At 43.1% G+C, this 57,671-nt stretch carries 34 protein-coding genes (1 of these 34 running past the window's edge); 19 read left to right on the top strand and 15 right to left on the bottom strand.

The window, feature by feature from the left end; genetic code table 11:
* From F7D73_RS05930 to F7D73_RS05915, 4 genes are all read right to left on the bottom strand, one after another.
* Positions 1-603 carry the 5' portion of a sulfatase family protein gene (locus F7D73_RS05930; protein ID WP_153123034.1) on the bottom strand. The gene continues 1,026 nt to the left of window position 1, outside the view, so only the first 603 of its 1,629 coding nucleotides appear in the window; its start codon is at positions 601-603; its stop codon lies off the left edge, out of view.
* A 256-nt stretch (positions 604-859) separates the two neighbouring features.
* Entirely contained in the window at positions 860-2,533 is a 1,674-nt protein-coding gene (locus F7D73_RS05925; protein WP_153123022.1) for a RagB/SusD family nutrient uptake outer membrane protein, read from the bottom strand.
* Positions 2,534-2,561: 28 nt separating this feature from the next.
* Positions 2,562-5,561: a SusC/RagA family TonB-linked outer membrane protein gene (locus F7D73_RS05920; protein ID WP_228117648.1), complete on the bottom strand. Its 3,000-nt coding sequence runs from the start codon at positions 5,559-5,561 to the stop codon at positions 2,562-2,564.
* Positions 5,562-5,788: 227 nt separating this feature from the next.
* Positions 5,789-7,003 carry an ROK family transcriptional regulator gene (locus tag F7D73_RS05915; RefSeq protein WP_153123019.1) on the bottom strand — a complete coding sequence of 405 codons (1,215 nt, stop codon included), beginning with the start codon at positions 7,001-7,003 and terminating at the stop codon, positions 5,789-5,791.
* A gap of 476 nt (positions 7,004-7,479) precedes the next feature.
* On the opposite strand from F7D73_RS05915, the gene F7D73_RS05910 reads away from it, so the two are divergent.
* From F7D73_RS05910 to F7D73_RS05880, 7 genes are all read left to right on the top strand, one after another.
* The gene (locus F7D73_RS05910; RefSeq protein WP_153123017.1) at positions 7,480-9,471 is read left to right on the top strand and encodes a glucosamine-6-phosphate deaminase; all 1,992 of its coding nucleotides are present in this window, start codon (positions 7,480-7,482) and stop codon (positions 9,469-9,471) included.
* Positions 9,472-9,502: 31 nt separating this feature from the next.
* Positions 9,503-11,845, top strand: a complete 2,343-nt coding sequence (locus F7D73_RS05905; RefSeq protein ID WP_153123015.1) for a family 20 glycosylhydrolase — start codon at positions 9,503-9,505, stop codon at positions 11,843-11,845.
* Positions 11,846-11,861: 16 nt separating this feature from the next.
* Entirely contained in the window at positions 11,862-15,014 is a 3,153-nt protein-coding gene (locus F7D73_RS05900) for a glycoside hydrolase family 2 TIM barrel-domain containing protein (RefSeq protein WP_153123013.1), read from the top strand.
* A gap of 777 nt (positions 15,015-15,791) precedes the next feature.
* Complete coding sequence (locus tag F7D73_RS05895; RefSeq protein WP_194256864.1) at positions 15,792-17,222, top strand: undecaprenyl-phosphate glucose phosphotransferase; 1,431 nt, start codon at positions 15,792-15,794, stop codon at positions 17,220-17,222.
* Between the two features lie 336 nt (positions 17,223-17,558).
* Positions 17,559-17,726, top strand: a complete 168-nt coding sequence (locus tag F7D73_RS05890; protein WP_153123011.1) for a hypothetical protein — start codon at positions 17,559-17,561, stop codon at positions 17,724-17,726.
* A 601-nt stretch (positions 17,727-18,327) separates the two neighbouring features.
* Positions 18,328-19,050 carry a phosphatase gene (locus F7D73_RS05885; RefSeq protein WP_153123009.1) on the top strand — a complete coding sequence of 241 codons (723 nt, stop codon included), beginning with the start codon at positions 18,328-18,330 and terminating at the stop codon, positions 19,048-19,050.
* Between the two features lie 34 nt (positions 19,051-19,084).
* Entirely contained in the window at positions 19,085-19,630 is a 546-nt protein-coding gene (locus F7D73_RS05880) for a beta-class carbonic anhydrase (protein ID WP_153123007.1), read from the top strand.
* 19 nt (positions 19,631-19,649) lie between these two features.
* On the opposite strand, the gene F7D73_RS16320 is transcribed toward F7D73_RS05880, so the two are convergent.
* A complete protein-coding gene (locus F7D73_RS16320; RefSeq protein ID WP_256621068.1) occupies positions 19,650-19,781 on the bottom strand; it encodes a hypothetical protein in 132 nt (43 codons plus the stop codon).
* Between the two features lie 257 nt (positions 19,782-20,038).
* Between F7D73_RS16320 and F7D73_RS05875 the strand changes: the two genes are divergently transcribed.
* Positions 20,039-21,094, top strand: coding sequence for a CNNM domain-containing protein (locus F7D73_RS05875; protein WP_153123005.1), 1,056 nt, complete (start codon positions 20,039-20,041; stop codon positions 21,092-21,094).
* Positions 21,095-21,358: 264 nt separating this feature from the next.
* Here the strand turns inward: F7D73_RS05875 and F7D73_RS05870 are convergent, their stop codons facing one another.
* Positions 21,359-22,396 carry an alcohol dehydrogenase gene (locus tag F7D73_RS05870; protein ID WP_153123003.1) on the bottom strand — a complete coding sequence of 346 codons (1,038 nt, stop codon included), beginning with the start codon at positions 22,394-22,396 and terminating at the stop codon, positions 21,359-21,361.
* Between the two features lie 30 nt (positions 22,397-22,426).
* On the bottom strand, positions 22,427-23,866 hold the full coding sequence (locus F7D73_RS05865; RefSeq protein WP_264912239.1) for an alanine/glycine:cation symporter family protein: 1,440 nt from the start codon (positions 23,864-23,866) through the stop codon (positions 22,427-22,429).
* Positions 23,867-24,170: 304 nt separating this feature from the next.
* Between F7D73_RS05865 and F7D73_RS05860 the strand changes: the two genes are divergently transcribed.
* The 9 genes from F7D73_RS05860 to F7D73_RS05825 all read left to right on the top strand — a co-directional run bounded on the left by F7D73_RS05860 (position 24,171) and on the right by F7D73_RS05825 (position 35,315).
* Positions 24,171-26,789, top strand: a complete 2,619-nt coding sequence (locus F7D73_RS05860) for a glycoside hydrolase family 2 TIM barrel-domain containing protein (protein WP_153123000.1) — start codon at positions 24,171-24,173, stop codon at positions 26,787-26,789.
* A gap of 297 nt (positions 26,790-27,086) precedes the next feature.
* Positions 27,087-29,258: a SusC/RagA family TonB-linked outer membrane protein gene (locus F7D73_RS05855; RefSeq protein ID WP_228117647.1), complete on the top strand. Its 2,172-nt coding sequence runs from the start codon at positions 27,087-27,089 to the stop codon at positions 29,256-29,258.
* 78 nt (positions 29,259-29,336) lie between these two features.
* Positions 29,337-30,269: a hypothetical protein gene (locus F7D73_RS16195; protein WP_228117646.1), complete on the top strand. Its 933-nt coding sequence runs from the start codon at positions 29,337-29,339 to the stop codon at positions 30,267-30,269.
* Positions 30,270-30,284: 15 nt separating this feature from the next.
* Positions 30,285-31,922 carry a RagB/SusD family nutrient uptake outer membrane protein gene (locus tag F7D73_RS05850; protein ID WP_153122998.1) on the top strand — a complete coding sequence of 546 codons (1,638 nt, stop codon included), beginning with the start codon at positions 30,285-30,287 and terminating at the stop codon, positions 31,920-31,922.
* Between the two features lie 72 nt (positions 31,923-31,994).
* The gene (locus tag F7D73_RS05845; protein WP_437182296.1) at positions 31,995-33,356 is read left to right on the top strand and encodes a sulfatase-like hydrolase/transferase; all 1,362 of its coding nucleotides are present in this window, start codon (positions 31,995-31,997) and stop codon (positions 33,354-33,356) included.
* A gap of 249 nt (positions 33,357-33,605) precedes the next feature.
* Positions 33,606-34,100, top strand: a complete 495-nt coding sequence (locus F7D73_RS05840; RefSeq protein ID WP_153122993.1) for a 3'-5' exonuclease — start codon at positions 33,606-33,608, stop codon at positions 34,098-34,100.
* A 135-nt stretch (positions 34,101-34,235) separates the two neighbouring features.
* Entirely contained in the window at positions 34,236-34,439 is a 204-nt protein-coding gene (locus tag F7D73_RS05835) for an HAD domain-containing protein (protein ID WP_153122991.1), read from the top strand.
* Complete coding sequence (locus F7D73_RS05830; protein WP_153122989.1) at positions 34,418-34,591, top strand: HAD domain-containing protein; 174 nt, start codon at positions 34,418-34,420, stop codon at positions 34,589-34,591. The genes F7D73_RS05835 and F7D73_RS05830 overlap by 22 nt, the downstream gene beginning before the upstream one ends.
* Positions 34,592-34,640: 49 nt before the next feature.
* The gene (locus F7D73_RS05825; RefSeq protein WP_153122987.1) at positions 34,641-35,315 is read left to right on the top strand and encodes a hypothetical protein; all 675 of its coding nucleotides are present in this window, start codon (positions 34,641-34,643) and stop codon (positions 35,313-35,315) included.
* Between the two features lie 394 nt (positions 35,316-35,709).
* Here the strand turns inward: F7D73_RS05825 and F7D73_RS05820 are convergent, their stop codons facing one another.
* The 3 genes from F7D73_RS05820 to F7D73_RS05810 form a co-directional block, all read right to left on the bottom strand.
* A complete protein-coding gene (locus F7D73_RS05820; protein ID WP_153122985.1) occupies positions 35,710-37,275 on the bottom strand; it encodes an ATP-binding protein in 1,566 nt (521 codons plus the stop codon).
* Positions 37,276-38,388: 1,113 nt separating this feature from the next.
* Entirely contained in the window at positions 38,389-39,135 is a 747-nt protein-coding gene (locus F7D73_RS05815) for a LytR/AlgR family response regulator transcription factor (RefSeq protein WP_194256863.1), read from the bottom strand.
* A gap of 14 nt (positions 39,136-39,149) precedes the next feature.
* Complete coding sequence (locus tag F7D73_RS05810; RefSeq protein WP_153122981.1) at positions 39,150-41,147, bottom strand: histidine kinase; 1,998 nt, start codon at positions 41,145-41,147, stop codon at positions 39,150-39,152.
* Between the two features lie 315 nt (positions 41,148-41,462).
* Here F7D73_RS05810 and F7D73_RS05805 point away from each other — a divergent pair, with 315 nt between their 5' ends.
* Positions 41,463-45,323 (top strand): AlbA family DNA-binding domain-containing protein, encoded by a 3,861-nt coding sequence (locus F7D73_RS05805; protein ID WP_153122979.1) that lies wholly within the window; start codon positions 41,463-41,465, stop codon positions 45,321-45,323.
* A 98-nt stretch (positions 45,324-45,421) separates the two neighbouring features.
* The gene (locus tag F7D73_RS05800; protein ID WP_153122977.1) at positions 45,422-48,922 is read left to right on the top strand and encodes a glycosyl hydrolase 2 galactose-binding domain-containing protein; all 3,501 of its coding nucleotides are present in this window, start codon (positions 45,422-45,424) and stop codon (positions 48,920-48,922) included.
* Between the two features lie 135 nt (positions 48,923-49,057).
* On the opposite strand, the gene F7D73_RS05795 is transcribed toward F7D73_RS05800, so the two are convergent.
* The 5 genes from F7D73_RS05795 to F7D73_RS05775 form a co-directional block, all read right to left on the bottom strand.
* Positions 49,058-51,451, bottom strand: a complete 2,394-nt coding sequence (locus F7D73_RS05795; protein ID WP_153122975.1) for a TonB-dependent receptor — start codon at positions 51,449-51,451, stop codon at positions 49,058-49,060.
* Between the two features lie 235 nt (positions 51,452-51,686).
* A complete protein-coding gene (locus F7D73_RS05790) occupies positions 51,687-52,466 on the bottom strand; it encodes a glycoside hydrolase family 25 protein (RefSeq protein WP_228117645.1) in 780 nt (259 codons plus the stop codon).
* Between the two features lie 1,633 nt (positions 52,467-54,099).
* On the bottom strand, positions 54,100-55,335 hold the full coding sequence (locus F7D73_RS05785; protein ID WP_153122973.1) for a replication initiation protein: 1,236 nt from the start codon (positions 55,333-55,335) through the stop codon (positions 54,100-54,102).
* A 118-nt stretch (positions 55,336-55,453) separates the two neighbouring features.
* On the bottom strand, positions 55,454-55,756 hold the full coding sequence (locus F7D73_RS05780) for a hypothetical protein (protein ID WP_153122971.1): 303 nt from the start codon (positions 55,754-55,756) through the stop codon (positions 55,454-55,456).
* A 9-nt stretch (positions 55,757-55,765) separates the two neighbouring features.
* Positions 55,766-56,575: a ParA family protein gene (locus F7D73_RS05775; protein WP_153122970.1), complete on the bottom strand. Its 810-nt coding sequence runs from the start codon at positions 56,573-56,575 to the stop codon at positions 55,766-55,768.
* Between the last annotated feature and the right edge of the window lie 1,096 nt (positions 56,576-57,671).

Here is a 57,671-nt window from a genome sequence, read left to right as displayed (position 1 = left end):
GGCATACTTGCTTACATACTTGGTGTTAGGCATCCAGAGGCGGTGAGGTGCCTTGTGGTGAACCAGAAGACAGAATGGCTTGTTCTTGTCGCGGTTGTTCAGGTACTCGATGGCATGGTCGGTGATGAGGTCGGTGGCATAGCCCATCTCCTGCTTGAAGTTACCGTACTGGCCGGTAGAAGCGAAGGTTGGGTTGTAGTACTGACCCTGGTCATCCAGAACATGATAGTAGTCGAATCCCTTCGGACTGCAGAACATGTGCCACTTGCCCACTACGGCAGTAGAATAGCCTGCCCCCTGCAGCAGTTCTGAGAAGAAGGTCTTGGTAGAGTCGATACCCTCGGCAAGCTGGCGCTGTCCGTTCTGGTGACTGTAAAGACCTGTCATCAGGCACGCGCGGCTTGGAGTAGAGAGAGAGTTCTCCACGAAAGCCTCGTTGAATTTCATTCCCCTTTCAGCTAGGCGGTCGATGTTAGGTGTTGGTGCCAATTTGGAGATTGGACTACCGTATGCGCTGATGGCTTGCATGGCATGGTCGTCACACATAATATACAAGATGTTAGGACGATCTCCTGCATTCTGTGCAAAGATCGACAACGGCATTACTTGCAGCGCTGCCAATGCGAGTAAAGAGCGGTTGTTTTGCTTACGATTGTTGTTAACCATAACTTTTCAATTGTATAATTAAAAATTAGTGTTGATTCTATTTGAGTTTTTTGATGCTGATATGGAAAATTATATAGATTAAGAAATTGCAAAAAGAGGGAGTGCCGTCTCGGCACACCCTCTAAATGTTTTACATGAACTCTATTTTATAAAAACTAGCATCATGTTACTTAATATATGATTACCTATGAAGTTATCTCTTCAAGTTAGGGTTCTTCTCAACATCTGTTGTTGGATATGGACAGTAAATTCTATCCTCAGACCAAGCACCAGAAACTGTAACTTGCTCCTGAGCTTTGAACTCCTTGCCATTCTCTACAGCTACTACGAGAGGAGCGTTAGCTACACGGTAGTCGAAGTTCTTCTTGAGTTCGTTCATACGAAGCTCGTCAGAACGGCGTGTAACCATTGATACCCAGTTACCAGCAACTTCCCATCCGTGTTCGATGTAGCAAGCTTCAGCCAACTGCTCTGCATTCATGTCAGCAATCTTCACGGTAGTACCGTTTGTCAAAGTAACATTCTCTACGTCTGTTACGGCACGGCTGCGAACCTGACGGAGGCAATCCTTAGCCTTGTTCAAATCACCACCTGAGCGAGCTGCGCTCTCAGCATACCAGAGAAGAATCTCAGAGTAGCGAATGAGGTTGTGACGACGGTCGTTAACCATACCACCCCAGTTAGGAGCCTTATAATCGTATGCCTGGCGGAGCATATTACCATTCTCGTCAGAGTTAACGGTGAAGATACAGAACATAGGGTGATAAGCTTCAACCTCTGGAGTCTTTCCATCTTCTTTCAGTGCCCACCAATCTACGGCTTTAGTAATGGTTTTTCCATCTTGGAATGTAACCTTAGGAGCGTAGATAGCATCCTTACGAGCACCCTCTGGGAATCTCTTCCAGAATGCGATTTCACCCCAGGCATCACCCCAGCCACCATCACCGAGACCTTCGAAGCGGCAGCAGGAAGAAAGCTGAGAGTCATGATCCCACCAGCCTTTGGCATCGTTGTTGATTCCGAGCACAGTCTCCATGTTGTAGTTGTTACCCATAGAGTAAACATCTTTCCATTCTGGGTTCAGGATGAAACCATAAGAACCATTACCATCGATAACAGACTTAGCCTGCTCAGCAGCGAGCTTGTAGTACTCTGTACCCTTGTTGAGTGGGTAACCAGCCATAGACATATAAACTGCAGACAATGTAGCCTGTGCAGCCTGCTTGGTTGACCAGATGTCAACACCGAACAAACGGCTAGGCTCCTTCTCATACTTGGTAGGAAGCTCGTTAACAGCAGCCTTCAAGTCAGAAACAATCAGATCATATACGCTCTCTACACTTGATGGAGCAACGTCCAACTGTGAAACGTCAGTACCTGTAATCAATGGTACAGGACCGAATACACGTACCAGGTAGTAGTAAGCGTATGCACGCCAGAAGTGAGCATTACCCAAAGCTACATTGATCTTATCCTGAGCAACAGGAGCCTTGCCTGCACTCTCAGTAATCAGGTTAGCTGCCTTGATTACAGAATAGTGCTGGTTCCATGCGTCTGTTACACCCTTGTTGGCACCGTCAGATGCGAAAGCATCGAGGGCAGCACATGCCTGCTTGTTAGAACCTGGGTTAGCAGTGATATCATCACCCTGCCACTGTGGGTACATAGGGTTGGTCCAGCTCTGTGTCTGGTTTACTCGGTCATACAGTGCGTTAACACTTGCTGTCAGGTCATCTTCGCTATTGAAGAAGTTATCTGGGGTCAACTGTCCCTTAGGTTCCTCATCCAGGAAGTCTCCACAAGAAGAGAAGGTAAGCAAGGATGCTGCCATGAGACAACCCATATATAATAATTTTCTAGTTCTCATAATTATTTCAGTTTTTAGATGATTGAAGTTAGAAGTTTACACGTACGCCCATTGTGATGGTACGAGGATTAGGGTAAGCACCCATATCCAAACCGTTATCACGGTCAACACCATTATCACTGAATGATGCACCAGCTGGGTCGATACCCTTATAGCCGGTAATGGTGAAGAGGTTCTGAGCTGAGAGAGAGAGACGGATGTCTGCAATCTTTGTCACGCTGCGTGGGAATGTATAAGCGATACTGATATTCTCACAACGCAGATAGTTAGCATTCTCCAGCCACTTGTCTGAGTTTCCGTATGTCTTGTTCTCTGCGCCAACAGTTGGCATGGTGATACCGATGTTGTTGAAGTAATCCTTATCGGTTACGAACATAGATGCACCTACCATTGAGTTCATGGCGTAGCGAACCATATTCAAACGCTTAGCACCGAATGCTGCATTGAAGAAGGCATTGAAGTCCCAGTTCTTATAACTTACTGTATTGTTCCAACCTAATGTGAAGTCTGGGTTTGAACGACCTAATACGAAGCGATCCTTTGATGCATCAGGAGTAGCTGTTGTTCCTCCATCAGCAGTGTAATAGGTATCAATCCATTCACCCTTATCGTTCTTCTGCAAACCAGCCCACTTGAAGCCGTAGAATGTACCGATAGCTTCACCTTCCTTGATGATAGTACATGGGTCAACAGTACCAGGAGAAGGACTTGTACCATAAAGAATAGGAGAATCAGCTGTCAACTTGGTTACCTCGTTCTTGATGTAGCTGGCATTCAAGGTTGATGACCATGACCAGTCTTTGGTCTGGATAATCTGTGCATTGATGGTTGCATCGATACCCTTGTTGCTTACCTCACCGGCATTTACCCAGTAAGATGTACCACCCAGGTATCCTGGAGCTGATGTGGTAAGGAGGGCATCCTTGGTCTTCTTGTCGAAGTAGTCTAAGCTGATGTTCAAGCGGTTGCCGAAGAAACCGAGGTCAACACCGAGGTCAAACTGATGAACCTTCTCCCATGACAAGTCAGGAGTTGCAAGACCATTTGCCCAGTAACCTGTGTAAGACTGATTAGTACCGTATGTGAAACCGGTTGTACCCAAAGAACCCAATGTAGAGTAAGGAGTAATATCCTGGTTACCGATGATACCGTAGCTTGCACGGATCTTCATGTATTCTACTGCATTCTTGATAGGCTCCCAGAACTTTTCGTTAGAGATGGTCCAAGCTGCAGCTGCTGATGGGAAGTAACCCCACTTCTTATTGGTGAAGCGGCTAGAACCATCCGCACGGAATGTACCAGTCAACATATAACGGTCTGCATAGTTGTACATAACACGAGCTACACCAGAGAGCATGGTCCACTTGCTATAGCCGTTGCTAGGAGTCTTGGAAGCAGCATCTGCAATGTTCCAGTAACCCAACTGCTCGTGAGCAATACCTGTTCCGGAGAGACCCATGCGGCGGACCTCGTTAGAGGTAACTTCCCATACGCCTGTAGCTGTCAAGCTGTGATCACCCCACTTGTTGTTGTAAGTCAAGTTGTTGGTAGACTGCAAAGAAGTAACGGTAGCATCGTTGTTGCCCATATTGTTACCGGCTGCGTTCACCTTGGTAGACATAAAGCTATACCACTTGTAATCGTTGTAGTCGATACCGTTGGTTGTGGTGAATGTCAAGCCCTTGAGTAGGTTGAATTTCAAGTCAACGTGACCTGTAACCATGGTACGCTTACGGTCGTTTTCACTACCATGGAGAATACCGTAAGGGTTGTTCTGGATGTTATTGTATGGGTCTTTATTATACTTACCGTTTGCATCCATCATCTCCATAGTAGGAGAGTAGTTCAAACCAACCCAGATAGGGTTAGACTGGTTCTGGGCGAAACCTGCACCAGAGTTGTCAGTCTGAGAGAGGTTGATATCGGTGGTCATTTCCAACCAGTCGAAAATCTTATTGTGCATGTTAGCCTTGATAGCGTAACGTCTAGACTTTGTATCAACGATAACACCCTTCTGGTCCATTACGTTGGCAGAGAAATAAGTCTGAGTCTTGTCATTACCCTGAGTCAAAGAAACCTTATAGTTCTGGGTAATACCAGTCTGGAGCAATTCGTCCATCCAGTCGATACCTGCCTTTGTGCCATTCAGATAATCCTGAACTGCGCTCTGAGAAACACCCTTATGGTCTACCAAAGCCTGAGCATACTGCTTGGTGCTCATTGCTTCAGGGATATGGTAAGCATTAGAGAAGCCGAAGCTACCGTCGAAAGTAACCTGAGTAGCACCAGCCTTACCGGTCTTGGTCTGTACCATTACAACACCATTTGCACCACGTGCACCATAGATAGCGGTAGAAGAAGCGTCCTTCAAAACCTGGATGCTCTGGATATCCTCAGGGCTGATACCCTCAAGACCTGTCTCGCGAACAATACCGTCAACTACGTAGAGAGGGTCGTTGCTCTTGTTAACAGAGCTGGCACCACGTACACGAATCTTCATTGCACCACCAGGAACACCACTTGACATTACCTGCACACCAGACATACGTCCGTTGAGGGCATCCTCAACACGTGCAACAGGCTGATCCTTAAAGCTCTTGCCTTCCATGACAGCAACAGATCCTGCCAAGTCAGCCTTCTTTACAGTACCGTAACCGATAACAACAGTTTCTTCGAGCATGTTGGAATCGTCTTCCATGGTAACGTTCAAAGCTGTACCGTTCCAAGTAAGAGTCTGTGGCTTGTAACCTACGTAAGTGATTGTGATTTTAGTACCCTTAGTTACATTTGTAAGGCTAAAGTTACCGTCAAGGTCAGTAATCGTACCACCAGTCTTACCATCAATTCTGATGGTAGCACCGATAACAGGTTCACCGTAAGAATCCTTTACTGTACCTGTACATGCGTTTTGCTGCTGGGTAGCATTAGCAATAACCGAATTGCTCTGAGCTGCCAATGCAGTAACAGTGCTCAGTGGTGACATGGCACCCAATAGCGCTGCAAAATACAAATTTGCTCTTTTGTTCATAGGTTTGTAATTTTTTATGTTAGTTATTATTTCTTCTCGTATAAACTTTGTTTTTATCTTATTTTCTTTTGGCAGTTGGCTCAGATGAACCTGTCACCGCCTATTTGATTTTTGAATTGTGGAGTAGCCGTTTTACCGGCTACTCCCAACTTCAGTCAAATGAATAGTTGATAAAAAGTTAGTTAGTAAAATCTTTAATGCTTTTGTCTAATAAGCTAGATTATTTATTATCTTTCTTCGCTCAAGAGTCTGTGTCTTGCCATCAGACAGGCTCCCGTGATACCAGCCAGATCTTTCAGTTCTGAGGTAACAATCTGCGAATCCTCGTTCATGATGTTGAGCGAATACTTTTTTATACCCATGTTGACCGGTAGCGTCAGATAATCGCCAGTGACTGACATTTCTCCTCCGATGACCAGCATCTCTGGGTTAAAGATATTGATGATTCCTGCCAATTGCTTGCCCAGTTCGTCTGCAATATGTTGCAGGGTAGCCAGGCTAAGCACGTCTTCTTTTGCTATCGCATCAAGAATATCTTGAAGCGTGATGTCTTCTTTTCTGTTGAGCACCTTGTCAGACAGGATAGAAGTCTTGCCTTCCCGAATCTTCTCTGTCAACTTTCTCTTGAGTGCTCTACCCGAAACTTCAGTTTCAATACATCCAATCTTGCCGCAGTGGCAGATGATGTTGTTGTTGTAGGCTGTCATGTGACCAAACTCACCCGAATATCCGGATTTACCGTAGTACAGTTGACCTCCCATGATGATTCCGATGCCTAATCCCCAGCATACGTTCACAAAGATGACATCTTTCAGTCCTCTGCAGCGTCCCTTCACAAATTCAGCGAAAGCCATGCTTCTTGAATCGTTCTCGATGCAAACCGGCAACTGAATCAGCTCTGTGAGCTTGTCTGTGAGTGATTCCTTCAAGAAGGTGTACATGTTGTAGGCTCTTCCTTCGAAAGGATTCACGCGTTCTGCTACATTTACGCAAACTTGAAGTATTTCTTCTTTTGAAACAGGAAGAGAGGCGATGAAATCGTTGATGATTTTTCCTACTTTTTCCAGATTCTCAGGAGTATTCTCGTATACGTAAGGTACCCTTGTCTTTTCTGTTATTAGGTTTCCGCTGAAATCGCTGGCAGCTAGAGCCAGACAGTCCATTTCTGGGTTCACTCCGACAAAATATCCAGCGGTAGGAATCAGGTCGTATACCATAGGGATGCGTCCAGTAGAATTGTCTTTCTTGCCAATCTCTGTAACCAGCCCAGCCTTCATCAGTTCGTTGAGGGCGCTAGTGGCAGTCGGCAGACTTACTCCGACAGCCTTGCTCATCTCTGGAATGGTGGCAGCACCTTGAGAGATGAAATGCGCTAGCAGTTTACTCTGAACTGAAGGCTTTTTATTTAACTTCCTAATATATTTTATTATGTCAGATACCATAACTTAAAAATTTTATTTGCAAAGATAGTCTTTTTATAAATACAAGCAATATTTTTCTTGTTAATAAAACTTAAATGACTAAATTTTCTTTATTTTTCCCTGTTTCTGATAGTCTACACTGTCTATATACCTATTTATATATATAAGCATAATTGCCTGTTTATTTGTTTTTCCGATTTATGTTAATCAAATATACTAGTTATGTATAAATAGCTGAATTAGTGGGTAAAACTACACTCAATATAGGTTTTTACAGCCTGAAAAGATAAAAATGCTTTCATTTTAGAATTATTAACTATAAAAACATGGAAATGTATGATAAATCATGTAATTTTGCAAAATAAAAAATTTTAATAACGATATTGCTATAAATAAACGAATTTAAATAATCCGAATGTTAAAAACAATGCGTTATCTTTATGTGTAGAAACCTAGTAAACATATTATTAAATAATAATCGTTAAAAGATATAAATTATGAGGCTCAATCTAAGTTCACAAATTGTACTTAACAAAGTACCAGTTGAATTCTACAAGCCTAAGACGACTGTAGAATACTCAGAAATCTCTAGAATGGAGAAGATTCGTACAGACATCTTTGCTTCAATGGCAGAAGGTGCCAGTCATGTTGCCGATGGCATTGCGGCAGGTATTAAGGCTGCTCAGCACGATGGCAAGTTCTATGTGATGGCACTCGGAACCGGTTCTTCACTCAATGCAGTGTATGAGGAACTCATCCGCCGTTATCAGGAGAAGACATTGAGTTTCCGCAATGTTGTGGTATTCAATGCTTATGAGTATTATCCACTCCAGCAGGAGAGTTCTCTCCGTACCATCAACCAGTTGAAGGAGCGTTTCCTCAGTCACGTAGACGTTCAGGAGCAGAACATTTTCTCTCTTGATGGTTTCGTGGCTCAGGATGCAGTACAAGATTGCTGCCGTCTTTATGAGCAGCGCATCAAGACCTTCGGAGGTCTCGACGTAGCTCTTATCGGTATCGGCCGTTCTGGTAACATCGCTGCAAATGAGCCAGGTTCTGGTATCCAGTCAGTTACCCGTCTTATCTTGATTGGCAACACATCACGTGAGGAGATGGAAGCTAGCGAGCAGACCAAGGAAACCATTCCTCCATGTTCACTTACCATGGGTATTGCCACCCTTCTTTCTGCCAAGACGGTTTATCTTACAGCTTGGGGCGAGGAAAAGGCAGAAATCATGCAGAAGGTAGTAGAGAACTCTATTACTGATACATTGCCTGCATCGTTCCTTCAGACACATCCTGATGCTCATGTAGTTCTCGACCTGAGCGCAGCAGCTCACCTTACTCGTATCGAGCATCCTTGGCTCGTAACTTCTTGCCAGTGGACTGATAAGTTGGTTCGCTCTGCATTGGTATGGCTCTGCCAGAAGATTGGTAAGCCTATTCTGAAGTTAACCAATAAGGATTATAACGAGAACGGTTTGAGCGAACTCCTGGCTCTCTATGGTTCTGCTTATAATGCAAACATCAAGATTTTCAACGATTTGCAGCATACAATTACAGGCTGGCCAGGCGGTAAGCCAAACGCAGACGATACCTATCGTCCAGAGCGTTCTAAGCCATATCCAAAGCGTGTCATCGTATTCTCACCTCACCCAGATGATGACGTTATCTCTATGGGCGGTACTATCCGTCGTCTGGTTCAGCAGAAGCATGACGTACATGTAGCTTACGAGACATCAGGTAATATCGCAGTAGGTGATGAGGAAGTAACAAGATTCATGCACTTCATCAATGGTTTCAATCAGCTCTTCGCTGATTCTAAGGACAGCGTAATCTCTGACAAGTATAAGGAGATCAAGACATTCTTCGCCAAGAAGAAGGAGAGCGACTTCGATACAAGAGACATTCTGACCATCAAGGGCTTGATTCGCCGTGGTGAGGCTCGTACAGCTTGTACCTATAATGAGATTCCTCTCGATCACGTTCACTTCCTTGATTTGCCGTTCTATGAGAGTGGAAAGATTGAGAAGTTGCCTATGACAGAGAAGGACGTTGAGATAGTTAGAGCTTTGTTGCAGGAGGTTAAACCTCATCAGATTTACGTAGCAGGTGACCTTGCTGACCCTCACGGAACTCACAAGAAGTGTACTGATGCCGTTCTTGCCGCTATCGACGAGGAGAAGAAGGCAGGTGCAGAGTGGTTGAAGGACTGCCGCATCTGGATGTACCGTGGTGCATGGGCAGAGTGGGAGATTGAGAACATCGAAATGTGTGTTCCTTTGAGCCCAGAAGAGTTGAGAGCTAAGCGTAACTCTATCCTCAAGCATCAGTCTCAGATGGAGAGTGCTCCTTTCTTGGGTAATGACGAGCGTCTGTTCTGGCAGAGAGCTGAAGACCGCAACCGCGCTACAGCTTCCCTTTACGACCAGTTGGGCTTGGCTTGCTACGAGGCTATGGAGGCATTCGTAGAGTATAAGCCTCTCTAATTTCTACATCTAATAATATTATGCAATATACATGAAAAAAATCAATCAACTTTTAGGTTCTTTGATGGCTTGCGCTGCGATGTTGGGAGCTTTCCCAACATCGTCAGCAGCAGCTGATATTAACATTATTCCTATTCCTGTCAAGACCCAGATCCAGAAGGGTGAGTTTGTTTTGCCACAGAAGGTGGTGATTTCTTACCAGACCGCGGACGGTAAGAATATCGCTCAGTACATGGCAGACAAGCTGAAGGCTTCTACCGGCAACAATGTAACCGTTGGTGGCAAGAAGGGCAATATCTCTATTCAGATTTCTCCATCCCTCAAGATGGCAGAAGAGGGCTACCGTCTCACTGTTACTTCCAAGGGTGTAGTCATCAAGGCTAAGACAGGCAAGGGTGCTTTCTATGGTATGCAGAGTTTCATGCAGCTGTTGCCTGCGCAGGTAGAGAGTGCTACCAAGGTGAATGGTGTCAAATGGGTGGCCCAGTGCTGTGACATCCAGGATGCTCCACGTTTCGGTTATCGTGGATTCCATCTTGATCCATGCCGTCACTTCATCACTGTAGAGAACGTAAAGAAGCAGCTCGACCTGATGTCTATGTTCAAGGTGAACACCATGCACTTTCACCTGACCGAGGATCAGGGCTGGCGTATCGAAATCAAGAAATATCCTAAGTTGACCTCTATCGGTGGTTATCGCCTTCAGGGTGACGGCTCTACCTATGGCGGTTTCTATACCCAGGAGGAAATCAAGGACATTGTAGCTTATGCAGCTAAGCGCTACATTACCGTGATTCCAGAAATCGACCTTCCTGGCCACATGATGGCAGCCATCTCTGCTTATCCTTATCTTTCTTGCAAGGGCGAGCAGTGGACTCCTAGAATGGTATGGGGTGTTGAGGATATCGTGATGTGTCCTGGCAAGGAAGATATGTTCAACTTCCTGGAGGATGTTGTTCGCGAAGTGGTGCCTCTCTTCCCTGGCAAGTATTTCCACATTGGTGGTGACGAGTGTCCAAAGACCAGCTGGAAGAATTGTCCTACCTGCCAGAAGCGTATCGAGGCAGAAGGCTTGCAGGCTGACGGTAAGCACTCTGCAGAGGAAAGATTGCAGAGCTACGTCATCAAGCGCATGGAGAAGATGCTGGCTAAGTACGACAGAAAGATCATCGGATGGGATGAAATTCTGGAAGGTGGTTTGAGCCCTGATGCTACAGTCATGTCTTGGCGTGGCACATCAGGTGGTATTTCTGCAGCTCTCCAGAAGCATGATGTCATCATGACTCCAGGTAGCGGTGGTCTGTATCTCGACCATTACCAGGGTGATTATAAGATTGAGCCAGTTACTATTCCTAGTGCTCCAGCTTATCTTTCAAGAACCTATAATTATGAGCCTGTTCCTGATACCATCAAGTCATTGGGCTTGGAGAAGCATATCCTCGGTGTTCAGTGCAACAACTGGTCAGAGTATATGTATACCAATGCCAAGATGGAGTATCAGATGTATCCTCGTTCTCTGGCTCTTGCTGAGATTGCATGGTCTCCAGCCAAGAAGAAGAACTTCACAGACTTCGCACGTCGTGTAGATGCCAACAGCGTCCGCCTGGATGAGCGTCATGTACGTTATCACATCCCATTGCCAGAGCAGCCATACGGTTCTTGTGACAAGGTTGTGATTACCAAGGATACTGTAGTTACATTCCAGACATCACGTCCTATGAAGATGGTTTATACCTTGGACGGTTCTATTCCAACTCCATCTTCTGCAGTCTATACAGAGCCTATCAAGGTGAGCGGCAATACTACTATCAAGATTGCTACTGTTCTGCCTTCTGGCAAGATGAGTAAGGTGAGAACCATTGATGTAGAAAAGCAGACCTATGCTCCTGCAGTGAAACTCAACGATGCAAAGGCTGGTTTGCAGTTGCGCCGTATGAAGGGCAACTATCTGAAGGTTAATCAGCTGGAATTGGCTGATGCTGAGTGGCAGGACTGCGGTACCGTAGAGAATCTTAACAAGATGAAGGTAAGTCAGCCTGATGATGCTGCTACTTTGCGTGGTGCCAATAATTATGCAGCCATAGCAGAGGGTTACATCAATATTCCTGAGGATGGAGTTTACTATCTTTCTTCCCGTATGGAGCAGGTTTGGATTGACAACAAGCTTGTCATCAACAACGAGGGTGCTGTGAAGGCTGGTACCAACTCAGATAACTCTGTAGCATTGGCAAAGGGCTTACATCCTGTCAAGTTCGTTTATCTGTGCAATATCGTAGGTGGTTGGCCATCATGGTGGAGCAACCTTACTCTCGAAATGCGCAAGGACAACCAGAAGAAGTTTACCGGCGTAGCTGGAACTCAGTATTTCCATTAATATCGGATAATAAATCATGAAAATCAGAACCATCGCAAATGTATCACTTTGCCTTGCCATGCTTTCTATCAGCAGCAGCGTAGCGGCTCAGAGCGAGTCGCGTTGGCAGAACGTGAATATCAATCAGCAAAACAGGGAGCCTCGTCGTGCTTCTTTCTTTGCTTACGAGAACCTTGATAAGGCACAGAACTTTGACAAGAAGAAGTCGGCCAACTACCTTTCCATGGAAGGTATGTGGAAGTTTAACTTCGTGAAGGATCACAACAAGCGTCCTGCCAACTTCTTTGCTGTCAAGTATGATGATTCGCAGTGGAAGGACTTCCCAGTACCGGGATTGTTCGAATTCAATGGCTATGGCGACCGTACCTATAAGAACATCGGTTATGCATGGGCTACCCAGTTTGATCCAAATCCTCCTTACATCAGCGAACTCAACAACTACACCGGCTCTTATCGCCGCACCTTCGAACTTCCAGCAGACTGGAAGGGCAAGGATGTTTATTTCCATGTAGGTTCAGCCACCAGTAACCTGACTCTCTGGGTGAACGGCAAGTACGTGGGATATAGCGAGGACAGCAAGGTGGCTGCCGAGTTTAATATCTCCAAGTATCTCAAGCCTGGTAAGAACCTCATTGCCATGCAGGTGATGCGCTGGTGCGATGGTTCTTATTTTGAAGACCAGGACTATTGGCGCTTCACGGGTATTGCCCGTGAGGTGTATCTCTATGCACGTCCTAAGCTTCATGCAGCTGATGTCCGCCTGAATGCCGGTCTTGAGAATAACTTCAAGGATGGTGTTCTGGATTATCAGATTTCTCTTCAGGGAGGCAAGAGCGATGTTTCCATCACCTTGTGTGACAAGGATGGCAAGCAGATTGCTCAGGCAACAGGTGCTAAGGGTACTATCAAGGTGCCGAATGTAAAGCCTTGGACTGCAGAGACTCCTAATTTGTATAAGGTATTCATCACCTTGAAGAATAAGCAGGGCGTATCTGAGGTCATTCCTCAGAAAGTAGGTTTCCGCAATGTGGAAATCAAAAATGCCCAGCTTCTGGTGAATGGTCAGCCTATATTGGTCAAGGGTGCCGACCGTCATGAGATTGATCCTGATGGTGGATATGTCGTTAGCGTAGAGCGCATGATTCAGGACATCAAGATTATGAAGCAGCTGAACATCAACGCTGTCCGTACATGTCACTATCCTGATGATCCTCGCTGGTACGACCTCTGCGATGAATACGGATTATATATCACTGCCGAGGCAAACCTGGAATCTCATGGTATGGGATATGATGAGAAGTCTCTCGCTAAGTTCCCTGAGTACATCGTGCCTCATATCGAGCGCAACGAGGGTAATGTCAAACCGCTCATCAATCATCCTTCCATCATCGTATGGAGCTTGGGTAACGAGTGTGGTTATGGCGTCAACTTCGAAAAAGCTTACGATTGGGTCAAGGCTTACGACAAGACCCGCCCTGTGCAGTATGAGCGTGGCGGATATGACAGCAAGACTGATATCCACTGTCCTATGTACATAGGTTACGAGGAGAGCGAAAGCTACTGCAAGAGCAATGGCATCAAGCCATACATCCAGTGTGAGTATGCCCACGCCATGGGTAACTCTATGGGTGGATTCAAGGAGTACTGGGATCTGATCCGCAAGTATCCTAAGTATCAGGGTGGTTATATCTGGGACTTCGTAGACCAGGGTGTTCGCGACAAGAGCCCTATCACCGGCAAGGAAATCTTTACCTATGGTGGTGACTATGGACGTTATCCTGCCAGCGACTACAACTTCAACTGTAACGGTATCATTTCTCCAGACCGTCGCTTGAATCCTCATGCTTATGAGGTTCAGTACTATCTCCAGAATGTATGGATCAAGGATCTGGATGCAGCTAATGGTACTTTCAATGTCTATAATGAGCATTTCTTCAAGAACATTGACGACCTGAAGCTTACTGCAGCAGTCTATGCCAATGGCGTTCTCCTGTCTACAGTAGAGATTCCTGGAACCAAGGGCATTGCTCCTCAGACCACCAGGTTGGTGAAGAGTGATGCTTTGCAGGAGGCTGTTGCCAAGGCAGAAGCAGAGCATGCCAGAGAGGAAATCACCGTCAACTTTGCCTTTGCCAGCGATGGTTCAGAGCCTTTGGTTGACAAGGGACAGGTGATGGCCCGCCAGCAGTTTGTCATCAACGGTTATGAGTTTGACAATGTTGATACACTTATCGCTGAAGCAGCTCCTGCCAAGAAGGGTAAGGCTAAGGTTAAGACCGCCAGCAACCTGGAGGTAGAAGAGACCAATTCCTATGTAAAGGTTACAGCCAAGCGCATGTCGGTTACTGTAGGTAAGCTGACCGGTATGATTGATTATCTCGATGTAGATGGTGAACCAATGTTGAAGTTCCGTGAGAGCATGACTCCAGAGTTCTGGCGTGCTCCTACCGATAACGACTATGGCGCATCCTTGCAGAAGGAGATGAGAGTATGGAAGAACCCTCAGATGACTCTGAAGTCATTCGATAAGAGTGAGAGTCAGGACAGCGTGGTTCTTACTGCAATCTTCGATATGCCTGAGGTTAAGGCACAGCTGGAACTCCGTTACCGCATCAATTCAGAGGGTGAAGTAGCTGTTACTGAGAAGATGACAACCGATAAGGAAGCTAAGGTAGCCGACTTGTTCCGTTACGGTATGCAGTTGCAGATGCCAGCAGCCTTCTCTAAATTGGAGTACTACGGTAGAGGTCCTGAGGAGAATTACATCGACCGTCATTCTTCATCTTTCATCGGAAAGTACGAGGCTGACGTAAAGAATGAGTATTATCCATACGTTCGTCCACAGGAGAGTGGTAACCATACCGACATCCGTTACTTCTCTATCTTCAATCCAACCACCGGCAAGGGAATCACCTTCGAGGGGTATGCACCTATGGAGTGCAGTGCCATTCCTTACCTGATAGAGGATTTGGATGCAGGCATCGAGAAGAATCATGCCTGGGGCCAGCACAGTGGCGACCTGGTAGAAAAGGGCTTGGTGCAGTTGCACATCCAGCAGCGTCAGTACGGTTTGGGCTGTATTGACAGCTGGGGTTCAAAACCAATGGATAAGTATCGCATGCACTATCAAGACCGCAACTTCAGCTTTGTAATCAAGGCTAAGAAATAATAGGCATTAATGAATTATTAAATCCTGGGCATCAGCTGATTGCTCAGGATTTTTTTATTCTGTCCTCATCTCCAAGCATTCTCTGTCTACATCAATCCCCTCACTCTGAATGATGCTGCAAAGATACAAAATCCGGAATCGGCACTTCATACTTGCTCATACTTCCTCACACTTTCTCATACTTTCTCACACTTTCTCACACTTGGTGTATCTCTTTAACAGCTTAAGCAAGATACTTGTCTTTCAAAAGTAAGATACTTACGGGGCATAAGTATGATACTTACGGGGCAAAAGTAAGATACTTACAACCGAAAGTAAGATACTTGCGGTCAAAATCCTGAACTTTAGTGCTGAAAGACTGAACTCTGAATATGAATATTGAAAAAAAACTGCGTTAAATACGTGTTAAATACATGTATTAACTATCTGTATATCATTTCTTTATATTCTTTCTTGATCGCGCTGTATATCAAAGATGTGAAACCTATAAGTTCAGCTTCAGAAATTCAGAAACACTCCATTTTCCCCAACGCCCTCATTTCTGAATGACGAAGAGGAAATTTTGGCTGGATAGGGCGGTCTTTCTGTCTCAATGCCTGTAAATTGTATAGAAAAACACTATAGTAATGTGATTTTTTTGGTTCATTTTGTTTCAAAATGCATTTTTTCTCCAAAATATTTTGTTCGTTCGACATTTATTATTATCTTTGCTCCGTTTAAAAACAAATTTGTCTTTTAAAGAATATATCTGGTAAGAACTATAATAATAATGCATATATGATAAATAAGAACTACAGAGGAAACGTATTGGTGAGACGTTTGGTAATTTGTGCCGATTTCGTCATTCTAAATTGTCTGTTATTTGTCTATACTGAGTATGGAACGCAGATTATCCCTGATTATTTCGATGCAGCGACGAAGATTACATTTTTCGTTGCCAATGTTGCCTTGTTCCTAAGCGAGTATAACTACTCAACTATCATTCATGTAAGAAAGATAGGTTTCCTCCAAGTTTTGAAACGGACATTATGTCTGGCGGCATCTACCGTATTTCTGTTCTTTGTCTTTGTAAGACTGCTCAGTCATGGAGGTCAGATGTTCTCTTTTGCAGCTATCTTTGGCGTATCATTTTATTTCTTTCTGATTCTTTCAAGACTCTGCGAACTTAATATACTGAAGTACTATCGTGCCAGAGGCCGTAACTGCCGTACGGTAGTCTTCGTTGGCAACGATCCGGCAATCAGTGAAATGTATCAGACGATGACCGAGGATCCATCTGCAGGTTATATCGTCAAGGGCTATTATGCTGATGCCGAAATAGCCAAGGCTCCTGACGGTTTAAAGAAAATAGGAAGTCTCAAGGATCTCAATGGCATTTTGTCGTCTACGATCAATGATACCATTAATGGAGCTCCAAGCAACATTGATGAAGCATTCTGTTGCCTATCTCATAATGATTCTGAACGGATTGTGAAGATTATGAAGTTCTGTGACAAGAACGTGATCCATTTCTACTATCTCCCACGTGTCTTTGGTGAGTATAAATTACATCTGGATGCCCAGGATTTCATGGGCAGAACCGTATATTCCAATCACAAGGAGCCGTTGACTCTCGTTTCTAACCGTATTGCCAAGCGAGCATTCGATGTCGTGGTGAGTGGACTTATCTGTCTCTGCGTTCTGCCGTTTATCCCTATCATAGCTCTCATCATCAAGACCCAGAGTCCGGGACCTATCTTCTTCAAGCAGGCAAGAACAGGTTTGAATGGTGATACATTCTACTGTCTGAAGTTCCGTTCCATGCATGTGAATAAGGATGCAGACAAGGCACAGGCAACCAAGGATGACCCAAGAAAGTTTGCTTTCGGTAACTTCATGCGAAAGACGAACATCGATGAGTTCCCTCAGTTTTTCAATGTCCTGAAGGGCGATATGAGTATCGTGGGTCCTCGTCCTCACATGTTGCATCATACTGAGGTATATGGCAGTTTGATAGACAAGTATATGGTTCGCCATTTCTCCAAGCCAGGCATCACCGGTTGGGCACAGGTTACAGGATTCCGAGGTGAGACCAAGGAGTTATGGCAGATGGAGGAGCGTATCCGCCGAGACATCTGGTATATCGAGAACTGGTCGTTCTGGCTCGACATCAAGATTATCTTCCTGACAGCCAAGAGCATCATCTTCCCAGATAAGAATGCTTATTAAAAAAAATGATAAGATAAAAAAGAGCGATTCTTGCATTAACTCTGCAGGAATCGCTCTTTTTTGTGTGATCAAGTGAATTGTCAAGATGTTGTGAATAGAAGTATTATTGCCCCTTTATGATAATAGTTTCGCATTATATGGAGCACATTACCAATGTCTGGCTTCCTGCCTATTTACCATAATCACCCTTAAATATTGGCAATAGGACTTAAAAACAATCTTTTCATCTTATTCTTTTTCCTGCAAAAGCAAGGACTAGCTGCCATGTAGGCAAGTTGGGCCCGATATACCTGTCATGAGAATCTTCCTCGTTTTGCCCGCTTTGCAAAGAACGTTATGGGAGTAGACATAGAAGGTATGACTACATTGGAAGCTGCTGAAGCAGGCATTAAGGCTATGGAACGCTTCTTCGCCTCTATCGGAATGCCAACAGACATCCATACCCTCATCGGCAGAGAGGTAACAGATGCACAAATAATGACTCCATTACTATCGGTGCTTTGAAGGTTCTACATGCTTCAGTTATCATCGCTATCTATAAAATGGCTAGATAATATGAGTTTCACAGATTAACTCAGATTTGGAATTTGTACTTCGGAAATATGCTGGTGTCAAATATTGTTTCTGAATTATCGCTATTTCCGAATTTCCAATCTAGAAGACCATGATGACATAAATCTTTTGGTTGGATAGCGTATTACTTGCTCTCTGCAAGACGAATCACCTATAGTTGTACGACTATATAGGCTATAGTTGTACAACTCTGGAGTTATAGTTGTACAACTATAGGGGTTATTGTTGTACGACTACAGAATTCTGGATTTCCGAAGGAATCAGCAAAATTTGTAACACACTGATTATATGGAGATTATGCATTTTCATCATATTCCTGATATTCTCCAAGAAATATTTCCCGAGCGGAAATTCGTGAATTTCAGAGGATTTAAATCATGATTTTGTAAAAAATAAGTACATCAAAAATACATCTGAAACAACTAATACCAAGCATTCTATGTATGCCCACTGATACCTGAAATAGGGCTATTTTTGATTAATTAATATTTGTTTTACTCACATTTTTAGCAAATATCATTACCTTTGCACCATGAAAACATTATTAGACGTTCATACACATACAATAGCATCAGGTCATGCCTACAGCAGTTTGCAGGAAATGACCTTGGCAGCAAAGGAGAAAGGATTGGAAATTCTGGGAATCACAGAGCACGGTCCCAATATCCCGGGTACCTGTGACCCTATCTATTTCAGAAACCTTCATTGCGTTCCACGCCAGCTCTATGGAATCAAACTGATGCTGGGAGCAGAACTCAACATCCTCAATACCCAAGGGGATATCGACCTCGACGAGGATTACTGGCGCATGCTTGACATCCGAATCGCTGGCATTCATAGCCTTTGCTGGCAGGGAGGAACCAAGGAAGAGAACACACATGGTGTCATCAATGCCATGCGTAATCCCTTCGTGCAGATTATCTCACATCCCGGTGACGGTACGGCAGATCTGGATTTCGAGGTATTGATGAAAGTTTCAAAGGAGACGCATACTCTGCTTGAGATTAACAACCACTCCATGGCTCCCATCCGTCACAAGACAGTGGCTACCCCCAATAACCTGGAACTGCTGGAACTTGCCAAGAAGTATGAGACCCCTGTCATCTTTGGAAGTGATGCCCATTTCTCAACCATGATTGCCGACTACAGCAACATCATGCCTCTGGTAGAAAAAGCAAAGTTTCCTGATGATTTGGTACTCAATTATCAGCCTGAGAAGTTTTTGGCTTACCTCAAGCCTACCCCAGAGAAATAGGAGAATTTCGTTTCACATTTCAATTTACACGACTATGATTATAGAAGAAATCATCAAATATAATGAAAACTTCGTGGCCAGCAAGGGCTACGAAAAGTATCTTACGAGTAAATATCCAGACAAGAAGCTTGCCATCCTTTCCTGTATGGATACCCGCCTGACAGAGCTTCTGCCGGCGGCCTTGGGCCTGAAGAATGGAGATGCCAAGCTCATCAAGAATGCCGGTGGACTCGTAATCAGTCCATTCGACTCAGCCATGCGCAGCCTCCTGGTTGCCATCTATGAACTGGGTGTTGAGGAAATCATGGTCATTGCCCACTCCAACTGCGGTGCCTGTCACATGAACGGCCAGCAGATGAAGGAATTGATGTTGCAACGTGGCATCCATCAGGATGTCATCGATACCATCGGACTTTGCGGCATCAATCTCGACCATTGGCTGGAGGGATTCCACGATACTGAGGATTCAGTAAGGAATACAATCAATACCATCCGTACCCACCCTCTCGTACCAAAGGATGTCAATCTGCATGGCTATATCATCGACTCACAGACGGGTAAGCTCACTGAAGTAAAATAAAAGCAAAATACGCTTATGGCTAAGGATGGTTCTCCTCCAGAATCATCCTTAGCAACTCTTCATTTGCCTCATTGTTGACCTCAGCATCCTTCAACTCGGAGAAATAGTCAAGCGTAGCGGAACATTCGCCTGTGATATCTACCCCTATCACTTTCTCAATACGTCCTTGTCGATGGATATATAAACCGGCTCATGTTAAAACAATTTAATTTTCAACAAAAACATATTAGATTCATCTTTTTATCAGTATCTTTGCAGAAAATTGAAACATATTGTGATGATACTTATAAATACACTGATATTGGATAAATATAGATGTAATGTTCCCCATTACATCCTCAACTGTAGCCTTCGGAAATAATATCTATCTTGCTTGAGATAATATATTATTAACGAATTTAAAATTACATGGGTTTAATCATTTTATATTTTTTAGGTGCTCTGTCACTATCCTTTTTGTGCTCCGTCCTGGAGGCGGTGCTACTTTCTACTCCGATGTCGTTTATCTCGATGAAGGAGAATCAAGGCAACAAGACTGCCTCACTGATGAAACAGTATAAGAACAACGTAGACCGTCCGGTGGGTGCCATCCTTTCGCTCAATACCATCGCCCACACCATCGGTTCTGCCGGTGTAGGAGCCGAGTCAATGAAACTCTTTGGCGAAGAATACTTCGGTATCATTTCCGCCATTCTCACTCTGTTGATTCTGGTACTTTCAGAAATCATTCCGAAAACCATCGGAGCTTCATATTGGCGCTCTCTTGCCATGACATCTACCAAGATCATCCGTGTGCTCATCTTTATCACCTATCCTTTGGTACTGCTTTCGGAACTTATCACTAAGGTATTTACTCCGAAGAACCACCAGGCTTCCGTGAGTCGCGAAGAGGTATCGGCCATGGTAGACGTAGGTACTACAGAAGGCATCTTCCGTGAATCGGAAAGCAAGATCATCAAAAGCTGCATTCGCCTGGCAGGAGTAAAGGCAAAGGAGGTGATGACTCCATCCATCGTAGTAGAATCAGCCAATATGAATCTGACTACCAAGGAGTTTTACGAACAGAAAGAATGGAAATTCTCACGCATTCCCGTTTATGACAACAACAAGGATATCATTGTGGGATACGTATTGAAAGATATGGTTCTCAAATTGGTTTCAGACGATGAGTTCCAAACCAGATTATCCGAGCTGATGCGTCCTATTCTTTCCTTCAACGAGGATGAATCTCTATACCAGATATGGGAAAAGATGTTGGAAAGACGAGAACACATCTCTATCATCGTGGATGAATACGGATGTCTGAGAGGAGTGGTTTCCATGGAAGACGTAATCGAAACGATGACTGGCGTAGAAATCGTGGATGAAGACGATGTGGCAGTGGATATGCAGGCATTGGCTAAGGAAAAATCGCGCATGATGCACCAAGGTATTGTATCTGCCATTCCTGGCAGTAAAGTTTAATATTTGCAGAACATAGCATTTTAACGAGAAAGGGTGGGTCATAAGTTAATGACTCACCCTCTTATTGTTGTTAGAATAGATAGGATACGTTGTTGGAAAAGATAGGATATGTTGTTGAGACAGTTAGTATCTACGGTCGCACAACAGCTGTTGTGCGCTTGCATAACAGCTGATATGCGCATGCACAACACCTGTAGTGCATGCGGTGGTCAATTGTTATGCGCCAACAATTATCCAGACTTAATTGCACACCCTCTCTCTAGTTTAACCTGGAAATATCGCAACCTTGATGACTCCATCCTTGCGGTTTTCAAAGACATCGTATGCCTCTTCTATTCTTGAAAGCGGGAAACGATGGGTAATCAGAGGAGTGGTATCTATCTTTCCCTGGGCTATCAAATCAAGGATTTCCTCACAGTCGCATCCATCCACACCTCCCGTCTTGAAGATGAGGTTCTTGCCATACATATCAGGAAGCGGAAGCATCTGCGGCTTGTCATACATCGCAACAACAGTAACGATGGCATTAGGACGGGCACACTTCCAAGCAAGCTGGAAGGTATCAGGTCCACCTGCAACCTCCATCACCACATCTGCTCCCCCATGCTGACTATGCTCCTTGACGAAAGTCTCGCAATCCTCCGGTTCTACAACCATCACCTGCGGATAATGCTTCTGGATGAACTCTCGCCTAGCCTGTGATTTCTCACAGACGATGATGTTCTTCGGATTCTTGAGCAGGGTGCAAAGCAAACAGCAGACACCCGTAGGGCCAGCACCGATAATCAAGACAGTATCCTCTTCTGTTATTTCAGAAATTCTTGTTGCCCAGAATCCAGTAGCAAGGATGTCGCCAACGAAGAGCGCCTGCTCATCGCTTACCGAATCCGGTATCTTATTCAAGCCGGTAGTTGCATAAGGAACCCTCACATATTCCGTCTGTCCGCCATCAATTCTGCATCCCAGTGCCCATCCACCATGTGGGGAAGTACAATTGTTCACATATCCATGCTGGCAGTAGAAGCATTCGCCACAGAAAGTCTCTACATTCACAGTTACTCTATCTCCCGGCTTCACGTGGGTAACCTTCTCCCCTACTTCCTCTACAATTCCTACCATCTCATGGCCAACAGTAATCCCTGGTACTGCGCGAGGCACAGAACCATGCTTGATATGAAGGTCGCTGGTACAGATACTGCTCAGCGTTACTCTTACGATGGCATCATGCGCATCTATCATCGTAGGCTTCTCCTTCTCAGTGAAGCCAAATTCTCCTTGCTTGATATATGTAAATGCTTTCATTGGATATTAATTATTTTATCAATTTATTTACTACCATGCCTCCAGCTTATCGGCAATCTCCGGCATCTTATCTTTGCTGAATACAGGATTCTTGCCTTCCTTCTTCTGCTGTCGATAATCCTGCAGCAGGAAGACGGCCTGGCGGGAAAGCAGGACGATGGCCACAAGATTGCAGAGCGTGAGAAGAGCCATCGTGATGTCGGCAAAACTCCATGCAAAATCAAGCGATACCACAGCTCCTACCATTACCATCGCAGCTACTGCAAGACGATAGATGAATACACCCAGCTTGGAATCCCTGATATATCTCACGTTGGTCTCGCCATAATAATAGTTGCCGATGATGCTGCTGAAGGCAAAGAGCCAGATCATGACAGCCACAAAAGGATTACCGATGCTTCCTATTTCGTGGGTCAAGGCATCCTGCGTCAGCTGAATACCATTGGATGCAGTAACATCTACCCCACTCACCAGTATGATGAAGGCAGTGCAGGAACATACCACCAAGGTATCAGTAAACACACCCAAAGCCTGAATCAAACCCTGCTTTACAGGATGACTCACCGTTGCCACGGCAGCTGCATTAGGGGCACTACCCTCACCAGCCTCATTACTGAACAGACCTCGCTTGATGCCCTGTATCACCGTAACACCCAACACTCCGCCGGCAGCCTGATTGAAGCCGAAGGCATTCTCCACAATGGCAAGCAACACCTTAGGCAGACTGGTGATATTCCAAATCACGACTCCAACGGCTATCAGAAGATAGACGACAGCCATCACAGGAACCACAGTAGAAGAGAACTTTGCCACGCGCTGGATACCACCGAAGATGATGAGCAGGGTGAGCACCGTGAGCACAATTCCCATGGTAGCAGGTTCGATGCCGAACGCTTTCTGCCAGGCCAGACAGATGGTATTGCTCTGAACAGAATTATAGGCAAAGCCAAAGGTAATGATCATCAGGACGGCAAAGAGAATGCCCATCCATCCCTTTCCAAGACCATACTTCATATAGTAGGCAGGACCTCCAAAGAAGGATGTCTTTCCCCTGCGCTTGTAAAGTTGGGCTAGGGTTGATTCTATGAAAGCCGATGCAGAACCCAGCAAAGCCAGCATCCACATCCAGAATACGGCTCCCGGGCCACCGATGCTGATAGCTGTAGCCACGCCAGCAAGATTTCCAGTACCGATACGACTGGCCAATGCCACCACGAAAGCCTGGAAGGAAGAGATATGTTTCATCTCGCCATCCACCTTTACCTCCATCGACAGTTCATCTTGTCCTATCTCCTCCGGTTGAACCTTGTCGGGATTCAGCAACAGCCTGACCATCTCCTTGATGAGTCGGAACTGTACGAACCTTGTACGCCAAGTGAAAAACAGGGCACAGCATATCAGAACTGTAATGATGATATACGACCAGAGAAAATCGCTAACCTGAACTAAAATGTTTTGTAATGAATCTATCATTTGTCTATCAAAATCTGAATATTATTTCTTTTCGACTGCAAAATTACGAATTTAATTTCAAAAATCAGCAAAATATCTGTCTATCTTACGTTTAACCGTCTTTTTGTCCTCTTTTTAAATATAAAACGGAGGTATTTTATCCATTTCTCCATGGTGAATATACTATCTTTTGTCCGTTTTCACAAGATTTAACACTTTATTATGCACTATCATCGAAAAAAACTCCAAAAGAAGTAAGGATCTCAGATTTTATTTGTACTTTTGCCGTACTTCAACAAAACTTCAATAAAAAACGACAACAATGAACATTAAAAACATTTTTCTTACCACAATCATCGGTTCAATGATGACCATGCCTACCATGGCACAACGAAAAGCTGCGACCATCAATGACAACTGGGAATTCAAACTTCCTACCAGTCAGAAATGGACATCAGTAAATATTCCCCATACTTATACTCTGGATGCCTACCAAGGCAGGAACTATTATAAAGGGAAGGCAGAATACCGCCGCATTCTTACCCTGGCAGAAATCAATCCAGACAGACGCTATTTCTTGAAGATAGATGCAGCAAATAAGGCTGCAGAAGTGAAGGTAAATGGCAAGGAAGTAGGTTGTCATGCCGGTGGATATTCGTCCTTTACCTTCGATATCACTGATTTTCTAAATACCAATCCTGCAAGACAAGGAGAAAAATCAGAAAATACCATAGAGATAACTGTAGACAACAGCCGTCAGGATGTCACTCCTATCATGGCAGATTTCACATTCTGGGGCGGCATCTATCGTGACGTCTGGCTCGTTTCTACACCCGATATTCATTTCAACATGCTCAACATGGGAAGTGACGGCATCTTTGTTTCTACTCCTATTGTGAATGAAAAACAAAGCGCGGTAAAGGTGGTTAGCGAAGTGAGCAATGATGGTCAAAAAGCATCGATGGTAGAACTGAGAAACGAGATTTTCTCGCCCGATGGAAAGCTACTTCAAACCATCAAGAAGAAGATAACCCTGAAAGCCGGCGAAACCAAACGTACGGCATTGCAGTCAAAACCCATTGCCCACCCACTTCTTTGGACTCCAGAACGTCCTACTTTATACAAGGTAAGAACCTCTATTATAGATACGAAATCAGGGAAAGTCATTGATGAGAAAAACCACAAGGTTGGATTCCGCTGGTTTTCTTTCGATGGAGAGAAGGGATTCTGTCTGAATGGAAAGACTTACAAGCTACGTGGATTCAACCGTCATCAGGATCAGGCACCTGTAGGAGTAGCCTTACCCGACGAGGCTCATCGCCGTGACATAAAACTGATGAAGGAACTGGGCAGCAATTATATCCGCATCTCCCATTATCCTCAAGATGACGCCCTCTTGGATGCCTGCGATGAACTCGGTTTGTTGGCATGGGAAGAAATTCCTATCATAGACCTTGTACCAGACACTCCCCACTATGCCGATAATTGTGAGCGTAATCTACGGGAAATGATCCGCCAACACTACAACCATCCAAGTATCATCAACTGGGGCTACATGAATGAAATCCTGCTCTGCACTCCATGGCCAGGAACTAAGGAATGGCCAGCCTTTAAGGAACGTACCCTAGCCCTTGCCCATCGATTGGAAAAGGTTCTTAAGGATGAAGACCCAACCAGAAAAAGCGTAATGGCATTTAATATGACCAATACTTACAACGAAATAGGTCTGAACCTTGTTGATGTTGTGGGATGGAATCTTTATCATGGCTGGTATCAGGGCGAACTGAACGGATTCAATCACTGGTGTGAAGACCAGCACCAACACTATCCAAAAAAGCCGATGATAATTTCAGAATGGGGAGCAGGAAGCGATCAGCGTCTGCACTCAAACTCTCCTCATGCCTTCGATTTCAGCATTGAATATCAGCAAACTTATATCGAGCATTATCTGCCATTCATTGAAGAAAAGCCTTGGATTAGCGGTTGTACCTATTGGAACTTTATCGACTTTAACGTGGCAGAGCGCCAGGAATCCATGCCAAGAGTAAACAACAAGGGAATTGCCTACAACGACCGTACCCTGAAGGACGTAGCTTATTACTTCAAGTCTATGTGGCGTAAGGACATACCTGTGGTTCATATTGCCAGTCGCGACTGGAGCATAAGAACTGGTCATATCAACGAGCCCCAGCGCATTAAGGTATATTCCAACATGCCTGAAGTGGAACTTATCGTAAATGGCAGGAGCTACGGGAAAAAGAGTGTACAGAATTGCTTTGCCGTCTTTGATGTCGTCCTGCCTTTCGGTAGTTCTACTTTAGAAGCAAAAGGTTTTAACGAAGTTCTGACAGATTATAAAAACAAGGTTGATGGGAACACAGGAGATGTAATGAAAATTCAGTACAATCCTCTGCCAAACTTGGCAAAAGGAGAAGAACTCGCCATCAACGTGGGCAGTAACTGCTATTTCATATCTTCCTTGAGCCAGCTCACATGGTTACCAGACCAAGCATACAAGCCTGGAGCATGGGGATATGTAGGAGCCGAAAGCAAGAGTACGACATCTGAAATCGAAAACACAATAGATGGCCCGATTTATCAGACATGGCGTGAAGGAGATTTGGAATACAGAATAGACGCACCTTGTGGCGAATACGAGGTAGAACTACTGATGGCTGATGTTACCAAGCCTGCAGTCCAACTGCCTAATCTCCTAGCCAAAAGCAATACTGAGTCTTCATCCAAAGATGTAAGATTTGATGTCAGCATCAATGACGAAAGGAAAGAATCGGATTTCACTCCTACTGATGGTCGCCATTACCGTACTGCCTTTAAGCGTAAATACATCGTTGAAAACAATCGTGGCAGCATCAACATCCAGTTGAAGTCCCTGCAAGGAAAGGCTTTCCTAAATGGCATCAAGATTAGAAAGTTGAATTGAAACCATGAGCAAATCAGTTCATCATTATGGTTATTTAAAACAGAACCAGGGAATGAATACAAAAAGTCAGTTGGTAGTACAATGTTACCAACTGGCTTTTTTGTTAAAATTGCTTTTGAAAAAAACAGGAAAATAAGTTGTGGAACAAAAAAAACATAAACTACACCATAATATATGGCAGAAAAAAACAAAATCAAAAAATCATGTCTTAAAGTCAAATAATAAAGTTCTTGCATTCAATATAAAGCTAAATTTGCAGCAGCAATTAAGATTTTAAACCAATAAAAACAAAAACAGATGAAAACAAAACTATTAAAGAACAGCTACGTATTGCCTATGACTTTGTTTTGTTCTGCTTTGACATTTTCTCCATTGGGAGTTGCCCAGGCACATGCAACAACAAATGTTGTACAACAGGCAAAGACTGTGAAAGGTACTGTTGTAGATGAGACTGGTGAACCTGTAATTGGTGCCAGTGTTATGGTAAAAGGTACTAGTGTGGGCTGCGCCACAGATTTGGATGGTAATTTTACGCTCCAGAATATAAAGCCAGAACAGACACTTACCATTTCATATATTGGCTATACAGCTCAAACGATAGCCATAGGTCAGCAAACAAACTTCAATGTGGTACTTAAACCAGACAACAAAGTTCTCAACGAAGTAGTTGTAGTAGGTTATGGAGCAATCACCAAACGCTCTGTGTCTACTTCCATGTCAACAGTAAAAGGCTCAAATATTGCCGAGATGCCAACATCCAACATCACCCAGAGCCTTTCTGGTTTATCCTCAGGTATTACCCTGCAGCAAACCAGTGGAGAACCGGGTGCAGCCCCTTCCATCCGCATCCGTGGTGCAGGTTCCATCAATAGTGGTAACGATCCACTTTACGTTATTGACGGTTATCCTACTACCGATTCAGAACTGTTCAACAATATCAACCCAAGTGATATTGAAGACATTCAAATTCTGAAGGATGCCGCATCATCTGCCATCTATGGTTCAAAAGCAGGTAACGGTGTCATCATCGTAACTACCAAGAAGGGCAAGGCAGGAAAACCGACGGTAAATTTCTCAACCCAGATTGGTGTAAGTCAGGCACAGACCCGTGTAGACGTACTTGATGCTAAAGACTATCTTGACATGATTATTGAGGCACGTACCAACAACGGTACTATCAGTAAATATCCAGAACTCACAAAACTCCGTGATTCCGGCAACTATTGCAATACCGATTGGCAAGACGCTATATTCCGCAATGCTCTCAACTATCGTGCCAACGCAACAGTCACCGGCGGTACAGATATGATAGCCTACAATTTCTCTGTAAATTACCAGAATGAAGATGGTATCCTGCTCAACTCTTTCTTTAAGAAAGTGAATATCAAGGCTGGATTTGATGCCAAGCTGAGCAAACATGTCAAAATTGGCGCCAGTTTTTCTCCAAGCTATAACAAGAAACGCAGTCAGCAGCCAACAGGTGGAAACACAGAAGATGTGAAAGGTGTCATCGCAGACGCACTCTCCTATCCTCCTATCCTCCCTGTTTACCAAGCCAATGGTGACTATACGCAAATTTCACAGCATTATTCTGGCAAGAATGGAACACCAGACTATGGCTTGAATACACAGTTGCGCAACCCGGTCTGCAACCTGTTGGAGAACAACAATGACAGTTGGTCATTAAGAACGCTGACCAATGCATACATAGAGATAACTCCTATCAAGAACCTCACAATCCGTTCTACAGTTGATTTCTCTACCAATTCCACAAAGCTTGACTATTACCAGTCAGCTTATCTGCTCGGTTCTTCATACACAGGAAACAAATCTACACCTTTTCTCAAGTCTGTAGATGCTTACCGTGCTTCAGGTTTTGGCTATAATACATATTGGTCAACTACAGCCTCTTACAATTGGGACATCACAGATAAGATGAACCTCAATGCCGTAGCAGGTTACGACTTTGAATACAACAGTGCCTTCAACGTTCGCCAGGATGACCGTACGGATGCCGACAACCCAATCGCCTATCTGGGTACAAGCATCAAGAACGTAATGGGTGCAAATCTGTGGACTGGTTCTTCAAGTAACACAAATTATGTGTTCGATGCCATGTTCACACGACTCATATTCAATTATGACAGCAAGTACGTACTTTCCGGGTCCCTGCGTCGTGACCGTTCCAGCAAATTCGGTCCAGACAACCGTGCCGGACTCTTTTACTCAGCATCAGGAGCATGGAACATCACTGAGGAATCATGGATGAAACCATTAACCTGGCTCAGCCTGGCTAAGGTGCGCGCAAGCTATGGTGTAACAGGAAATGACCAGATAGGAAGCAACTACGCATGGATTTCTACTATCAAGACCGACCACAACGTAGTATTCGGAACAAGTTCCATTCCTTCATATTATCCTGGAGGATATTCAAACCGTGAACTTGGATGGGAAAAGAACAAGCAGTAAGACCTCGGTATCGACCTGGCGTTCTTCAACCGCATCAATCTGAATGTAGACCTCTATAAACGTACGAGTGACATTGTAATGCCTGCCAATATTCCAAACTTCAATGGTATAGCAAGTTCTGTTTATATGAACTCCGGTCAGGTAGAGAACAAGGGTATTGAACTTTCTCTTAACGCAAAAGTATTACAAGGCGCATTCAACTGGGAAACTACCCTCAACTGGTCAATGAACAAGAACAAGATCCTTTCACTTGCCAATAACCAGACACAATTGGCAAACGGCAAGGCTGGTACAAAATGGGGCAATGTCATCAGAAACATCGTTGGTCGTCCTATGGGCGATATGTATATGCTCAAAGTGATTGGCACATACAACACAGAAGAAGATTTGCAGAAATATCCTAAGTTTGGAACAGAAGGTATCGGTGATCTCATCTTCGAAGATACCAATGGTGACAAGGTTGTCAATGCCAATGATTATCAGCATGTAGGTAATTATCAGCCTGATTTCACATATGGTTGGAACAATAAGTTCAGCTACAAGAACTTCGACTTGGCTGTAACAATCGATGGTCAGGTAGGTGGTAAGGTTATCTATGCCGCAGCACGTGCTTTCTCTCTTAACCGTTGGGACGACAACGTGCTCAAGGAATCAGGTCTCGGCCGTTGGCAAAGTCCAGAGAATCCAGGCAATGGCAAATCACATAAGGCAGGCACCAACAATCTTGGTTCAAACATCCAGCCTTCAACCCGCTATCTTTATGATGCCGATTTCCTGCGCATCCGCAATGTGGCTCTGGGTTATACTCTGCCAACACAAATCTGCCGCTACATCGGTTTGCAGCGAGTTCGCTTCAGTGCAAACGTTCAGAACCTCGTTACATTCGACAAGTACCCAGGCTATTCTGTTGAGGCAAACTACAATGGTAATTCTGCTACCAACAATGGTGTAGACTTTGGTGGTTATCCTATCGCACGAGTAATGACATTTGGTATTAATGCAACATTCTAATAAGGAAATAAAATTATGAAAACAAAATATATAAATAACGTAATTCTCTCAGCATTGCTGGGAGGTTCGGCTATGGGATTCTCTGCTTGTAGCGATAGTTTCTTCGATCGCTATAATTCTGACACCATGCAGATGGAGACCTATCTTACCAATGACAGCGAAATAGAAAACATTCTCTTGGATGCTTACTATTATCTGCGTACAGTACAGGAAGATGTGATCATGGTCAACGGACTTTGTACAGACGAAGCCTATGACTACAAGAAGAACAACCAGTCTGACTATATCAGCCTGAACGAGGGAACATGGGATGCTACCTCTGCCACCATCAATAATATCTGGAGTAACTGTTACAGCATGATTAACAGATGCAATAATGCTTTAGACAAGATTGATAAAGTCAGCGAAAGCAATCGCAAACAGTTTGAGGGTGAAGCATGCTTTTTCAGAGCATACGCTTACTTTACACTTGTAAGACTCTACGGTCCTGTGCCATTGACACAGCATGTCATCTCCAACTATAATGAATTGTACAGCTACAATCGCAGTCCGAAGGAAGATATTTATGCCCTCATCAAAGAGGATCTTGCCAAAGCTACAGCCAATTTGCCACAGAGCTACAAAGAGGCCAGCAAGGCAGGTCGAGCTACCAGCATTGCAGCCAAGGTGATGCTCGCTGATGTATATATGACATTGAAAGACTTCAATAGTGCAAAGACACAACTCAAGGAAGTCATTGACTACGCCAATCAGAATCCAAACAAGCTTGGATTGCTTGATGACTATGCCAGCATATATGACTCAGAAAATCCAGTAAACAAGGAAATTATTCTGGCAGCACAATTCAACAACGGTTCCACCCAGATTACCAACTATCTGATGCGCCGCTGCATCCCTGCTGTCACACCAAACAATCAACCTGCCTACGTTTTCCCTGACGGAACAAAATCTACAATTCTTTGTTCTCAGGGAGTAAGTTGTCTGTTGATGACATGGGAGTTATATAATGCCTTGAGAAAGAATCCACAGGATAAGCGCTACACCCAGATGGTTTACGACAAGCTTTACGACACATCACAGACTAAGTCTAAACAGACCGACGAAGTGAATGTGACAGAAAATGGAGAGGCTTATACTCCAGCTACTCTCAAATACTTCGACACTCACAATCAGGGCTTGAAAGCTTGTACCAGTGGCTGTGACGATATCATCTACCGTTATGCCGATGTATTACTCATGTATGCAGAGTGTCTGAACGAAACATCTTCTACCGATGAAGCTAAGACCTACCTCAATCAGGTTCGTAACCGAGCAGGAATCGATGGCACAACCGCAACAACTCAAGAAGAAATGCGACTCGCCATTGAAAACGAACGATATGTGGAGCTCTGCTTTGAAGGTCATCGCTGGTTCGACCTGGTTCGCACAGGACGTATAAATAAGGTAATGGAAGCTCATTTCAATCATCGTACACAAGGATTGTCTGCAACACAACAAGCCAATAACAACGGTATGGCTGTGAAAGATTGCGATGCAACAACAGGTACACCACTGGAGTGGCGCTGGAGTAAAATTACAGACGATATTCTCTTCCCGATTCCTTTTGATCAGCATCAGCTGACACAGAATTGGGAACAGAACAAAGGCTATTAATATCAAACCATTATGAAGAATAAAGCATTTATCGGAGCCATTGCTGCCTCGCTCGTGCCGGGGCAGGCAGCAATGGCACAAAACAAGGCTGTAAAGGCTACAGCCGACAGACCCAATATCATTTTCATCCTTGCAGATGATCTGGGATATGGCGATCTCTCCTGCTACGGCAGCAAGACCATCAAGACACCTAACATTGACAAACTGGCTGCTACGGGTACTCGATTCAACCAGAGCTATGCCGGGTCAGGAATCAGTTCACCATCACGTTGTGCACTGATGACGGGTAAGAATACCGGCAATAGCCGTATACGTGATAATATGTGCACAGCTGGAGGCATGACAGGTCTGAAAATAACCCCTGAAGGTGACACGACCATCGTTCGCAGAACAAGTCTGCAGCCGCAGGATACGACTATCGCTACGGTATTGCACGCTGCCGGCTACAAAACCTGTCTTGTCAACAAATGGCATCTGGATGGCTATGATCCAAAATCATCACCAATCTATCGTGGTTTTGACGAGTTCCACGGATGGCTGATCAGTACGGTAGAATCCAATTCACCTTACTATTATCCATACAACCGTTTCGACAATGACAAGCTCATCCACATCAAGGCAAATGAGCACGATAAGCACATCAAACACAATACGGATATTTCGACCGATGATGCCATCAATTTCATCAAGCGAAACAAGAAGAATCCTTTCTTCCTCTATCTGGCTTTTGATGCGCCTCATGAACCCTATATCATCGACAACACCACATGGTATGATGATGAATCGTGGAGCATGAACGACAAGCGCTACGCTTCGCTCGTAACCCACATGGATGCGGCAATAGGAAGACTACTCACCTATCTGGAAAAGAACAATTTGCGCGAGAATACGCTTGTGATCTTTGCCTCAGATAACGGTGCAGCCGTTCAGGCACCATTGAAACTGTTCAACTGCAACGCAGGATTCCGCGGTCGCAAGGCACAACTCTACGAAGGAGGAATCCGAGTACCGTTCATCGTGAACCAGCCAGGAAAGGTGCCGGTACAGTCGCTGAACAACATCATCTATTTCCCAGATGTAATGCCTACGCTGGCAGCTCTTACGGGAGGAACCCAATATCTGCCTCAGAACATCAACGGCATGAATATTCTGCCATTGTTCTATGGTAAGCAGATTGATACAGACGACCGAGTTCTTTATTGGGAATTCCCAGGTAAGCAGCGTGCTGCGCGCCACGGTGACTGGAAGGCTGTTACCATCAAGCCAAACAAGCCTCTGGAACTCTACAATCTGCGTGAAGACCCAGAAGAGAAGCATGATCTCGCCAAGAAATATCCGGAAATGGTAATCGGTTTTGACAAGGTGATGAAGGAAATGCGTACTCCATCAGAAAACTGGCCAATACCAGAAGATGCAGAAAGCAGGAAAAAGTAATTGGCTTTGTAAAACTGAGGGCGTGTCATGGATTTATGACACACCCTCGGTTTCTTTTTCGCCAAGCAATATTTAAATCCGAGTTTCTATCTTGCTCATTAGACCAATCAGCTAAATATCTGTCTATCTTACGTTTAAGCATATCTTAGTCCTCTTTTCTAATATTAAACAGAGTCATTTTGCCCGTTTTTCACAAGAATTTTCAGTATTTTTGTCCGTTTTTCCGCGATTTGCATTAACTTTGCAGACATGAAGAATTTTGCAGCGATAGATTTTGAGACTGCCAACCAGCAACGAACCAGCGTTTGCTCTGTGGGCATTGTGATAGTAAAGGATGGTGAGATTGTGGATAGCTACTACAGTCTCATCAAGCCAGAGCCTGAGTATTATTCCTATTGGAATACTAGGGTGCATGGACTTACCATGGAGGATACCATGAACGCCAGGGTATTTCCAGAGGTATGGGCTGAGATTCAGCCAAAGATAGAGGGACTGCCATTGGTGGCCCACAACTCACCCTTCGATGAGGGATGCCTGAAATCTGTGTTCCAAATGTACCAGATGGACTATCCCGATTATGAGTTCCATTGCACATGCCGAGCCTCCAGAAAAAAGTTGGGATCTCTCCTACCCAACCACCAACTACAAACTGTAGCTGCTTATTGCGGGTACGACCTAACCCAACACCATAATGCCCTAGCTGACGCAGAAGCTTGTGCTTGGATTGCCAGGAAACTACTATAACTCTTACAACTCATTTTAATGTTTTTTGTCTCAAAAATGACAATAGCACTACAAGGGAGTTGCTTTCACGGGGTCATACCGTGAAGCACTCTCTTAGGATTGGTTCATCTCTCATTATCCAATAAAATAATGAGTATGAAGAAAATAATTTTTCTCGATTTTGACGGTGTACTAAATACTGAGTACAACCAGAACTTGCTTATGTATCATGGGAAATCCTGGAAAGACAAGTATGGAGCTTTCTTCGACCTGGAAACAGTGGCTGAACTAAAGAGAATAGTAGAAGAGACCAATGCTGATATTGTAATAGAATCATCGTGGAAATCGCATCATGGATAGCTGACAATCTCCAAGATGAAGGTAAGTATGTTATTATCGATGATGAATACGTGATACAGGATTCGCAACTGCCACACTTCATCCTGACCAATCCGTATGATGGCATTACTGCGGATCTGGGCAACAGAGCCATTAAGATTCTTAACGGATAAAGGATTTAAGTTTTTCTATAAGTATAACCGTAATTTATGGGATTAAGATATGAACATAAAACATGTATTTGAAGACTCTCGCATTGTCATGCTGGAGAAAGACATTGCAAGAATAAACGAGTATTGCCAATACTCTGATAAAGAAAAGTTTGTGATGAAGCACTTGCTCGAAAAGCGTTGCAACGTACTATGGCAATTGAATGTATATGACGATGAGACGAAGCAACTCCTCATCGGTTTCAATGACGCACTTCGAAAGGCATGTACGCAGCTTTATCACCGGACGATGACAGTTTGTCAAGAATACCAGAATCGTAAGGACATTTCTGGAGATTTTGAGGTGGAAGGAAAAATATTCCTTGGTTACGAATATCCTGCACTTCACCCCATTCAGACAGAAACGGCAAAACAGGTGTGGGATGCTCTCACATGTGGAGGTTTCAATGCACTCTATGATGAGGGTTGCGCATGGCCGCTCCGATTCAGTAGTGAGCGTCCTCCTGAGCAAAGTATCAATGAGAAATTGGAGAATTGGTTGGGGATGGAGATTGAGAACGACAATTGGAATGATGGACTGGATAGAGAATGGTCGAAAGACCTGCATCTTATACAGCCCTTTCATAATCTATACGATCATTGCTACTTCTCATTATACGACCTCATATATGTCCGTGAGTTCAACCTGGAAGTACATGTGGAGTTTGAGGATAAAGTAAAATATTAAACAACATGAGCGTTTTTATACAATCACAAAAAGGATGGTAAAGGTATCAACCCTACCATCCTTTTGATTTATAGAGAAGCCTTGTGTTACTATAATAATATTTATGTTTTTTACTGAGCCCACTTAAGGAAAATGGCTTAGCTAAACCTACGCACGTATAAATCTTTTTTCTCGAAAAAAGTCTCAAAGTATCATTATTAGGGCAAAACATAGACTTATATCACTAATACACAGAGCATTAATAGAATGAGACTTCTCAAAAAATGGAGAGAGAAGTCTCATAGAAGTATCATGAAACAGCGAGAAGTATCATCAAAATCCGGCCATGCTAAGCATTTTATTGCCAATTCGTGGTTCACAATTGCAGAAAAAACCACGAATTGGCTTCAAAAAATCATCCTTCCTTGATAATCCAGTTGCTGATAGTTCGCTGGGTACTATCATAATTCACCCCCACTTTGTACAATCGCTTGCCATCGGCAGAATATGGAATGAGATAACCCTTGTCATCTATCTGCTTCAAGGCCTCCTCGGCAGAGCCATCGTATTTCAGTTCGAACACATAGATGGCTGCAGGCAGATGGAGCACGGCATCAGCCCTGCCTATAGCACTATCCTCCTCCACCTTGATAAGAGCACCCATCAGGTTGAATATCAGATAGAAGACAGTTTGGAAATCACGCTCATTCTTGTTACTCAGACGATTCGAGATACTGGATAGATATGCCTTCAAACGAACCATTGCCTGTTCAATTTCTCCTTCATAAACCAGTTCTACGAACTCATTCACCAGTCCATTATTATCTACGGAAACCGGCGAAAGATAATTGGGCGCAAGACTCTTCAGCATTCCAATCTTCACCTCCTGGTTAGGATAACCCAACTTATAACTCTTGGTGAACGGCTTGTATTGCTTGATGGTGAGATAACCACTCTGATAAAGCAATGGCAAGGCAGAGGTCATCTGTTCTGGTGACACATCGAAATCGTCCACACTCACGCTCTTCTGCTCGATATCAGTCACGTTAACATGATATTTCTGCAAACTCTTGATGAGATAGCTTGGCGTACCTGAACCAAACCAATAGGCATCAATCTTCTGACCAGACAACGCTCTTATCAGGCTGAACGGATTGAACACATCCTCAGAATGCTCGCTGAAATGATAACCATCATAATATTGGCGCAATTCATCCAGGCATTCCTCATAAGATACACCTAAGGACTCACCCAAAGCCTCTACATCAGGCTTAAGAGATGTGACAAGCTCGTCCTTACTGATGCCACAGATAGCAGAGTACTGGTCAAGCATGCTGATATTGTCGAGGTTATTCAACTCGCTGAAGATACTGAGCTGGGAGAACTTGGTAATGCCCGTAATGAAGCAGAACTCAAGATATGGGTCGAGCATTTTCAAAGGACTGTAGAAATTCTGCATGATACGACGCAACTGACTAAGATTATCCTTCTCATGCACAACATCCAGCAATGGGGCATCATATTCATCTATAATAACAACCACTTTTTCACCCGTCTGCTCGCAAGCCTTCTTTACCAGGTCTTTCAATCTGAGATTGGCATCTTCCTGATGCGACTTGTACCCCCAGATTATTTCCTTCTCTTCTAGCATATCAGCCAGATATCTTTCCAGTCGCTCTCCATCAAAGTGCTTGGCACCGCTCATATCGAAATGCAGTACAGGATGCTTCACCCAATCCTTCTCATAATCAGCAATGGCCAATCCTTCGAAAAGTTCCTTTCTCCCCTCGAAATAGGCTTGCAAAGTAGAGGCAAAAAGCGATTTTCCAAACCGCCGAGGGCGACTTAGAAAGATATACTTCATTCCTTTCTTCCTGAAATCTGCGATGTATTTCGTCTTATCCACATAGAGGTATCCTTCCTCACGAATCACGTCGAAAGTCTGTATCCCCACAGGATATTTATTCACTATTTCTGCCATAATCTTACCCACTTTACGTTTTGCGCTGCTAAATTACAAAGAAAATCTGAATATACCAAGTTTTCACTCTTTTTTTCTGCTACATTCACAACGCGATTAAAGACATACGCTCAGGAATGTCCCCCAACTTGTTCTGTATGGAATATGAGAAGGACAACTCCAGATATGACTATCTATTAAGGTGGTCAACTAAAAATATGACTAAGTTTCAGGAAAGTCAACGTGAATTATAAATAAGTTTTAACCGAGTCAACTCGTCTTACAAATAAAACAAAAAGTGGTCAACTAAAATCGTTAAACTACAGTGGGTCCTTTGTCTACTTCTATTAGGAACTAGAATGAAGTATGTAAATACTAACTAGGAATAAGATAGAAGATTGACAAGTAGAATTAGGAATAGAGAAAATAATTGTCAACTTACAATAGGAATAAGGAACTATGTAGTCAACTAAATATAGGAAACTACACCCTTTTTTCATTTCTTTTTACAGCAAAAAAAAGGACGTTACATATTTATATTTTATTTTTACCAGTAGAAACGCGCGCGATGATATTCTTCTTACATAAAAAAATGTGAATTTGAATCCCTTTGTTATCAACCTACCACATAACGCTTATATGGTAGACCTTTCTATACGAAAAAAAACATTTAATAAATACAATAAATTAAGGGATAAAAGCGAAGCACTTTGTAAAGAAAAGCTAAAAATCATGATACTTCTATGATACTTTAATGACACTTCTCGGCTCTAAAACCGAGAAGTATCATTCTATCATCTAGCTATCTATCAAGTATTTATATTGTTTTTCCAGCAAACGATGAGACTTTGAGACTTTTTTCGAGAAAAAACTTTTTCACGTAAGCGAAAAGACTTATCTTTTAGATGAGCGTGAAGCTGGGTCGTAACAAACTCATAAAGTTTTTTATCGCCTATCATCCAACACTCCTTCCCTATTCCATGAGAAGTTTTCCTCATCAATTATCTGCCAAAGACGACTTACCAAAAACGGATTAATCGAAACGTAGGCCGAACATCACGTTTGAGAAACAATAACAAGGCCTCTTCACTTTCGAAGGCATTATCCCCAGCAGAGGTGATCAGGCTTTATGCTTTACAAACTATGGAAATGATCTATCAGCTTACGGCGATAGACGCGGCTCACCTTCACATAATCTATCGCATCAAACGGAGGATAGAAATGGCAGACATTATCTACCACCTCTATCAGATAATCCATATTGATGATGAACTTCTGATTGATCTGCACAAACTGATCGCTCAAATCGAGCAGGGACTCGCTCTTGAGATTACGCTTCAGACGGATGGTCTTCTTGCTTCCGGCAACCACCACCTCCCAACAGCGCTGCTCATGATTGTACTGGAAGAGTCCGATATCCCGTTTGTCTATCAGCTTGAAATCCAAGGTATTGGTATAGAACAGGAACTTAGAACTCTGCTTGCGGAGATTGTTGTTCTCGTCCGGATGAAGCACAAAGACGTCTTCATGGGTTAGACGATGCATGATGGTTGCCAACTCGGCATCTTCGATAGGCTTGAGCAACACATCAAAAGCCTTCTTGCGGAATGCAGGCAAGATATATTCATCATACGCCGTATACATCACGACACGACATTTGCCGTGGGTCTGACTGCTCATCTTCTCCAGAAAATCAAGACCGGACAGGTCGGGCAACTGTACGTCGAGGAAGAGGACATCGGGCTGGACCTGACCGACTAGAGCCAGTCCATCCATGCCATTGAGGGCGATGCCCCCAATCTCCACGTCATCGAAATCACCGAGACGCTCTGCCAAATCCTGGGCAGCTTGCTTATTATCATCAACTATTACTGCTAACATAATCTGACTATTTTTTAGTATTTTATATTTATAGGTATAAAAAAGGTACACTGACATCCCAAGATTTTTCCATCAGCATCTACCTTGTTATGCATCTGGAAAATTATCTTGTTCTTATTGCGTTCGTTCACGATGGCAATGGTCTGGCGGATGATGTTGAGTCCGGTACGATGCTGAAGTGCCATCCTGGTAGCATCAAACCCAGGTCCATTGTCCTCTACCGTGATACGGACTTCCTCTTTCTGTCCCTTTTGTACCTGTATCGTGAGGCGTTTCTCGCCTTCCCATCCCTTCAGGCCATGCACAAATGCATTCTCTGCCAGAATCTGCACAAACATGGACGGTATCATCACCTTGTCCAGGTCGATGGTTTCGTCTATCTGGACGTCAAACTTGAAGTCATTTTCTATCAGTTTGCTCTCTACCAGCACATATTGTCTTACGAATTCCAGTTCCTTCCTGAGAGACGTCTGCATCTGGAGCGACATGTCCAGGTTGGTCCTAATCAGCTTGGTCAATTCAAGCAATTCGTTTGCCTCCTTCTTATCAGATTTCACTATCTTGTTGTTCAGGACATTGAAGACGAAATGAGGCGAGATGCGGTTGCGGGCATTGTTCAGCTTCAGGTTCATGATATTGAGCTTAGCCGCCTCCTGTTTTCTGCGATAACGAACCACAAACAAGGCTGCAGAAAGAATCAGAACCAAGAGAATGCCCACAATCAGATAGATAAAACTTCTAGCCTGCTGGATCTCCACATTCTTATGTTCTATAGCTATGCGATGATGCAGCTGCAGGGTGTCCTGGGCAAAACGCTGCATGATATCAACGGAGCGCATATGGGTTCGATTGTGTGCCAGGGAATCCTGCATCAGGTCATCTGCCTTCATAATATGATAAGCCAGGCGATAGTCGCCCTTAGCCTCATAATATTCTCCCAGATACTGATGACGAATCTGGCGCAACGAGAAGTCCATCTGGTCCTCCGATTTCTCTCCTGCCAGTATCCGGCTCACGGCACTCCAATCTTTTTTCTTTACTGCCAGTCCGATACGGATGGTATTGCAATAGTAGATGGCACTCTCATCGGCATTCTTACGCATGTAATTCTCGGCTTCATCCAGATACTTCTCTGATAAGTCCAACTGATTGAGATTCAAATAGACATCTGCCAGATTGAGCTTGCAGAGATACATACTGAAGGTTTCATGCTTGTCGTGTTTTTCCAGCAGTTTCATCAACATTAGAAATTTCTTCAGAGAAGTATGGTAATCCTTGGTATAGTAATAATAATTACCATAATTGTTCAGGAAATAAGCCTGCAGGTTGAGCGAGAGATCAGAAAAATACTTCTCGGTCTGCTGATAACATTTCACGGTTGCCTCATAGTCTTCCAGCAGCAGATAGATGCGTCCCAGACCCATATACAGGGATGCGGTCTGCTCCTTCGGCATTTGGAGAGAATCGGCTATGAACAGCGCCTTTCGATACCAAAGAGCAGCCTGGGGCAAGTTGTTGTCGAAGACATAGGCATCTCCCAGATTGGCACAGACATCCGGCATCAACTTTGGGGAATCGCTGTTCCTGAGCAGTTCGTATGCCTTATGATAGAGCGTGATGACATCTTCTCTCTTCTTATGATAGTTATGATAATTTCCTGCCTGACAATTGTAGGCATAAGCCAGGAGACTGTTTCGGCGAGGAGATTCCGGCTGATGCTCGGCAAAGGCTACGACCGGATTGATGTATAGGGGCATGGAATCCGGCGAAGAAGAAAGCACGAAGAACTTGCCCAGTCTGGACATATATTCATAATAGGTAAGACTATCCGGAGCCTTCTTCATTCCATCATCTATTTTCTGACGGACAAACCGGGGGTTAGCCTCCATCGAATCCTCAATGGAAAGCAAGCTGTTCGTATCGTCCCCGCTTCTGTCATACTTTTCCTGCTGGCAAGCTATCAACGTCCAAGAAACCAAAAACAACCATAATATATGTTTTACTCTCACCATTTAGTATTATCCAGTGTTAGTTTTTAAACTTTTTACAATTGCAAAAATACACATAATTCTTGATTTCACCAAGTTTTTTTATGAATTTATGCCGCTGATATAGAACATTTTATTTACCTTTCTTACCATCAAAAGACAACATATACCTGCTTTCATGCAACATAAGCACATATCCGGGTAGATAATCATCATTTTCGTTATCATAGACACATTTTCTATTCCTCTGAGGGAAAGAGGAAGAAAAAAACAGAAAATAAAGGAAGAAAAGTCCGTTTTTTATTGTATCTTTGCAGCGCATATCAAAACTATTAATTTATGAACAACTACAGGAATATAACTGCAAAGGTTTTGCGAATAGATGAAGAAGAACATAAATTCGTCATCGAAGTAGAAGATAGAATCTATAAAGTAGCACAGATTGACTTCCAGAGAAGGCAACCTATGCCAGAAACCCTCAACTGCCTGATGGTAACCACCCACCTGGGCAAAGTTTTCATTGCCCAGAACATAGAACTCCTCATGAGGCAATATTATAAAGAAGACGATGAGGTAGACTTCAAGATAAAACTGACCATAGGTGACTGCTATCATCTGGAAGATCAATACGGTTTTACAGCCATACTAAAACGAGATACCGTCATCAATGCAGCTCTTACCCCAAGAGTAAGATGCAGGATTACCAAAATCCGCCAGAAACAGATGGAAGTACAACTGGTAGATGTTCTCGGCGCCGAGAAATCAGAGTTTTCACTCTCCGACAAGGATTTCTGCGATATCATCGGCAATGAAAGCTGGAATACTCCGGAATTCAGAAAACTGATGCTCGGAGATACCCCATCCGACATTTTCGACCTGGAATGCCTGCGCTGGATAACCGGTATTTCCAGCAGTCTGAGTCAGGACGAACTACAAGAACAACTACAGAACATCCATGCCCGTTGCCTGGAAGCCCTTGAAAGCGAGAGCCTTCTGCCACGCTGCAAGGAAGCCGAGCGCATCCTGCTGGAACAACGATTCACGGATATCATCGAACTGATATCCTATTATATCCAAGCCATCGAAATCTTGAGAAACGGAACGGCAGAGGATACCATCAGCCATATACTTTCTACCCTCTCTACTTGCGCCTACATCTATCATCCACGCAAGCAGTTCTGCATCATGCAATGTATCTTCATGCTCGACTTCTCAATGATGGAAAAGCATATCGATACCATCCTTGCTACCCTTCGCAGCCAGGAAGTATACCTATGGAACAGAAAGCCATTCCAGATGCAATGGCTCAAACTGCTGCAGGGATACGTAGACAATATCTATAATCAGACCGACAGACTCTCCAGCGACCTAACCACTAAGGAGACGATGATACAGGTACTCATCATCGAACTGATACTGGGCAGAAATGCCACCCACAAGATTTACGATACTTCACTGAATCAGGCCATTCTCTACCGACTGGTTTCACTGATGAACGTGAGTGATCCAAACAAGACCCTGCAGAGAGCTTTTCTCTCACTCTTTACCCAGGCAGAGTTTGATGCTGCCCTGCCTTTCAACAGTGATGATGCCTTCGTACTGTCCAATATGCTCTGCTCACAGAACAACGATACCGTAGAAAGTTTTGAACCTGCCAAATATGAGAGTGACATGGCTTTGCTTTCTGTCAACGAGCAGGCCATCACCATCCAGCCAAAAGACCTTGACAGGGATAATCTCTACATGCCGCTTTCTGCCCGAATGGGACTCTGGCATGGTCTTTCCATCCGTCTTGACGAAAAGCCACCGGTAAAACTGAGAGGCAAGGTGGGTACTACCATCGAACACTATAAGGAACTCTGGGAGTATATCAACCACTCTCTCTTCTCCAAAAAACGCAAGACATCCAAGAAGCAGAACAGAAAACTCTATATCGACGATGAAACCGTAATCATCGTTACCAAACAGCTGCCCGCACAATACGTCTTCGAATGTAAGGTGGTAGAAGATGGTTGCGAGGGAGAAGGTACACTCGATGTATTGAACGATGTGGTATCTTTCTACCCTGGAGAAATCAATATCCAATCCTTTGAATATCAGGGAATGCCACTTATGCTGCGTGCCTATGTAAAGGACATAAAGAGTGACGGAAGCTATGTCTTTGCCATGCACGACATGATAACGGAATATGAAGACGACGTGAGAGTAAACGACCTTTTCTACAACTCCCGTCTCACCTGTCTGCTGTCTAACCAGGTGCCGGGCGTGCCTCGCATTCCGGCTGTCAGCAGCGAAGGTTTCTCTGTCTCCGTGGCTCCAGCTCCCGGCATGGAACTCAGCGACCTGAAGAAGGGCATGATAGTAGAGGTGGATAACATCACGGAAGGAAGCAATGGTTACCTCTATGCCACCTTCCTGCGGGAATCTCCTGAAAGCAGATTCGGAATTACCGAAGCCTTCCACCAGCTTATGCGCGGCTATGCCAACAACGAGGTATACAACCCTAAGGAAGAAAAAGATGAACTGGAAAATGCCGTCAGCATGAATCCGGTATACGTAGCCGAACTGATGGGAATCATCGATGCCAAGGCAACACTGGAAGAGGACAACATCAAGGCTTACAACTATCTCAACTTCTGCCGTTTACTAGCCATCATGCTGGACAGCAAGGAGCGCGTCAGCTATTACGACAGCCGTCTTACCCTGCTGGAACTCCTCAACGACTTTGCTGCACTGGACAAGGTGGATACAAAGAAAATCAATCTTATCGCAGAGACAGAACCGGAACTCTTTGAACGCAATGCCATCCTGCGCCATGACTTCATGCAGCTGCGCATCATCGGCTGCCTGGACAGTGAGGAACATTACGAGGAACTCTATCGCTGGAGCAGCCTGACGGAAGATCCACATCTTCAGCAGCTGGCATCGCTCGTACTCTCCCACAACTTCGTGAAGAAATCGGGACTGCTCACCCAGGCGGTTGATATTCTTGACAAGATCCGTGCGCTGCTGAAGCTGCAGAAGTCTTCTTCCAACAAGAAGAACTATGGCAAGGAAGACTTCCATACCGAATTCAAGACCTCTATCATCTACCCGGAAAATTCCATGCGAGCAGATGTCGAGGCACAGACCATCAAGATCATGCAGGAAATTTGTGCCTTCCTCAATGCCGAAGGCGGTCATCTGTATCTTGGCGTATCAGATATCGGTTACGAAATGGGTCTGGAAGAAGACCTGAAGAATACGCTCTTCAAGGGTTCAAGAGACAAATATGAAACATACGTCAACAACAAAATGGTTTACTATCTCGGACAGGAGGGGGCCCACTATGTGCATACCCACTTTGATGAGGAAGTAAGCAACGCCGTGCTCATCATCGACATCGAACCATGCCCTACCCCAATTTCTGTGGGCTGCGAATATTTTGAGCGTATGGGAACTTCAGCACGCAAGGTAAACGAGAACTATAGAGATAAGTTCCTCGCCATCAGAAAGCAATGGGCTGAAGAACATATTCCGCATCTGGCTGTTGCCTCTGCACCGGCTTCAACAGCCGAACCAACTCCACATGAAAAGGAGACAAAGAACAGCAGCCGACTCGTGGAATCGGCTCCTATCACCGACCATATCCAGACCTCGCGTTTCCGCAACAATGTGCTCCACGACTATGAGGAAGGTTATCGTCCGGTCACAGCCGTTATCTGCCTGATGGATACCGATGAATATAAGGTTCTGGATGACGATGACTGGCAAGACTATCGACTGAAGCTCGCCGTTCACGAAGACGAAGAAGAGGGATGGCTCATCCTGGTATACGAGAGCGGCAGGGTATGCAAGGTTTCCATGGCCGAACTGCTGCAGCGGGAACGTGGCAGAGAGTTTAAGCGTTATGCAGGCGAAAAACTCATCTTTGCTTCCATTGCTACAGAAGCCGATGCGGTATGTGTAGGTTTCATCGACGGCAAGTCAAACCGCTATGTAAGATTTGACGACTTGTCAAAGTTCGAACACTCCAAGATGCAAGCTGAGGGTACCCTCCCTATGGATGTACCAAACTCCGGTGTTCACTACGTAGAAGTACTCAACAAGGATCTGGTTCCTATAAACAGAAACATAGGCAGAAAGACCATTGGCTGCATTCTCAAGACTGCTGAAGGCAGGAGATGTATGGAAGTTTTACCCGACTGCAAGATGAAATAAAACATAAAAGTGCAATAAAAAATCAGCAGATATGCATTTTTTTTGTAACTTTGCAGAATAAAGCTAAAAATGTAGTAAATAATTATTTTAATAACCTAATGAAAAAAGCAGTTGTGTTAATGGCCTTACTTAGCCAATCCTTAAGCATGATGTATGCTGATGATCAAGCCGGGACAAGGGGTATCGGACAATATCCTGGACGCCCTTCTCAATTTACGGCTCCAAGAATGGTGAAGGACAACACCTATCGGAACATAGCATTGAACCGAATGGTATATACTTCATCCAATGCAGATTTCAACCTTACGGGACATCTCGTAACGGACGGTATCATCACCGGTAAAGCTCCTTCGTTCCTCAGTGTGAAAACCAATGAGGGCGAACTGTCCAACCGTGACAAGGAGAAAATGATTGACGGCAATACGGTTACGAGCCAATATATCAAAGGTGAAAATGCATTTGTAGAGTTTAACTGGGAAGCCATGAAGGTGAATCTCAAGAAATTGGAATTTACCGGTGAACTGGCTTTCTATAAGAATAAGGCTTCGCAAGGCTATACCATTCGTGTGATGGGCTCACACAATGGAAAGAAATGGGAAGTCCTGGGAGAAGAAAAGGGTTCTGACCTTCCTGGTGTTGCTACCAAGCAGCAGGTTAGTTCCGACCCTAATAAGTTCCAGGACGTAGTGAAACTCCCACTTAGAAAATTGAATGTTTCCATCCCGCTGAAGAAACCTGGCAACTACGAACATGTACGCATCGAGTTGATTATGCCGGGTGCTGCCTGGTGGCGTATCAAACTCATCGACAACACCACTTCATGGCGCCCGTCCATGCACTTCTCCAGCGTCTGGAAGTCGGGCTTGGCAAATAAAACAGATGCCAAAGCTCAGTGGCTCTATGTAGATTTGGGCACAGAGGCAGACTTCGACCAGGTGAATCTCTTCTGGGTGAACAAGGCTCGCCAGGGCAAGATTCAGGTATCCAATGATGCCAGGAACTGGAGCGATATTGCACCCCTGGGACAGCAAAAAAAGAAAGGGTTGATAGAAAAGGTGGCTTGCAAAGGTCATGGCAGATATGTTAGACTGCAGCTTACCGAACCGGATGCATCCGGACACTATGCCTTGTCTGAAATGCAGGTAATGGGTAAGGGTGGCCTGCGTGCGGAAACTGCCAATACGCTGGCTTCAAAGAATGGCAAGCAGATGCTCAATCAGTGGCAGTTGCGCCGAGAAGGAAGTGATGCCTGGATTCAGGCTACTGTGCCTGGTACTGTACTCACCAGCTATATGAATATCGGGGCAGTGCCTGATAACCGCTTCGATGACAACATGCGTCAGATTTCTGAATCGTTCTTCAACTCTGATTTCTGGTATCGTACCACCATCGAACATAAGCCGTCTTCCAACAAGCAGCAGCATACCTATCTCAACTTCGATGGTATCAACTGGAAGGCTGATATATTACTGAACGGTGAAAAGATAGGTAGAATTGATGGTGCCTTTATCCGCTCTCGTATCGACGTAACCAAGAAATTGAAATCAGGTTCCAATAAGTTGGAGGTACATGTCGTCAAAAATGCTCACTTTGGCGTTGTGAAGCAGAAAAATCTCCAGAACACTGACCTGAATGGTGGAGAGCTGGGTGCTGACAACCCTACCTTCCACGCTTCTATCGGCTGGGACTGGATAACCAATACACCAGGTCGTGAAATCAGTATATGGAATGATGTCTATCTTACCCATGACAATGGCGTAAGTGTTTCGGATCCTGTGGTTACATCAACCCTAAACTTGCCTGACACCCTGGCATCAATGACCCCATCTGTCTTCCTGCAGAATGCAGATGCCGTGGCTAAGACAGTGAAACTGGCTGGTTATATCGGCAAGATCAAATTTGAGCAGGAAGTTAGTCTGCAGCCAAACGAGAAGCGTGAGGTTTCCTTCGCTCCTACCGACTATCCACAGCTCAAGAATCAGCGCATGAATCTCTGGTGGCCTAACGGTTATGGTTCACCTTATTTATATGATGCCGGTTTCAAGGTATCAGACAAGGCTTCCGGCGAAATGATTTCTGAGGTAACCTATAAGGCAGGTATCCGACAGATGAGCTATGCTGACCTGGAGACACAGACCAAGATCTACATCAATGGCAAACGACTGAACCCACTGGGCGGTAACTGGGGATTCTCGGAAACCAACCTCAACTATCGTGGACGTGAATATGATGCTGCAGTACGTTATCATAAGGAGATGAACTACAACATGATTCGCGACTGGGTAGGTCAGATTGGCGATGAGGAACTTTATGAAGCATGCGACAAGTATGGTATCATGGTATGGCAGGACTTCTGGCTGGCTAACCCATGGGACGGACCAGATCCTGATGACAACAAGATGTTCCTGGAAAACTCAGCTGATTACATCTCCCGTATCCGCAACCATGCCAGCATCGGCATCTACTGCGGAAGAAACGAGGGATTCCCTCCGGCAGCAATTGACAAAGTATTGAGAGAACAGGTGAAGGATATCCATCCACAGTTGGGATATATTCCTAGCTCAGCCGACCTGGGTGTGAGTGGACATGGTCCTTATCAGATGAAGTCGCCTTCATTCTACTTCGCTAACCAGAGTCATAAGTTGCATTCAGAGCGAGGTATGCCGAATGTTCCTACCTTCGAATCGTTGAGCAGAATGATGGAACCGGAGCATCTGTGGCCACAAAGCGATGCATGGGGACAGCATGATTATACATTGAAGGGGGCTCAGGGAGGTGAATCTTTCAACAACATCATGGAAAAGCGTTATGGCAAACCTCAGAGTGCAGAGCAGTTTACCAAGTGGGCACAGTGGCTCAACTATGATGGCTACCGTGCGATGTACGAGTCTTCCCAGCAAGACCGTCTCGGTTTGCTCATCTGGATGAGTCATGCCTGCTGGCCAAGCATGGTATGGTGTACCTACGATTACTACTTTGAGCCAACAGCCGCTTACTTTGGTGTGAAGAAGGCTTGCGAACCATTGCATATTCAGTATAACCCAGTGAAGAAGGTTGCCGAGGTGGTTAACTTCGCTGGTGGTGCCAAGAATGGTCTGGTTGCCAAGGCTCAGATCTTTGATATGTACGGAAAGCTGCTCAAGGAAGAAAGCAAGGAAGTGAACGTGGGTGAAGACCAGACCGTAGATGCCGTTAGCGTTAGCGAACCGGATGAGGAGGTTTACTACATCAAGTTGAGCCTGGAGCAGAACAGCCAGATGATTTCAGACAACTTCTATGTACAAGGCAAGGAAGAAGACAACCTTCAGGCACTCTCCAAACTCCCTAAGGCAACCGTTGCCATCAGCGGCAAGCGTTTCGTTCAGCAGGGTGAAGAGTGGATTGGAGAAGTTGAGATCCGCAATACTGGCAATGTTCCTGCCCTCCTGATTCGCTTGAACCTGAAGGGTGGCGATGGTGAGCAGATACTGCCTGTCATCTACAGCGACAACTACTTCAGTCTGATGCCGGATGAGTGCAAGATAATCAAGGTATCTTATCGCGATGAGGACGGAAGAGGTCAGGCACCATACGTAGAAATAACCGGTTTCAATAAATAATCATTGAAATCCATTGAATCATAAACAAGACGCTCTGCAAGAGCAAAAGCATGATCATTCTGATGCTTTTGTCTTGCAGAGCGTCTTTTCTTCTACTGCAAAAATAGTTTCTTAGTGAGTTGAGACAATTATCATCTAAAATCGAAAACTCAAATCTACACCACATTGAAATGGATTGCCACGCTGCGCAAAATATTCGCGCTTTCCGGTTGCGGCATTGTCTACAGCAAAGGTATTGTAATTGGTGTCTGTGAGGTTCTTGCCCCATAAGTTCAATTGCAGGATGCCGAAATCGAAGGCAACATGAGCACCCAATACGGCATAAACATCCTGACTATAGGTATTGGCATTATCCCAATAGGTTTTGCCCTGCATGTTTACGTTTGCTCCGAAAACCATGTTACGCAAGAAACTGGAGTTGAAGTCAACACGATAGTCTGCCATGGCACAAAGGGTATGCATCGGAACGTATGGCACACGCTTGTCTTTATAACTAACCGCATTCTCACCTTCACCGTCAGTATATTCATCGAAGACAGCATGAGTATAGCCATAATTCAACATCCAGTCGAGCTGACCATTGGCAAGTTGGCCTCGCAAAGCAGCCTCAATGCCACAGCTATGACTCCTGCCGGCATTCACCATCATTCTACCAAATCCATAGTTGCCTGCCATCACTGAGAGTTGCTGATTCCTTACTTTCATATAGAAGGCACTCAGGTCGAGATGAAGAGCATGATTGAAGAGATTGAGATGAGAACCTACTTCATAATTCCATGAAACCTCAGGCTTGTATGATATCGTCTGGTTCACCTTCTCATAATCCTCGGCAGTATGAGGCACATCGTAATCACCACGCAATGCCTGCTGACGATTGGCATTCAATTCCGTCTGAAGGATATCGCTGAACATCTGAATGTTATAGCCACCGGCACGATAACCCTTACTGATAGTGGCATAGATATTACTCTGCTGATCATCAAGACGATAAGTAATACCAATCTTTGGAAGAAACTGGCTGTAATCATCATTCGTCTTTTCATCCAGAGCACTTCTAAGCGTATACGTAGCCTTCTGCCCCATCATATTTGCTGTCATTGCCATATAGGCAGACGACTGATAATGAATGCCCGTATGCAAATAATCATATCGCAAGCCCAGTGTTGCCACCAGACGGGAAGTAATATCAAAATTACTCTCATGATAGAAACCGAGATTGGTCTGCGGAGTATGATAAAGTCCAGGAGCACCCATGCTGACACCCATGCTGATGCCTCCAGCCTTCTCAATGGCAGCACTGGCAGCAGCCTTGGCAGCCACTTCCGGCAATCCCTGCGCCATCATTTTCTTAACCATCAAAGCATGAATGGCAGTATACATCTGCTGCTGGATTGCATTGCCAATCGGAGCAGTCATCGCATCATCGAAAAAGACCGGACCGTTGGTCTTCAACCATTGCTTGGAGAAAAAGCCACCTACTGTCCAATGCCAGAAGTCTCTCACTGCCTTGTTGCTCTTCAAGGAGAGTTCCTGGGTAAAGGAATTCTGCAATTGTTCCTGTAGGATATGCATGTAGTCGGCAGAAAGATAATCCTGATCCATCAACATACGGTCCTTGACATACTGATAGCTGGAAACAGAAGTAAAATCATATCCCTTTCCGGTATATCCCAGTTTCAAACCTGTTATCAGGTTATTTCTCCGATACGTTCCTGGGAAAGTAGAAGCAGGAAGGTCTGCCTTCCCCGTCTCTAAATCAAGCTTTCCATAAGGAAATCCATTTTGGTCAACATACTGATAATTAGCAAGTACATCCATCTTCCAACCCGAATCAAAACGGGTCTTGAGGAGCATCTTGCCTCCCGCTTCGTTATATTGATCCGAGCGGTCGCCTGTATTGGTATTTCGGAAGAAACCATTCTGACCCTCATAGAAACCTGCCAGAGAAAGAGCTACATGCTGATTGAACTTCTGATAATGAGCTGCTTCTACATTACGAAAATACTTACTACCATAGCTAAGTCTGATATCTGTACCTTGATAATCGAAGGGATTACGGGAATACATCTTGACCAATCCACCCTCGGTATTTTGACCATAAAGCGTACCTTGTGGACCACGAAGCACATCTACCCTACTCAACTGGTAATTGTGGAGATTAAAAGACGACTTACTCATCACCGGAATACCATCAAGAGAAAGACCAATAGCAGGACTATTTACACGGCTTCCTATTCCTCTGACATAAACAGAGGAAGAAATACGGCTACCATAATTTGGCATCACAAAATTAGGAACAAACAGGGAAAGATCACGTAAATCGGATACTCCCATCTTTTTCATCAAAGAGCTACTCAGCGATGTACTGCTGAGTGCCTGCTGTCGGAGACGCAACACCTCCTTTGGCTGTGATACGACCACTACTTCGTCAATATCGAACACCTTGCTGCTGTCCGATAATGCCGTATCAGCTGAAATCGGTAAAGCAATGCCTAAACCAGCCATTGCCATCATCATTTTATAATTCATTTTCTCTTATATTTTTCCGCATGATTCAAATTCGGGTGCAAAGGTACGAAGAATATCGGAAATGAGAAATCCTTATTTATTAGGAACTGGCCAGCACAGAAAAAATGTGAGCCCCTTCTGCTACATAGCATAAATAGTGAGAGCTCCCATCTCCTCTCTCTCAACTTCCAGTTTACATAGAAACATGTTTTCATGTTGTTATCCGTAATAGTAATCGTAATCTTCTTATTGAAGTTTATTTAAGTCTGATATCATTTATACTTCTATTTTTAGAAAATCTATTCAGGTCCACCCAATTCCAAATACCCGGTACTCTTCCATGGCGACTAAATTGCCAGATGTCGTAATGAGGTTTGCCAGGTAGTACAGGCTCGTGATTATAGCTGGCTATCCAAAGATAATAATTATCGAATTCTGGACTCAGATAATCCTTGAAGTAACTCTCGCTACAATATATAATAGGTGTATGTCCATAATAAACCTTGCAAAGTTTGCAGAAAGTTTTTAATAACAGTTGAATCTCTGTTTTACTCATTCCCTTTGTACCATCATCCTCTGCATCTATTACGGGGAGCAGGTCTTGCTTATCTTTATCATATACGGAACGGAAATTTTCAAACTGTAAGGCTGCAGGAGCCTTGGAAAGGAAATGATAAGATCCTACAGGAATGCCTCTTTCTCTGGCATTCTTGATATTCGATTCGTACCACGGATCTTGAATGTTTGTTCCTTCTGAAGATTTTATATAGATAAATTGCAAGCGCTTGATTTTACCCAATTCATCCCAATGAATTCTGCCCTGATGACGCGAGATGTCAATTCCATCATAGCTGCCAGAATATTCGCCAGTGGTAAGATCGTGGGTAGGCCATTGCTTATCAGATGCTCTCCTTATGAAATAAGATGAAATCATCCGATATGCTTCAAATCCGATAATAAAAGTAAGGACAAGACCGAAGGCTATATAGCATAATCGCTTGCCCATATTATTGTTTTTTCTTTTTCTTCTAACCATGAATTTTACATAATATGTTGCTTCAAGTGACAAAGGTAATGAAAATAAGAGAAATACCAAAAGAAAATACCATAAAACTAATTTCTATTTTATTAAAAGAGCATGATATGATATCTTTTCTTGCAAAATCAGAAGGATACGCCAGGAACTAATGACTCATATTTAATGTAAACATTTAAACATGTTTGCATGTAAGCATGTCTGTACGTCAATATTTATAGCTGAAGCTAACTCATCATAGATGATATAGGAAAGATTGATATTAATGGATATAACACTATAGAAATGAATATCTACAGAACTGTTTACTAAAAACTACGAAACCATTTACTTATATCTACGAAACTGTTTACCATAATCTACGAAATCATTTACCAATAACTACGAAACCATTTACCTTATCACGGCTAACCTATTAAGTATCAAATACTTACAAAAGTCATAAGATTATAAAAACATAGTTGAAACTTATAAATAAAGAAGAAAATTAAGAAACAGACATAATGCATTATAAATCAGCACTTTACGAAAATAAAGTAAACGGTTTCGTAGATTTCGGTTAATCAACTTAAACGAATTAATATCTACGAAACCATTTACCTCAAATTAGTTAATACGTTGAAAATTAGCTAAATACAAACTTAACAAAACTTTTCATGCATGATATCCAACACTATAGTTTTTTAAAAAACTACTTTACTATTATATATATAAACATCTGTATATCAAATCATTACATAGTTATAAGTAAATACTTTCGTAGATGTATTTAAGGTTGAGATTCAGGTAACCAAAATACTTCTCAGAATAATTTCCATATTCAAAAGACTTCTACACAGCTCTGATAATAATAGAAAAGCTATCCAAAATCAGTAATATCTACGGAACTGTTTACAAAAAACTACGAAACTGTTTACTTATATCTACGAAACCGTTTACCAACAACTACGAAACTGTTTACATACATCTACGAAACCGTTTACTTGTAATCTACTAATTCACTGGTTTTCATTACATTACAGAATCCCTAATTAAATAATTTAAGTAAATTCTAATTATAAAAATAATTTTTGTTTTAAAAGATTATACCTAAAGTACTGAAGATTAAACACTTATAATATTTTCGGTAAATGATTTCGTAGATTATGATAGTTTAAAAAGATTTGGTTAACTATGTTTTGTGCTTTTCGATAATAAAATGTAGGCGATATCTTTTATATCTACGAAACCATTTACGCTAAATTTGTAACTATCATAATACCAAGGAGTTACATATTACTCGTTGATATACTTTTTCATAGTTATTGTGATTTTAATTATAAAATTATTATAATGATAATTGCCTTAATATCAGTAAGATAAGCAATGTTCGGTAAATAGTTTCGTAGATATAAGTAGTTAAAAAGCTACTACATCTACGATACTATTTACCTGAATGAATGTAACACATTGATAAACAGCAAGATATATAATATAAATATTTGTCTTTTGATATCTTACGTTTCTAAAGTTTATATTTTAAATTTCTTAACGTGTTAATAATGAGGAAGTTATGTATAATTAGGTAAATGGTTTCGTAGATATAAAAAGAGTCGCAGACATGGTATTTAATGTCTGCGACTCTTGGTTTGGATTATCCTTGGTAGAAAGTAGGAGCAAATGAACCAACACAATTGAAGAACTCTTGAGCTATCTTTTCTACGCCCAGAGTTTTGAGTAATTGAAAATCTTCTTGTGAAGCCTGTATGCAGAATCTTTGATTTTTCATGCCGAGGAACTTCACCCTACTGAGCAATGTTGTCTGGGAAGGATCTATTATTCTTGATAGAAATTCATTCCATTGCTCTTCCCCACACTTTTCCATTTGGATCTTGCTTTTTTCAGGTTTCACAACATGAGCAAACAAGTCACCTACAACAGGTTCTTTGGTTCCGCTAGCTTTAGGAAGTCCTTTCCTATCCAATATCTTGCCATTGATATGGGCTTTTCCCAAAGCTGTTCTTTTGATTTTAAACACCAGAGCTTCAGGATTACCTCTTGTTTGTCCCCTTTTGTATATTGGTGTGCAATCAGTGAACATTATATCAATTTTGTCTTCTTTACTTAGTTTTGCAAAATCTTCTTGTACTGCATCCAATACTTGTTTCTTAAATTGAGAGAATTTTGGATACTGTTCTTCCTCTACTGTTCCGTCTTCAGCTATTTTAGCCATACCTAAATATTCTTTCAGTTGCATGAAAGGTACTTTTATGGTCATTTTGCCTTTATTTATGCCCATTTGACGCAGTAGAAAGAGATATATTCTTGGAGTGTTAAGTCGGCTAGCATATCGCGCAATCAAGGCTATATGATGAATGAAGCCTTGGCTCATGTCAAATGCATATTTGGCAACAACTGGGTCAATTTTTAACTCGACCTCTCCTTTTGACCTATCGTATGATACTCCCTGTTTTGTATAGCCGTTTGTCACAATATCTTCTGTTATGTTTGAAAATACGTGCTGAATAACGGCTTTGCCATCTATTTTGATTCTTACACTAAAGTCTAGGAGTTCTTTAAGAGTTTTACGCAGATCTTTATAGTGGCTTGATTCTATACCTAATTCACTCAATTTAAGTTTGATTTTAGGTACATTCATGGCAACGTGTTCTTTATCTACTTCAAACATATAGTCTGAACGTAGATTTCCTTTTTCACGCTTTTCGTTGAAGTATCTCGTAACGTATTCTTGTAGATGTGAACTTACGCAAAACAATATATGTTGCTGGGAAAGCGTGCATTGTTTGTCTATCTTGGTGAAACTAAATGGAGTATTTATCCACTGCTCATCAACATGGCTCTTTGCTATTTCATTTTTTTTATCTGTCATATTGATATTTCTGTTAGTATAAACAATGATTTTTTTTTTGTTGTCGAAATCCCGTTTTTTAGCTTCCAAATAAGTAAACTTGATCCATAGTCTAAAAATTTTAAATTATGGTTGTCTCTTATGACTCGTTTTTCTTAACTTGTATGTACAATCTTATTGCTTCACGTATGATTTCTTCATAATTCATCCCTTTGCTGCTAAGTTTAATCAGCATCAGTTCTTTAAAGTCTTCTTCTGACAGATATGTCTGAACTGCATGCATGGTTGCTCTTTTTTCTGCCAGACTCATTTTTTTCTTTTTTGCCGGTTGTTTTGCCGGTTGCTCAATATTATGCATAACAGGTTGTTCTACAGGTTGTTCTGCGCCTGGACGAACTGCCTTATTCATATTACTAAAGGCTGCACGAAAATCCTTTCCCATTTTTCCTAATTATTTAAAATTAAACAATTCTTTAATTACCAATTCATAATCTATTGCGGCTGAGCAATAAGGGGCATAATGAAACAAATCTTGTTTTACTGTTTGAGCCTCATTAACCTTGATACAGCGTCGAACACCATGTTTTAGAATTTTTTCTTTATATTTTTCACGTAGAGTTGATAAAGCTTGTCGCACAATGACAGGTCTCTCGTCCAGCATAACTGGCAATAACCCTAACAATTCCAAATCTTTATTCAATGCAAAACGACCTTCTTTGACTTCCTTCATTGCTGCAAGAACTGCGGACAATCCAAAAACCGACAAGCCTTCCATCTGGACAGGAATAAGCAAATGACTGGCCACCACCATTGCGTTGTAAGTAGATAGCGACATTGCTGGAGGACAATCTATAAAGATGTAATCAAAGTAATCTATTGGATTACTTATGCTCTCACCTGTATAATCAATACAGTCACTATTGATGCATGCGCCTAACACTTGACGAGGTGCACCTGTGTTTTGAAGAAAAGGATCGACATCCTGCATCTTTGCAGAGCCAGGAACATAATATACACCTGTTTCTGTTTTGTAGATAGGTAATCCCTTACATGCGATCATTGACTCAAAAACAGTAGCACACCCTTCTGGTGCATGATTTAAAAGGGTCAAGTTGCATTGAGGATCCAAGTCTATCTCAAGGATTCTTAATGTTTTATCCTTTCTCAACATTCCTGCTGCAAGATTTTGCACTGTTGTTGTTTTGCCTACGCCTCCTTTATTGTTGACGATAGCCAAAATCATTTTCAGTTTATTTTCCATGTTTTTGACTTTTAATTATTCATTTTTGTGCAAAGATACATTATTAATTTGAAATAGCCAAATTTTAAATTGCTTTTTTACATGGAAACATGTTTTTTAACGAACATGTTTTCATGAATAAGTTCTAACTTATGTTTTATGTGAGTTAAAATGTTAGAAAACAGGTGTCTAAGATATAGTATGAATGTTTCATAAATATACATGAAAACATGTTATACCGCAAACATGTTTTCATGATATTCTGTAAATATGAAAGTCGTTATGCATGAGTGACATATTATAGGTTTTTCTCATTCTATAAGTAATCTTTGAAGTATATTTATATGGCTCACGGTTTATATATGTTTATCGTATGCATGTAAACATGAAAGCATGAATACTTGAAAATATTCCTACATGCATACTTGGATTTGTGTTTTCATGATTTTGTTATCTTTATATCTATGCGTCTGTTTGAATTGACAGATGATATAGTTAAATGTCTTGATATTAAACTGTTAAAAGGATTGTGAATATATATATATATATGCTGTTATATTTCATTTTTTATCCATAACTCTTTGGAAAACATGTTTGCATGATTACATGGCAGTTTGCAAACATGTAATTTAGTGCACAAGTAAATATTAAATATGAAATATGAAAACATGAACTATAGTAAATATGTAAACATGTTTTTCTTCGATGCATGCAATATATTTAGCCTCATAATTTGATCGGATTCATTTTGTTTTTGTCGGCAACTTCTGAAATGATGTGAAAATAAACTAGCAAAAATATTTAATAATATAAAATAAGGTATAGCTGTACAAAATGGATATTTAATTGTTTATAACTGTTAAAAAGCTGCTATTTATCGAACTTTTTTGTTGAATAATTTGGTGGAATGGAAAATAGTTAGTACTTTTGCACTCGCTTTTGAGAAATCGCTTCTCTTAGCAAACATAAAGAAAGAGTTCTTTGAAAGATTTTACATAAACAGACAAGTAGTACAAGAAGCGGTTTTGGATTACACCTTATTATATATAGGGAGTATGAAAAGACTGGGTAAAAGAAACGAACCGTCAAGCAATTGACAAGTCAGGTTTACTAAGCT

The organism is Segatella copri, from assembly GCF_009494395.1.
Taxonomy (GTDB): domain Bacteria; phylum Bacteroidota; class Bacteroidia; order Bacteroidales; family Bacteroidaceae; genus Prevotella.
The sequence above is the reverse complement of the archived record's forward strand: the minus strand, read 5'-3'. Positions and strand labels throughout refer to the sequence as shown.

What these genes read in the sequence shown, in the direction of transcription:
- F7D73_RS05925 (WP_153123022.1), bottom strand. Translation starts at nt 2,533, where the DNA reads ATGAGAACTAGAAAATTATTATATATGGGTTGTCTCATGGCAGCATCC.
- F7D73_RS05920 (WP_228117648.1), bottom strand. Translation starts at nt 5,561, where the DNA reads ATGAACAAAAGAGCAAATTTGTATTTTGCAGCGCTATTGGGTGCCATG.
- F7D73_RS05915 (WP_153123019.1), bottom strand. Translation starts at nt 7,003, where the DNA reads ATGGTATCTGACATAATAAAATATATTAGGAAGTTAAATAAAAAGCCT.
- F7D73_RS05910 (WP_153123017.1), top strand. Translation starts at nt 7,480, where the DNA reads ATGAGGCTCAATCTAAGTTCACAAATTGTACTTAACAAAGTACCAGTT.
- F7D73_RS05905 (WP_153123015.1), top strand. Translation starts at nt 9,503, where the DNA reads ATGAAAAAAATCAATCAACTTTTAGGTTCTTTGATGGCTTGCGCTGCG.
- F7D73_RS05900 (WP_153123013.1), top strand. Translation starts at nt 11,862, where the DNA reads ATGAAAATCAGAACCATCGCAAATGTATCACTTTGCCTTGCCATGCTT.
- F7D73_RS05895 (WP_194256864.1), top strand. Translation starts at nt 15,792, where the DNA reads ATGATAAATAAGAACTACAGAGGAAACGTATTGGTGAGACGTTTGGTA.
- F7D73_RS05890 (WP_153123011.1), top strand. Translation starts at nt 17,559, where the DNA reads ATGGGAGTAGACATAGAAGGTATGACTACATTGGAAGCTGCTGAAGCA.
- F7D73_RS05885 (WP_153123009.1), top strand. Translation starts at nt 18,328, where the DNA reads ATGAAAACATTATTAGACGTTCATACACATACAATAGCATCAGGTCAT.
- F7D73_RS05880 (WP_153123007.1), top strand. Translation starts at nt 19,085, where the DNA reads ATGATTATAGAAGAAATCATCAAATATAATGAAAACTTCGTGGCCAGC.
- F7D73_RS05875 (WP_153123005.1), top strand. Translation starts at nt 20,039, where the DNA reads ATGGGTTTAATCATTTTATATTTTTTAGGTGCTCTGTCACTATCCTTT.
- F7D73_RS05870 (WP_153123003.1), bottom strand. Translation starts at nt 22,396, where the DNA reads ATGAAAGCATTTACATATATCAAGCAAGGAGAATTTGGCTTCACTGAG.
- F7D73_RS05860 (WP_153123000.1), top strand. Translation starts at nt 24,171, where the DNA reads ATGAACATTAAAAACATTTTTCTTACCACAATCATCGGTTCAATGATG.
- F7D73_RS05855 (WP_228117647.1), top strand. Translation starts at nt 27,087, where the DNA reads ATGAAAACAAAACTATTAAAGAACAGCTACGTATTGCCTATGACTTTG.
- F7D73_RS16195 (WP_228117646.1), top strand. Translation starts at nt 29,337, where the DNA reads ATGCCTGCCAATATTCCAAACTTCAATGGTATAGCAAGTTCTGTTTAT.
- F7D73_RS05850 (WP_153122998.1), top strand. Translation starts at nt 30,285, where the DNA reads ATGAAAACAAAATATATAAATAACGTAATTCTCTCAGCATTGCTGGGA.
- F7D73_RS05845 (WP_437182296.1), top strand. Translation starts at nt 31,995, where the DNA reads ATGGCACAAAACAAGGCTGTAAAGGCTACAGCCGACAGACCCAATATC.
- F7D73_RS05840 (WP_153122993.1), top strand. Translation starts at nt 33,606, where the DNA reads ATGAAGAATTTTGCAGCGATAGATTTTGAGACTGCCAACCAGCAACGA.
- F7D73_RS05835 (WP_153122991.1), top strand. Translation starts at nt 34,236, where the DNA reads ATGAAGAAAATAATTTTTCTCGATTTTGACGGTGTACTAAATACTGAG.
- F7D73_RS05825 (WP_153122987.1), top strand. Translation starts at nt 34,641, where the DNA reads ATGAACATAAAACATGTATTTGAAGACTCTCGCATTGTCATGCTGGAG.
- F7D73_RS05820 (WP_153122985.1), bottom strand. Translation starts at nt 37,275, where the DNA reads ATGGCAGAAATAGTGAATAAATATCCTGTGGGGATACAGACTTTCGAC.
- F7D73_RS05815 (WP_194256863.1), bottom strand. Translation starts at nt 39,135, where the DNA reads ATGTTAGCAGTAATAGTTGATGATAATAAGCAAGCTGCCCAGGATTTG.
- F7D73_RS05810 (WP_153122981.1), bottom strand. Translation starts at nt 41,147, where the DNA reads ATGGTGAGAGTAAAACATATATTATGGTTGTTTTTGGTTTCTTGGACG.
- F7D73_RS05805 (WP_153122979.1), top strand. Translation starts at nt 41,463, where the DNA reads ATGAACAACTACAGGAATATAACTGCAAAGGTTTTGCGAATAGATGAA.
- F7D73_RS05800 (WP_153122977.1), top strand. Translation starts at nt 45,422, where the DNA reads ATGAAAAAAGCAGTTGTGTTAATGGCCTTACTTAGCCAATCCTTAAGC.
- F7D73_RS05795 (WP_153122975.1), bottom strand. Translation starts at nt 51,451, where the DNA reads ATGAATTATAAAATGATGATGGCAATGGCTGGTTTAGGCATTGCTTTA.
- F7D73_RS05790 (WP_228117645.1), bottom strand. Translation starts at nt 52,466, where the DNA reads ATGGTTAGAAGAAAAAGAAAAAACAATAATATGGGCAAGCGATTATGC.
- F7D73_RS05785 (WP_153122973.1), bottom strand. Translation starts at nt 55,335, where the DNA reads ATGACAGATAAAAAAAATGAAATAGCAAAGAGCCATGTTGATGAGCAG.
- F7D73_RS05780 (WP_153122971.1), bottom strand. Translation starts at nt 55,756, where the DNA reads ATGGGAAAGGATTTTCGTGCAGCCTTTAGTAATATGAATAAGGCAGTT.
- F7D73_RS05775 (WP_153122970.1), bottom strand. Translation starts at nt 56,575, where the DNA reads ATGGAAAATAAACTGAAAATGATTTTGGCTATCGTCAACAATAAAGGA.